The organism is Brevundimonas sp. GW456-12-10-14-LB3 (assembly GCF_059424365.1).
In genome coordinates this window covers 55016-108845 of record NZ_JBWKZJ010000005.1, presented here as the reverse complement: position 1 = coordinate 108845, position 53830 = coordinate 55016, and the positions used below count along the sequence as shown (strand labels likewise).

The 53830-nt window shown below is 67.1% G+C and carries 60 protein-coding genes and 1 tRNA gene (2 of these 61 cut by a window edge); 18 read left to right on the top strand and 43 right to left on the bottom strand.

Annotated features, from left to right (window positions below; all coding sequences use genetic code 11):
* Nucleotides 1-311 carry the 3' portion of a hypothetical protein gene (locus tag AC07XS_RS04185; RefSeq protein ID WP_182713574.1) on the top strand. Its footprint begins 58 nt before the window's first position, so the window shows 311 of its 369 coding nt (coding positions 59-369); its start codon lies off the left edge, out of view; it ends in the stop codon at nucleotides 309-311.
* A gap of 10 nt (nucleotides 312-321) precedes the next feature.
* Here the strand turns inward: AC07XS_RS04185 and tatC are convergent, their stop codons facing one another.
* From tatC to AC07XS_RS04170, 3 genes are read right to left on the bottom strand one after another with little or no spacing between them, the layout of a single operon-like run.
* A complete protein-coding gene (gene tatC, locus AC07XS_RS04180) occupies nucleotides 322-1212 on the bottom strand; it encodes a twin-arginine translocase subunit TatC (protein WP_182713575.1) in 891 nt (296 codons plus the stop codon).
* A complete protein-coding gene (gene tatB, locus AC07XS_RS04175) occupies nucleotides 1209-1826 on the bottom strand; it encodes a Sec-independent protein translocase protein TatB (RefSeq protein WP_182713576.1) in 618 nt (205 codons plus the stop codon). Before tatB ends, tatC begins: the two co-directional genes overlap by 4 nt.
* 30 nt (nucleotides 1827-1856) lie before the next feature.
* Nucleotides 1857-2069 (bottom strand): twin-arginine translocase TatA/TatE family subunit, encoded by a 213-nt coding sequence (locus AC07XS_RS04170; protein ID WP_054765770.1) that lies wholly within the window; start codon nucleotides 2067-2069, stop codon nucleotides 1857-1859.
* 109 nt (nucleotides 2070-2178) lie between these two features.
* On the opposite strand from AC07XS_RS04170, the gene rnhA reads away from it, so the two are divergent.
* Nucleotides 2179-2631, top strand: coding sequence for a ribonuclease HI (rnhA, locus tag AC07XS_RS04165; RefSeq protein WP_182713577.1), 453 nt, complete (start codon nucleotides 2179-2181; stop codon nucleotides 2629-2631).
* A gap of 7 nt (nucleotides 2632-2638) precedes the next feature.
* On the opposite strand, the gene AC07XS_RS04160 is transcribed toward rnhA, so the two are convergent.
* Entirely contained in the window at nucleotides 2639-3253 is a 615-nt protein-coding gene (locus AC07XS_RS04160; RefSeq protein ID WP_182713578.1) for a response regulator transcription factor, read from the bottom strand.
* Between the two features lie 164 nt (nucleotides 3254-3417).
* Between AC07XS_RS04160 and AC07XS_RS04155 the strand changes: the two genes are divergently transcribed.
* From AC07XS_RS04155 to AC07XS_RS04145, 3 genes are all read left to right on the top strand, one after another.
* Nucleotides 3418-4764 carry a DcaP family trimeric outer membrane transporter gene (locus tag AC07XS_RS04155; protein ID WP_182713579.1) on the top strand — a complete coding sequence of 449 codons (1347 nt, stop codon included), beginning with the start codon at nucleotides 3418-3420 and terminating at the stop codon, nucleotides 4762-4764.
* 2 nt (nucleotides 4765-4766) lie between these two features.
* Entirely contained in the window at nucleotides 4767-6719 is a 1953-nt protein-coding gene (gene acs, locus AC07XS_RS04150; RefSeq protein ID WP_182713580.1) for an acetate--CoA ligase, read from the top strand.
* Between the two features lie 97 nt (nucleotides 6720-6816).
* Nucleotides 6817-7725: an SDR family NAD(P)-dependent oxidoreductase gene (locus tag AC07XS_RS04145; RefSeq protein ID WP_182713581.1), complete on the top strand. Its 909-nt coding sequence runs from the start codon at nucleotides 6817-6819 to the stop codon at nucleotides 7723-7725.
* A gap of 18 nt (nucleotides 7726-7743) precedes the next feature.
* On the opposite strand, the gene AC07XS_RS04140 is transcribed toward AC07XS_RS04145, so the two are convergent.
* Nucleotides 7744-8502: a chorismate mutase gene (locus AC07XS_RS04140; RefSeq protein ID WP_054765764.1), complete on the bottom strand. Its 759-nt coding sequence runs from the start codon at nucleotides 8500-8502 to the stop codon at nucleotides 7744-7746.
* A 281-nt stretch (nucleotides 8503-8783) separates the two neighbouring features.
* Complete coding sequence (locus AC07XS_RS04135) at nucleotides 8784-9359, bottom strand: prephenate dehydratase domain-containing protein (protein ID WP_182713582.1); 576 nt, start codon at nucleotides 9357-9359, stop codon at nucleotides 8784-8786.
* A 200-nt stretch (nucleotides 9360-9559) separates the two neighbouring features.
* Here AC07XS_RS04135 and AC07XS_RS04130 point away from each other — a divergent pair, with 200 nt between their 5' ends.
* On the top strand, nucleotides 9560-10771 hold the full coding sequence (locus tag AC07XS_RS04130; protein WP_182713583.1) for an FAD-dependent oxidoreductase: 1212 nt from the start codon (nucleotides 9560-9562) through the stop codon (nucleotides 10769-10771).
* Here AC07XS_RS04130 and AC07XS_RS04125 read toward each other — a convergent pair.
* Nucleotides 10749-12119: a class II 3-deoxy-7-phosphoheptulonate synthase gene (locus AC07XS_RS04125; RefSeq protein ID WP_182713584.1), complete on the bottom strand. Its 1371-nt coding sequence runs from the start codon at nucleotides 12117-12119 to the stop codon at nucleotides 10749-10751. The two genes, AC07XS_RS04130 and AC07XS_RS04125, sit on opposite strands and share 23 nt — an antisense overlap.
* Before the next feature lie 214 nt (nucleotides 12120-12333).
* Here AC07XS_RS04125 and AC07XS_RS04120 point away from each other — a divergent pair, with 214 nt between their 5' ends.
* Nucleotides 12334-12525: a hypothetical protein gene (locus tag AC07XS_RS04120; RefSeq protein WP_054765761.1), complete on the top strand. Its 192-nt coding sequence runs from the start codon at nucleotides 12334-12336 to the stop codon at nucleotides 12523-12525.
* A 157-nt stretch (nucleotides 12526-12682) separates the two neighbouring features.
* Nucleotides 12683-13900 (top strand): LL-diaminopimelate aminotransferase, encoded by a 1218-nt coding sequence (locus AC07XS_RS04115; protein ID WP_054765760.1) that lies wholly within the window; start codon nucleotides 12683-12685, stop codon nucleotides 13898-13900.
* A gap of 83 nt (nucleotides 13901-13983) precedes the next feature.
* On the opposite strand, the gene AC07XS_RS04110 is transcribed toward AC07XS_RS04115, so the two are convergent.
* The 5 genes from AC07XS_RS04110 to AC07XS_RS04090 form a co-directional block, all read right to left on the bottom strand.
* Nucleotides 13984-14196 (bottom strand): hypothetical protein, encoded by a 213-nt coding sequence (locus tag AC07XS_RS04110; RefSeq protein WP_182713585.1) that lies wholly within the window; start codon nucleotides 14194-14196, stop codon nucleotides 13984-13986.
* 55 nt (nucleotides 14197-14251) lie between these two features.
* Nucleotides 14252-14326: transfer RNA gene (locus AC07XS_RS04105), tRNA-Val, on the bottom strand.
* A 56-nt stretch (nucleotides 14327-14382) separates the two neighbouring features.
* Entirely contained in the window at nucleotides 14383-15672 is a 1290-nt protein-coding gene (locus tag AC07XS_RS04100; protein WP_182713586.1) for a dicarboxylate/amino acid:cation symporter, read from the bottom strand.
* A gap of 115 nt (nucleotides 15673-15787) precedes the next feature.
* Nucleotides 15788-16501, bottom strand: coding sequence for an HAD-IA family hydrolase (locus AC07XS_RS04095; protein ID WP_152950255.1), 714 nt, complete (start codon nucleotides 16499-16501; stop codon nucleotides 15788-15790).
* A 15-nt stretch (nucleotides 16502-16516) separates the two neighbouring features.
* On the bottom strand, nucleotides 16517-17929 hold the full coding sequence (locus AC07XS_RS04090) for an FAD-binding oxidoreductase (RefSeq protein ID WP_182713587.1): 1413 nt from the start codon (nucleotides 17927-17929) through the stop codon (nucleotides 16517-16519).
* Nucleotides 17930-18014: 85 nt separating this feature from the next.
* Here AC07XS_RS04090 and AC07XS_RS04085 point away from each other — a divergent pair, with 85 nt between their 5' ends.
* Nucleotides 18015-19751 carry a patatin-like phospholipase family protein gene (locus AC07XS_RS04085; RefSeq protein ID WP_182713588.1) on the top strand — a complete coding sequence of 579 codons (1737 nt, stop codon included), beginning with the start codon at nucleotides 18015-18017 and terminating at the stop codon, nucleotides 19749-19751.
* Nucleotides 19752-19753: 2 nt separating this feature from the next.
* On the opposite strand, the gene AC07XS_RS04080 is transcribed toward AC07XS_RS04085, so the two are convergent.
* Both AC07XS_RS04080 and AC07XS_RS04075 read right to left on the bottom strand, forming a co-directional pair.
* Nucleotides 19754-21559, bottom strand: a complete 1806-nt coding sequence (locus tag AC07XS_RS04080) for an aminopeptidase P family protein (protein ID WP_182713589.1) — start codon at nucleotides 21557-21559, stop codon at nucleotides 19754-19756.
* An 18-nt stretch (nucleotides 21560-21577) separates the two neighbouring features.
* A complete protein-coding gene (locus AC07XS_RS04075) occupies nucleotides 21578-22444 on the bottom strand; it encodes a 50S ribosomal protein L11 methyltransferase (RefSeq protein WP_182713590.1) in 867 nt (288 codons plus the stop codon).
* Nucleotides 22445-22631: 187 nt separating this feature from the next.
* On the opposite strand from AC07XS_RS04075, the gene AC07XS_RS04070 reads away from it, so the two are divergent.
* On the top strand, nucleotides 22632-23210 hold the full coding sequence (locus tag AC07XS_RS04070; protein ID WP_182713591.1) for a hypothetical protein: 579 nt from the start codon (nucleotides 22632-22634) through the stop codon (nucleotides 23208-23210).
* A gap of 62 nt (nucleotides 23211-23272) precedes the next feature.
* Here the strand turns inward: AC07XS_RS04070 and AC07XS_RS04065 are convergent, their stop codons facing one another.
* Complete coding sequence (locus AC07XS_RS04065) at nucleotides 23273-24169, bottom strand: LysR family transcriptional regulator (RefSeq protein ID WP_182713592.1); 897 nt, start codon at nucleotides 24167-24169, stop codon at nucleotides 23273-23275.
* A 103-nt stretch (nucleotides 24170-24272) separates the two neighbouring features.
* Here AC07XS_RS04065 and AC07XS_RS04060 point away from each other — a divergent pair, with 103 nt between their 5' ends.
* Nucleotides 24273-25442: an MFS transporter gene (locus AC07XS_RS04060; protein WP_182713593.1), complete on the top strand. Its 1170-nt coding sequence runs from the start codon at nucleotides 24273-24275 to the stop codon at nucleotides 25440-25442.
* A gap of 6 nt (nucleotides 25443-25448) precedes the next feature.
* On the opposite strand, the gene AC07XS_RS04055 is transcribed toward AC07XS_RS04060, so the two are convergent.
* From AC07XS_RS04055 to AC07XS_RS04045, 3 genes are read right to left on the bottom strand one after another with little or no spacing between them, the layout of a single operon-like run.
* On the bottom strand, nucleotides 25449-28811 hold the full coding sequence (locus AC07XS_RS04055) for an error-prone DNA polymerase (RefSeq protein WP_182713594.1): 3363 nt from the start codon (nucleotides 28809-28811) through the stop codon (nucleotides 25449-25451).
* Nucleotides 28808-30361 carry a DNA polymerase Y family protein gene (locus tag AC07XS_RS04050; RefSeq protein ID WP_321207953.1) on the bottom strand — a complete coding sequence of 518 codons (1554 nt, stop codon included), beginning with the start codon at nucleotides 30359-30361 and terminating at the stop codon, nucleotides 28808-28810. The genes AC07XS_RS04055 and AC07XS_RS04050 overlap by 4 nt, the downstream gene beginning before the upstream one ends.
* Nucleotides 30264-31079, bottom strand: a complete 816-nt coding sequence (locus AC07XS_RS04045; protein ID WP_182713595.1) for a hypothetical protein — start codon at nucleotides 31077-31079, stop codon at nucleotides 30264-30266. The genes AC07XS_RS04050 and AC07XS_RS04045 overlap by 98 nt, the downstream gene beginning before the upstream one ends.
* A 247-nt stretch (nucleotides 31080-31326) precedes the next feature.
* Here AC07XS_RS04045 and AC07XS_RS04040 point away from each other — a divergent pair, with 247 nt between their 5' ends.
* The 3 genes from AC07XS_RS04040 to AC07XS_RS04030 all read left to right on the top strand — a co-directional run bounded on the left by AC07XS_RS04040 (nucleotide 31327) and on the right by AC07XS_RS04030 (nucleotide 34791).
* Nucleotides 31327-32856 (top strand): DEAD/DEAH box helicase, encoded by a 1530-nt coding sequence (locus AC07XS_RS04040; RefSeq protein ID WP_182713596.1) that lies wholly within the window; start codon nucleotides 31327-31329, stop codon nucleotides 32854-32856.
* Between the two features lie 100 nt (nucleotides 32857-32956).
* Nucleotides 32957-34003: a GGDEF domain-containing protein gene (locus AC07XS_RS04035; RefSeq protein WP_054765747.1), complete on the top strand. Its 1047-nt coding sequence runs from the start codon at nucleotides 32957-32959 to the stop codon at nucleotides 34001-34003.
* A gap of 38 nt (nucleotides 34004-34041) precedes the next feature.
* The gene (locus AC07XS_RS04030) at nucleotides 34042-34791 is read left to right on the top strand and encodes a lysophospholipid acyltransferase family protein (RefSeq protein WP_054765746.1); all 750 of its coding nucleotides are present in this window, start codon (nucleotides 34042-34044) and stop codon (nucleotides 34789-34791) included.
* On the opposite strand, the gene AC07XS_RS04025 is transcribed toward AC07XS_RS04030, so the two are convergent.
* The 12 genes from AC07XS_RS04025 to AC07XS_RS03970 all read right to left on the bottom strand — a co-directional run bounded on the left by AC07XS_RS04025 (nucleotide 34788) and on the right by AC07XS_RS03970 (nucleotide 39391).
* The gene (locus AC07XS_RS04025; protein ID WP_182713597.1) at nucleotides 34788-35510 is read right to left on the bottom strand and encodes a sigma-70 family RNA polymerase sigma factor; all 723 of its coding nucleotides are present in this window, start codon (nucleotides 35508-35510) and stop codon (nucleotides 34788-34790) included. The genes AC07XS_RS04030 and AC07XS_RS04025 overlap by 4 nt on opposite strands.
* Nucleotides 35511-35691: 181 nt before the next feature.
* On the bottom strand, nucleotides 35692-36009 hold the full coding sequence (locus AC07XS_RS04020) for a hypothetical protein (RefSeq protein ID WP_182713598.1): 318 nt from the start codon (nucleotides 36007-36009) through the stop codon (nucleotides 35692-35694).
* Complete coding sequence (locus tag AC07XS_RS04015) at nucleotides 36006-36260, bottom strand: hypothetical protein (RefSeq protein WP_182713599.1); 255 nt, start codon at nucleotides 36258-36260, stop codon at nucleotides 36006-36008. The genes AC07XS_RS04020 and AC07XS_RS04015 overlap by 4 nt, the downstream gene beginning before the upstream one ends.
* Before the next feature lie 8 nt (nucleotides 36261-36268).
* Nucleotides 36269-36619 (bottom strand): hypothetical protein, encoded by a 351-nt coding sequence (locus tag AC07XS_RS04010; protein WP_182713600.1) that lies wholly within the window; start codon nucleotides 36617-36619, stop codon nucleotides 36269-36271.
* A 21-nt stretch (nucleotides 36620-36640) separates the two neighbouring features.
* Entirely contained in the window at nucleotides 36641-37024 is a 384-nt protein-coding gene (locus AC07XS_RS04005) for a hypothetical protein (protein WP_182713601.1), read from the bottom strand.
* Between the two features lie 34 nt (nucleotides 37025-37058).
* Entirely contained in the window at nucleotides 37059-37292 is a 234-nt protein-coding gene (locus AC07XS_RS04000; RefSeq protein WP_054765740.1) for a RebB family R body protein, read from the bottom strand.
* Nucleotides 37293-37311: 19 nt separating this feature from the next.
* On the bottom strand, nucleotides 37312-37647 hold the full coding sequence (locus tag AC07XS_RS03995; protein ID WP_054765739.1) for a RebB family R body protein: 336 nt from the start codon (nucleotides 37645-37647) through the stop codon (nucleotides 37312-37314).
* A 3-nt stretch (nucleotides 37648-37650) separates the two neighbouring features.
* Nucleotides 37651-37878, bottom strand: coding sequence for a RebB family R body protein (locus AC07XS_RS03990; RefSeq protein WP_054765738.1), 228 nt, complete (start codon nucleotides 37876-37878; stop codon nucleotides 37651-37653).
* A gap of 24 nt (nucleotides 37879-37902) precedes the next feature.
* Entirely contained in the window at nucleotides 37903-38229 is a 327-nt protein-coding gene (locus tag AC07XS_RS03985; RefSeq protein ID WP_182713602.1) for a hypothetical protein, read from the bottom strand.
* Nucleotides 38226-38591, bottom strand: coding sequence for a RebB family R body protein (locus AC07XS_RS03980; RefSeq protein ID WP_054765736.1), 366 nt, complete (start codon nucleotides 38589-38591; stop codon nucleotides 38226-38228). Before AC07XS_RS03980 ends, AC07XS_RS03985 begins: the two co-directional genes overlap by 4 nt.
* A 102-nt stretch (nucleotides 38592-38693) precedes the next feature.
* Nucleotides 38694-39017, bottom strand: coding sequence for a RebB family R body protein (locus AC07XS_RS03975; RefSeq protein WP_152950248.1), 324 nt, complete (start codon nucleotides 39015-39017; stop codon nucleotides 38694-38696).
* Nucleotides 39018-39052: 35 nt separating this feature from the next.
* Entirely contained in the window at nucleotides 39053-39391 is a 339-nt protein-coding gene (locus tag AC07XS_RS03970) for a RebB family R body protein (RefSeq protein ID WP_054765734.1), read from the bottom strand.
* Nucleotides 39392-39683: 292 nt separating this feature from the next.
* Between AC07XS_RS03970 and AC07XS_RS03965 the strand changes: the two genes are divergently transcribed.
* Nucleotides 39684-40292, top strand: a complete 609-nt coding sequence (locus AC07XS_RS03965; protein ID WP_152950246.1) for a hypothetical protein — start codon at nucleotides 39684-39686, stop codon at nucleotides 40290-40292.
* A gap of 39 nt (nucleotides 40293-40331) precedes the next feature.
* Here the strand turns inward: AC07XS_RS03965 and recO are convergent, their stop codons facing one another.
* Genes recO through AC07XS_RS03950 form a run of 3 tightly spaced genes read right to left on the bottom strand, consistent with a single transcriptional unit; the run spans nucleotide 40332 to nucleotide 42203 of the window.
* Nucleotides 40332-41063 (bottom strand): DNA repair protein RecO, encoded by a 732-nt coding sequence (gene recO / locus AC07XS_RS03960; RefSeq protein WP_054765732.1) that lies wholly within the window; start codon nucleotides 41061-41063, stop codon nucleotides 40332-40334.
* Nucleotides 41063-41575: a nuclear transport factor 2 family protein gene (locus AC07XS_RS03955; protein ID WP_182713603.1), complete on the bottom strand. Its 513-nt coding sequence runs from the start codon at nucleotides 41573-41575 to the stop codon at nucleotides 41063-41065. The genes recO and AC07XS_RS03955 overlap by 1 nt, the downstream gene beginning before the upstream one ends.
* Nucleotides 41576-41597: 22 nt before the next feature.
* Nucleotides 41598-42203, bottom strand: coding sequence for a flavodoxin family protein (locus tag AC07XS_RS03950; protein WP_054765731.1), 606 nt, complete (start codon nucleotides 42201-42203; stop codon nucleotides 41598-41600).
* 185 nt (nucleotides 42204-42388) lie between these two features.
* Here AC07XS_RS03950 and scpC point away from each other — a divergent pair, with 185 nt between their 5' ends.
* A complete protein-coding gene (gene scpC, locus AC07XS_RS03945; protein ID WP_182713604.1) occupies nucleotides 42389-43900 on the top strand; it encodes a succinyl-CoA:acetate CoA-transferase ScpC in 1512 nt (503 codons plus the stop codon).
* Nucleotides 43901-44013: 113 nt separating this feature from the next.
* Here the strand turns inward: scpC and AC07XS_RS03940 are convergent, their stop codons facing one another.
* The 10 genes from AC07XS_RS03940 to folK form a co-directional block, all read right to left on the bottom strand.
* Nucleotides 44014-45249: a serine hydrolase domain-containing protein gene (locus tag AC07XS_RS03940; RefSeq protein WP_321207954.1), complete on the bottom strand. Its 1236-nt coding sequence runs from the start codon at nucleotides 45247-45249 to the stop codon at nucleotides 44014-44016.
* 15 nt (nucleotides 45250-45264) lie between these two features.
* Nucleotides 45265-46212 carry a GTPase Era gene (gene era, locus AC07XS_RS03935; protein WP_054765728.1) on the bottom strand — a complete coding sequence of 316 codons (948 nt, stop codon included), beginning with the start codon at nucleotides 46210-46212 and terminating at the stop codon, nucleotides 45265-45267.
* The gene (gene rnc / locus AC07XS_RS03930) at nucleotides 46209-46919 is read right to left on the bottom strand and encodes a ribonuclease III (protein WP_054765727.1); all 711 of its coding nucleotides are present in this window, start codon (nucleotides 46917-46919) and stop codon (nucleotides 46209-46211) included. The genes era and rnc overlap by 4 nt, the downstream gene beginning before the upstream one ends.
* Nucleotides 46919-47632 carry a signal peptidase I gene (lepB, locus tag AC07XS_RS03925; RefSeq protein WP_224764416.1) on the bottom strand — a complete coding sequence of 238 codons (714 nt, stop codon included), beginning with the start codon at nucleotides 47630-47632 and terminating at the stop codon, nucleotides 46919-46921. Before lepB ends, rnc begins: the two co-directional genes overlap by 1 nt.
* Nucleotides 47633-47972: 340 nt before the next feature.
* A complete protein-coding gene (acpS, locus tag AC07XS_RS03920) occupies nucleotides 47973-48374 on the bottom strand; it encodes a holo-ACP synthase (RefSeq protein WP_054765726.1) in 402 nt (133 codons plus the stop codon).
* The gene (locus AC07XS_RS03915) at nucleotides 48371-49111 is read right to left on the bottom strand and encodes a pyridoxine 5'-phosphate synthase (protein ID WP_182713606.1); all 741 of its coding nucleotides are present in this window, start codon (nucleotides 49109-49111) and stop codon (nucleotides 48371-48373) included. Before AC07XS_RS03915 ends, acpS begins: the two co-directional genes overlap by 4 nt.
* Nucleotides 49112-49151: 40 nt before the next feature.
* Nucleotides 49152-49736: an orotate phosphoribosyltransferase gene (gene pyrE, locus AC07XS_RS03910; RefSeq protein WP_182713607.1), complete on the bottom strand. Its 585-nt coding sequence runs from the start codon at nucleotides 49734-49736 to the stop codon at nucleotides 49152-49154.
* A gap of 39 nt (nucleotides 49737-49775) precedes the next feature.
* Nucleotides 49776-51956 (bottom strand): RelA/SpoT family protein, encoded by a 2181-nt coding sequence (locus AC07XS_RS03905; RefSeq protein ID WP_054765723.1) that lies wholly within the window; start codon nucleotides 51954-51956, stop codon nucleotides 49776-49778.
* Between the two features lie 98 nt (nucleotides 51957-52054).
* Nucleotides 52055-52414 (bottom strand): DNA-directed RNA polymerase subunit omega, encoded by a 360-nt coding sequence (rpoZ, locus tag AC07XS_RS03900; RefSeq protein WP_054765722.1) that lies wholly within the window; start codon nucleotides 52412-52414, stop codon nucleotides 52055-52057.
* Nucleotides 52415-52498: 84 nt separating this feature from the next.
* Nucleotides 52499-53047 carry a 2-amino-4-hydroxy-6-hydroxymethyldihydropteridine diphosphokinase gene (gene folK, locus AC07XS_RS03895; protein ID WP_224761548.1) on the bottom strand — a complete coding sequence of 183 codons (549 nt, stop codon included), beginning with the start codon at nucleotides 53045-53047 and terminating at the stop codon, nucleotides 52499-52501.
* Between the two features lie 25 nt (nucleotides 53048-53072).
* Here folK and AC07XS_RS03890 point away from each other — a divergent pair, with 25 nt between their 5' ends.
* Together AC07XS_RS03890 and AC07XS_RS03885 are read left to right on the top strand one after the other, a co-directional pair.
* Complete coding sequence (locus tag AC07XS_RS03890; RefSeq protein WP_152950228.1) at nucleotides 53073-53615, top strand: LabA-like NYN domain-containing protein; 543 nt, start codon at nucleotides 53073-53075, stop codon at nucleotides 53613-53615.
* Nucleotides 53612-53830: the 5' end (the start) of a uracil-DNA glycosylase gene (locus tag AC07XS_RS03885; protein ID WP_182713609.1), read on the top strand. It continues 420 nt past the right edge of the window; the window shows 219 of its 639 coding nt (coding positions 1-219); its start codon is at nucleotides 53612-53614; the stop codon falls past the right edge of the window. The genes AC07XS_RS03890 and AC07XS_RS03885 overlap by 4 nt, the downstream gene beginning before the upstream one ends.

Here is a 53830-nt window from a genome sequence, read left to right as displayed (position 1 = left end):
TATTCGCCTACCCGTGGCGAACAAGGCCGTGGAAACCCTATGTCTGGATCATTATTGCGCTCAGCCTGCCGCTCGTCTCCATGTTAGCGCTTCAAGCAGCCTTCACTCTTCCGGCTGGATCCTGCGAAAGGCGACCGTTGAACAACTTGCCTATCGCGCTCGCGTTCATGAGCGTCACGGGCGCCGCAGTGCTTTTTATTCTGGGCCAAAAGTACCGAACCTTCATAGCAGGCACGGCTCTGACCTTCTGTCCTATGACGATATCTTGGTCGCTGATTGCGACCATGTCCTTGGCGGGATGTTGGATCTAGAACCGAATACCTAAGCCGCTTCGGCTTCCAGGTCGTCCGCCTTCTTGCGGCGCAGTTCGATCAGCCGCACGCACCAGATCGAGACTTCGTAGAGGATGACCAGGGGCACGGCCAGCATCAGCTGGCTGATGGGGTCGGGCGGCGTGACCACAGCGGCGACCACCACCACGGCGACGATGGCGTAGCGGCGGCCAGAGGCCATCATCTTGGAATTGATCAAGCCAGCCAGGCCTAAAAGGGTCGTCACGACGGGCAGTTGGAAGCACAGACCGAAGGCCAGCAGCAGCGAGGTGACCAGGTTCAGATAGTCCGAGATCTTGGTCGTCTGGGCCACCGATATGCCGTCGCTGACCACCTGCTGCCCCAGGGAGAACAGCATGACGAAGGGCAGCATGACGTAATAGACTAGGGCTCCCCCCAGGCAGAACATCACCGGGGCGGCGATCAGGAAGGGCAGAAAGGCACCCCGCTCATTGCGGTACAGGCCGGGTGCGACGAAGCGGTAAACCTGCCAGGCCATGACCGGGAAGGTCAGGACGGCCGCGCCGAAGGCGGCGATCTTCATCTTGGTGAACAACTGTTCCAGTGGGGCAGTGGCGATCAGTTGCACCACGGCGGCCGAACCGGGCGGATAGGGTTTGAAGCCGGTCATGATCGCGATCAGCTCCAGCGGATTGGCGTGGCCGCCAGAGGCCGCCGTCGCCGCATGAATGGCCGCCGCCGCCTGATAGGGTTTGATCAGGGCGATCTGGATCTGATTGGCGAAGGCGAAACACAGGATGAAGCCCAGGGCGAAGGCGACCACGCAGACCAGCAGCCGGCTGCGCAGCTCTATCAGATGGTCCATCAGGGGCGCGCGCGACGCCTCGATCTCGGCCTCGTCGCGGTCGGAGATAGTCAAAGCTCGACGGCCTTCTTGCGCGGGGTCTTGGTCTTGGCGGACGACTGGGCCGGCGCCTGGGCGTCCGAGATCTGGGTCTTGGCGGCGCCCTTGGCCGAGGCGCGGGTCTTCGCCGCGACCGCCCCGCCCGCCCTGGCGGTCTTCTTCGTTTTCGCGGGCGTTGCTGAGGTTTCGGCGGTCGAACTGCCGCGCTTCGACCTGGGCCTTGGATTGGGCTTCGACTTGGCCTCCGGCTCCGGCTCCAGCGGGGAGACAGGCGACGCATCGGGCCATTCATCCACCGCCGGTGTCGGCAGTGAGGCGACGGACGGCGGCGTCGTCAGACCGGCGTTGATCTCCTTGAAGGCCGCATCGGCCTCGGCGCCCAGGGGGTACATGGCCCCCTGCCCGCTCCGCAGCGCCTCGACCTCCTTGCGCAGCTCGTCCAGTTCGGACTGGCGCGCCATCTCGTCGAAGCTGGTGCGGAACTCATTGGCCATGGCCCGCGCCTTGGCCAGCATCTGGCCCACGCGGCGCATGAGCACAGGCAGATCCTTGGGTCCCACCACCAGCAGGGCCACCAGACCGATTACCAATAGTTCGAAGCCCCCGATACCGGGGCCGAGCCCGCCCATGCGTCAGCCCTCAAAGACCCGACGCGGACTTCAGTGCTTTTCCTTCTCCGCCTCGGTGCGCGGCAGGGCGCCGACGCCGTCTTGCGTCGCGTCCTTCTTGCCGTCGTCCGACAGGCCGTCCTTGAATGCGCGGATGCCCTTGGCGGCGTCGCCCATGATGCTGGACAGCTTGCCGCGTCCGCCGAACAGGACGGCGACCACGACAATGACGATGGCCCAGTGCCAGATGCTCATGGAGCCCATGGGTAATCTCCTCGAAGAGGCCGATGATCGGCCCCATCCACTCTTCTTCGTCCCGCATATAGGCGGAGTCATGGCCCGACGCCAAGGGAGGCTGTAGGTGTGCGCGACCATGAGTCTCTCCGATCACGTCATCATCCACACCGACGGCGCCTGCAAGGGCAATCCGGGCCCCGGCGGCTGGGGCGCCCTGCTCCAGACTGCGGGCGGTCACGAGAAGGAACTTTGGGGCGGCGAGGCGAATACGACCAACAACCGCATGGAGCTGACGGCCGCCATCATGGCGCTGGAGGCGCTGAAACGCCCGTGCAAGGTCGAGCTTCATACGGACAGCAAATATGTCATGCAGGGCGTGACCGAATGGATGCGCGGCTGGAAGGCGCGCGGCTGGCTGACCGCCGACAAGAAGCCGGTCAAGAACGCCGACCTTTGGCGACGTCTCGATGAGGCGCGCCAGAGGCACGAGGTCAAATGGCGCTGGGTCAAGGGCCACGCCGGCCATGCGTTGAATGAGCGCGCGGACCAGTTGGCGAATCGCGGCGTGGCGGAGCTGAAAAGGGCCTAAACCAGGGTCACCGGGTCAGGTCCATCTGCTGAGCCAGAATCACCGCCTGGGTCCGATTATAAACGCCCAGCTTTCGAAACACGCTGGTCAGATGCGCCTTGATGGTTGCTTCGGAGACGCCCAGGTCGAAGGCGATCTGCTTGTTCAGCCGACCAGCCTTCAACCCTTCCAGTATGCGCAGCTGCGACGGCGTCAGGCTGGCGACCCGGGCGGCGAGGTCGTCCTCTCCGGCCGCCTCCGGCGTCTCGGGCGCCCAGGCGTCGCCGGCCAGAACGGCCGTGATCGCCTCCACCATCTGCGGAAGGGCGGCGGATTTTGGGATGAAGCCTGCGGCGCCGAGGGCCAGGGCGCGGCGCACGACGCTCGCCTCCTCGCTGGCCGAGACGACGGCGACCGGAACGACGGGATGTTCGGCCCGAACGGCGGCCAGGCCCGCCATGCCTTCACTGTCGGAGAGTTTGAGATCCAGAAGCAGCAGGTCGGTCGGCGTCCTGAGGGCCGCTCGCGCCTCGGCCAGGCTGGCGCATTCCTCTATCGTCGCTTCGGGCGAGGCCTTGGAGACGGCGGACCGCAGCGCGGCGCGGAACAGGGGGTGATCGTCGGCGATGACGATTCGATCCATCAGGCGTCCTTCCCTTCGCGCAGCGTTCTTGGCGGCCGCGTCTGCAGCAGCATGACGCGGTTCGACTTTGGTCGAAACTAGACCATTGGCTAATGGCCGCATACGCCCCTTGGGGAAAAGGTTCATTCGGACGCTCGCAACAGACGAGCCAGGGAGGAACCATCATGATCAAATCCAGCCTGGCGGCAGGATGCGCGGCAGCGGCCCTGCTTCTGGCCCCCGGCGTCGCCTCGGCGCAAGACGCCCAGGCCGCCCTCGAAGCCCGAATCGCTCAGCTCGAAGCCGAGTTGAACGCCCTCAAATCCGAAGTCGTCGCCGCCCGCACCCAGCAGGCGGCGCAGCAGCAGGACATCATCCGGCTGGAGGCCCGCCCGGCGCCGCCGGCGCCGGTCCAGCAGGCGGCCGCGCCCAGCGACGGTTTCCGGATCGGCGACCACACAGTGAAGTTCGGCGGCTTCGTCAAGGTGGACGCCTCGGCCTCCAGCTATTCCGGCGGCGATCCCGCCAATGGCGACGCCCTGCGTGAGTTCCATATCCCCGGCTCCATCCCCATCGGCGGCGCCGACGAGGATACGGCGACCGACTTCAACGCCCGGCAGACCCGGTTCTGGCTGACGACCGACGGCCTGGTCGGCGGCCACAAGGTCGGCACGCGGCTGGAGATGGACTTCCAGACCCTGCCCGGCACAGCGGACCAGCGCACCACCAGCCCCGCCAACCCGGCCCTGCGCCGCGCCTTCGTGACCATCGACAACTGGCTGATCGGCCAGGAGTGGACCAACTTCCAGAACACCGCCGTCCTGCCCGAATCCGCCGACTTCATCGGCGCGGCCGAGGGCACGGTCTTCGCGCGGCAGGTCCAGGTGCGTTACACGCGCGGTCCCTTCTCCGTTTCGGTGGAAAACCCCGAGACGACCGTGACCCCGTTCGGCGGCGGCGCGCGGATCATCGCCGACGACAACAGCCTGCCCGACTTCACCGCCCGCTACGCCCTGGCGCGGCCCTGGGGGGATCTGCAGTTCGCCGGTCTGCTGCGTCAGCTGAAGTACCAGAACCCGTCGACCAGCATCGATTCCACCGCCACCGGCTGGGGCCTGTCCGCCTCGACCAAGATCAAGGTCGGCGCCAAGGACGATCTGCGTCTGATGGTGACGGGCGGCGAAGGGATCGGCCGATACGTCGGGCTGAACTTCTCGAACGACGCGGTGCTGGACGCCTCGGGCGAACTGGACGCGATCGGCGTCGTCGCCGGCTTCGCCGCCTATCGTCACGTCTGGGCGCCAGGCTGGCGCTCCAGCCTGATCTGGTCGGCGCAGTCGGTCGATAATGACACGACCGTGACCGGTCTGGCCGTAAACCGGTCGGCTCAAAGCGTCCACGCCAACTTGATCTGGTCGCCGGTTACGGCGTTTGATGTCGGCGCCGAGCTGATGTTCGCCGACCGCGAAATCGAATCCGGCGCGAGCGGCGACATGACCCGATTGATCCTGTTCGCCAAATACGGATTCTAAAGATGCTGGAGACGTCTCGCGTGCCCGATTCCGACCTCTACCCCGTTCCCGCAGACTTCGCCGCCAAGGCCCATATGGATCGGCGAGCCTATGAGGCGGCGCGGATCGCGGCGCGCGAGACGCCCGAGGCCTTCTGGTCCGAACAGGCGAAACGCCTCGACTGGATCAAGGCGCCGACCAAGATCAAGGATGTCTCCTTCAGGAAGGAGGATTTCCGCATCCGCTGGTTCGAGGACGGCGTTCTGAACGTCGCCGCCAACTGCATCGACCGCCACCTGCCCCACCGCAAGGATGAGACCGCGATCATCTGGGAGGGCGACGACCCGGCGGACAGTCGTCACATCACCTACGGCGAGCTGCACGCGCAGGTCTGCCGCATGGCCAATGTACTGAAATCCCACGGGGCCAAGAAGGGCGACCGGGTCACCATCTATCTACCGATGATCCCCGAGGCCGCCTACGCCATGCTGGCCTGCGCCCGGATCGGGGCGGTCCATTCCGTGGTCTTCGGCGGCTTTTCGCCCGACAGCCTGTGCGGTCGGATCGAGGACTGCGGCTCCAACCTGGTCATCACGGCCGACGAGGGCGTGCGCGGCGGCAAGATCGTGCCGCTGAAGGCCAATGTCGATGCGGCCCTGGAAAAGGTGAAGGTCGATACGGTTCTGGTGATCCGCCGCACCGGCGCCGACGTGCCGATGATCGAAGGCCGCGACATCGACTACGCCGTCGAGGCGGCCGAGGCCTCGACCGACTGTCCGCCCGAGCCGATGAAGGCGGAAGATCCGTTGTTCATCCTCTACACCTCAGGTTCCACCGGAAAGCCGAAAGGCGTTCTTCACACGACGGGCGGCTATCTGTTCTGGGCCGCCTGGACCCATGAGCTGACGTTCGACTATCGCCCGGGCGAGGTCTTCTGGTGCACCGCCGACGTGGGCTGGGTCACGGGCCATTCCTATCTGGTCTATGGTCCGCTGGCGAACGCCGCGACCACCCTGATGTTCGAAGGCGTGCCCAACTATCCCGACGCCAGCCGGTTCTGGCAGGTGGTGGACAAGCACAAGGTCGAGGTCTTCTACACCGCCCCGACGGCCCTGCGCGCCCTGATGCGCGAAGGAGACGCGCCGGTGAAGGCCACGTCACGCAAATCGCTACGTCTGCTGGGCACGGTCGGCGAACCGATCAATCCGGAGGCCTGGCGTTGGTATCATGAGGTGGTCGGGGACAGCCGCTGCCCGATCGTGGACACCTGGTGGCAGACCGAGACAGGCGGCCATCTGATCACCCCCCTACCCGGCGCCACCGACCTGAAGCCGGGTTCGGCCACCCTGCCCCTGCCCGGCGTCGAACTTCAGATCGTCGATGCGGAGGGCCAGGAACTGGTCGGGGCCGTCTCGGGCAATCTGTGCATCACCGACAGCTGGCCGGGCCAGATGCGCACGGTCTATGGCGACGATCAGCGCTTCTTCGACACCTATTTCTCGACCTATCCCGGCCGGTATTTCACCGGCGACGGCTGCCGTCGGGATGCGGACGGCTATTACTGGATCACCGGCCGGGTCGACGACGTCATCAATGTTTCGGGCCACCGCATGGGCACAGCCGAGATCGAGAGCGCTCTGGTGCTGCACGACGACGTGGCCGAGGCGGCTGTGGTCGGCTATCCGCACGACATCAAGGGCCAGGGCATCTACGCCTATGTCACCCTGAACAAGGGGGTCGAGGCGACCGAGGATCTGCGCAAGGCCCTGGGCGCCCACGTCCGTCGCGAGATCGGCCCCATCGCCGCCCCGGACGTGATCCAGTGGGCGCCCGGCCTGCCCAAGACCCGATCCGGCAAGATCATGCGCCGCATCCTGCGCAAGATCGCCGAGAACGAGATCGGCTCGCTGGGCGACACCTCGACCTTGGCCGATCCGTCAGTCGTCGAGGATCTGGTGAAGAACCGCGCGGGCTGATCAGGCCGGACTTGTGCGCCGCGCCCGGCGTCGTCAAAACCGGATCAAGGGGCCGGCTCCTGCGCCGGGGTCCTAATCCTTGGGTGGAGACGACGAGATGACGATCCGGTTCGACGGACAGGTGGCCATTGTGACGGGCGCGGGCGGCGGTCTGGGCCGGCAGCACGCCCTGGCCCTGGCGGCGCGCGGCGCCAAGGTGGTGGTCAATGATCTGGGCGGCGCCCGCGACGGCTCTGGCGGGTCCGCCACCGCCGCCGAGGCCGTGGTCGCCGAGATCGAGGCCGCCGGCGGCGAGGCCATGGCCAACGCCGCCTCCGTGACCGACTTCGCCGCCGTTCAGGCCATGGTGGAGGCGGCCATGGCGAAATGGGGCCGGGTCGATCTGCTGGTGAACAACGCCGGGGTCCTGCGCGACAAGACCTTCGCCAAGATGGAGTTGGAGGACTTCCGCTTCGTCGTGGACGTCCATCTGATGGGGGCGGTCAACTGCACCAAGGCGGTGTGGGAGATCATGCGCGGCCAGAACTATGGCCGTATCGTCATGACCACCTCGTCTTCGGGGCTGTACGGCAATTTCGGCCAGTCGAACTACGGGGCGGCCAAGATGGCCCTGGTGGGCCTGATGCAGACCCTGTCGATCGAGGGGGCCAAGAACGACATCCGCGTCAACTGCCTGGCGCCCACGGCCCATACGCGCATGACCGAAGACCTGGGCGCCGCCCTGCCCCTGGAGGCCCTGGATCCGGCGCTGGTGACGCCGGGCCTGCTGTATCTGCTGAGCCGGGAGGCGCCGAGCCGCTGTATCCTGGCGGCCGGCGCCGGCGGGTTCGAACGCGCCTATGTGACGCTGACCGAGGGCGTCCACATCTCGGGCGAGGATGCGCCGGAACAGGTGGCGGCCCAGTTCGACGCCATCTCCGACCGGGCGAAAGAGATCGTGCCGGAGATGGGCGCCGCCCAGGGCATGATCGAACTGACCAAGGCCCAGAAGGCGCACGCCTCCTGAGCCTTCATGTCGGCGCGGTCAGCCGATCGCGCCGACGCAGCCTTCCGCCTCGCCCGGCGTCAGTTCCGCCTCGGTCAGGGCGATGGTCCAGCCGTGGTGGGTGTTCAGGCCCCAGCGACGAGCGCCGCCGCCGTCGCCGGCGTCTCCGCCGGCGGTGACGACCACGCGGCGGCCCTTCGGCAGGGCCGGCGGATCGATCTTGCCGACGGCCAGAGACGTCGGCGTCTCGCCGCCGTAACCGTCGAACACGCTGAGCATCGACCATTCACGGCGAAGGCCCATCCACCAGGCGTCCTCGGTATTGATGGCCAGAACGGCCACGCCATGGCCCTCGGCGGCGAAGGCCAGGGCCTTCTGCGGGTCGCGCACCATCTTGATGTCGGCGGCGGCGCCGAAGCGCAGGCGGGCGCCGTCATAGGCGCGGGTCGGTTCGATCGGGGCCCAGACCTGGACCTGCAGCCGGCCCTGACGCGCCAGCCCCCAGCCGACGATCTCGCGCCAGAGGTGTTCGACCGCCTCGGCGTTTTCGGGGCGGCACTTGGACAGCATCCGCGACAGGACAGTCTGCTCGCGGTCGGGGCGAAGCTTGGTGTGGGGGCCCGTGGGCGCGTCCTTGGCGCGGCCGACGGTGGCGGCGACGGCGAGACGTTGTTCGAACAGGGCCAGGATCTGATCGTCGATGGTGTCGATCTCGGCGCGCAGGGCGGCCAGGGCCTGTTGTTCAGGCGTCAGTTCAACCTGTTCAGGTCGGATCATCTGGACGTTGGAAGAGGACATGGGTTCGGGCTTTCGGCAAAGGCAGGATTTCGATGTGCAGGGGCGGACAGCCGCTCTGGTCCAGAGCGGTCGCCGGCGAGACAGTCAGGGACGAAGAGCGCCCGACGCCTCAGCCGGCGTATCGAAAGCCGTAAAAGCCGTAGCCGAAATAGAGGCCGGACACCGCGCGCGAACGGTCGAAGGAAACAGAAAGGGCGCGCTGGCGGGACATGGGTCCGGGTCCGGTTATGCGGATCGTTCGCGATCCGCGCGGCCTTAAAGCACGCAAAGACCGTGCGCCGTCAAGCCCTATCGGCCCCCAGGAGGACGAAACGCGTCCGGTTATCGCTGGAATCCTGAAGATCGTTGCGCAGGATCGACAGGCCATAGACCTCGGCGGCCCCTACCGGCGCAATGGCCGCCTGGGTCGGATCGCCCGCCTCGGCGACGTCGCGGGCGGCGCCGGCGGTGTCGAAATGCTCGACCACGTTCAGCTTCAGGCCCTTCAGTGTCCGTTCGCACTGAGCCAGGGCGATGGGGTGGCTGAGCACCCGCTTCAGATCGGCGATGCGCGCGCCGTCCAGTCCCATCAGGGCGTGGCGGATCGGCCGCCAGGCTTCGGCGACCACGCGAAGGCCGGAGTCGCGCACCAGGGTCGCGGCGGGTTCGACCACGCCGACGGAGGAGTTCTCGACCGGGATCAGGGCGCAGTCGCAGTCGCCGCCCTTCAGGGCTGCGATGGCCTCGGCGAAGGTCTCGAACGGCACAGCCTCGTCCCAGGGGCGAAGGGCCGTGCAGGCCTCATGACTGAAGGCGCCGGGGGCGCCCTGATAGGCGACCCGACCGGGGTTGTCGTCTTGCTGTGTTGGCTTGTCCATATTCATCACTTCCGACGGACCGCCGAAAGCCTTCCCTTTGCTGGCCGCGATCAGACGGAGCATAGTTGTCCGAGCCGTGACCGTTTCGCGCCGTATCTGCGGCGCCGCTTTCGTCCCCACAAGCCGAATGTGATCGTGGGGTGCTTTCGGGCCGCGCATGGTGCGGGTAGCGTCGCAGTTCGCATCTTCCGGAGCCGCTCATGTCCGTCGTCACCAGCTCCAACCGTCGGGCCGTGTTGACGGGCCTGGCGGGAGCCCTTGCAGGCTGCGCGCCGACGCCTGCCGTCCTGCCGACGACAGGGTTTGCCCCGCGCCGGATCGCGCCGATCCTGATGACGCCCGAGCGGATCATACGCATCACCGTCTGCACCCGTCCTTTTCGCCCGACAGGCCCGCGCCTGAACGTGGAGGCGGTCGGCGAGACCAGGGTGGTTCACAACTATGGCCACGGCGGCAGCGGCTGGTCTTTGTCCTGGGGCTCCAGCGCTATCGCAGCGCGCAAGGCCATGGCCCTGGCGGGTCTGGCGGGCGGTCCGCCCGTGGTCGCGGTGATCGGCAGCGGCGCCCTCGGCTTGACGTCGGCGCTCCAGCTTCAGCGCATGGGCGCGCGGGTGACCATCTATGCGCGCGAACGCGCCGCCTTCACCCGATCCATGCGCGCCACAGGCAGTTGGACGCCGGACAGCCGCATCGCCGACGCTGATCGCGTCGCGGCTGACTTCCCCGCCCTTTGGGAACAGATGGCGCGCGAGACCTACGCCACTCACCAGACCTATCTGGGGACAGAAGGCGATCCGGTCGTCTTTAGCGACCGCTATATGCTGTCGGGCGCGGCCGACCTGCCGCGTACGGTCGAACCGCCGCCGATCCTTACCGCGCCTGGGATAAAGCCGATCCGATTCGCCGAATACAGGCTGGACGGGCTGGCGCCGCGATCCATCCCCCTGCCCGCTTCCGCCTCGCCCTTTCCGGTTGGGGAGACCCGGATGGTCAGCGCCATGCAGTTCAACGTCGCCGAACTGGCGCACCGGTTGGAGACCGAGTTTCTGAGCCAGGGCGGCCGGATCGAGACCCGCGCCTTCAACACGCCGGCGGATCTGACGGCCCTGCCCGAGAAGATCGTGATCAACTGCACCGGCTATGGCGCGAAGGCCCTGTTCGAGGACAAGGAGATGATCCCCGTGCGCGGCCAGATCGCCTGGCTCGCGCCCCAGCCCGAGGTCAACTACGGCCTGCATTTCCGGGGCGTGACCGTGCTGTCGCGACCGGACGGGATCGTGGTTCAGGCCACGCGCAATGACATGAACGGCGTCGGTATCGACGACGAGACGCCGGACCGAGCCGAGGCGAACGCGACCATCGGCCTCGTCGCCCCGCTGTTTCCGTCGATCAGGCCGCTTCCGAGCGGCTGATCCGGCCTGCCTTCAACCGCTCGGCCACCAGGAAGGCCAGCTCCAGCGCCTGGTCGGCGTTCAGGCGCGGGTCGCAGTGGGTGTGATAGCGGTTGGACAGGTCGTCCTCGGTCACGGCCTGGGCGCCGCCGATGCATTCGGTGACGTTCTGGCCGGTCATCTCCAGGTGGACGCCGCCGGGGTGGACGCCTTCCGCCTCCGCCACGTCGATGAAGGTCCGCACCTCGCTGAGGATCCGGTCGAACGGCCGGGTCTTGTAGCCGTTGCCGGCCTTCAGCGTATTGCCGTGCATCGGGTCAATGGACCAGATCACCTTGCGGCCCGAGGCCTTCACTTCGCGCATGAGCTTGGGCAGGCGCTCGCCGACCTTGTCGTGACCGAAGCGGCCGATCAGCGTCAGGCGGCCCGAGACATTGTCCGGGTTCAGGACGTCGATCAGGGGCAGAAGGTCGTCGGCCGTCATGGTCGGGCCGCACTTCACGCCGATGGGGTTCTTGATCCCCTTCATGAACTCGACATGGGCGCCGTCCAGCTGGCGCGTGCGCTCGCCGATCCACAGCATGTGGGCCGAGGTGTCGAACCATTCGCCCGAACCGCTGTCCAGGCGCGTCAGGGCGCTCTCGACGTTCAGCAGCAGGGCCTCGTGGCTGGTGAAGACCTCGACCCGGCTGAGGTCCGGATGGGTCTCGGGCGTGACGCCGACCGCCTCCATGAAGGCCAAAGCCTCGGTGATCTTGTCGGCCAGCTCGCGATACTGGGCGCCGGCGGCGTTGTCGCCCGCGAAGCCCAGGGTCCAGCGGTGGATGTTATAGAGGTCGGCATAGCCGCCGCCGGCGAAGGCGCGCAGCAGGTTCAGGGTCGAGGCCGACTGGTTATAGGCCCGGATCAGACGCTGCGGATCGGGCGCGCGCTCTTCCGGCGTGAACCCCATGCCGTTGATGATGTCGCCGCGATAGCTGGGCAGTTCGACGCCGTCGATCTCTTCAAGCGGAGAAGAGCGCGGCTTGGCGAACTGGCCGGCGATCCGGCCCACCTTCACAACCGGCTTGCGCCCCGCGAAGGTCAGGACCACGGCCATCTGCAGGATCAGGCGGAAGGTGTCGCGGATGTTGTCGGTCGAGAACTCCTTGAAGCTCTCGGCGCAGTCGCCGCCCTGGAGCAGGAAGGCCTCGCCCCGCTCGACCTGCGAGAGTTTAGACGTCAGTCGTCGCGCCTCGCCGGCGAAGACGAGCGGCGGCAGGGCGCGCAGTTCGTCCTCGACCAGGGCCAGGGCTTGCGGGTCCGGATAGTCCGCCGGCATGTGCAGGGCGGTCTTGGTTCTCCAGCTTTCGGGGGTCCAGCGTGTCATCCGGCAAGAATAGGACTTTGCCGCCGCCGGAACAACGAAAAGACGAACAGATATTGCGGCGGTGACCCGATTTTCGGTTTGCGGCGCCGGAAAAGCCGCCGTTTTGGCGCGCCCGGACCGTGAAATTTCCACGACATCGCCATCTGGCTCTGGCGTCCTGACGGGGCCGCCCCATCTCGTCGGAGGGGGACGAACCGTGAGCCGGAGATGCGCCATGACGTCTTACGACCTGACCCTGGACGAGATGCTGTCAGATCCCATCGTGCGTCGGCTGATGGAGCGCGACGGGGTCGCCGAGGCCGAGGTGCGCGGCCTGTCCGACTATGTACGGCGGCGGCGAGGCCCTCAGAACCGCTCTCCGACGCCCGCGCGTATCGGCGAGGAGCCGCGCGTCTTCATCGGCTAGGCCGGCTCGCAAGCTTCTTGCGTAGGAGCAGCCCGAGAGAGGCTGTGTCACAAGTTTTTGGCGGATAAAGCCCGACGGCCTTCATCTTTCTGTTTCATGAAGCGCGCATCGGTGGCATCGCTTGCGCCCCCCTTTGATCTTCCACCCACAAAGACCGATGTCCGAAGAATTCTATCGCATGAAGCGCCTGCCTCCGTATGTGATCGCGGAGACCAACGCCATGCGAGCCGCCGCCCGTCAGGCCGGCGAGGACGTCATCGACCTCGGCATGGGCAACCCGGACCTGCCGCCGCCGCCGCACGTCATCGACAAACTGTGCGAAGTGGCGCGCAAGCCGGACGCCCACGGCTATTCCTCCTCCAAGGGCATACCCGGACTGCGCCGCGCCCAGGCGAACTATTACGGCCGGCGTTTCGGCGTCGATCTCGACCCCGAGACCGAGGTGATCGTCACCATGGGCTCCAAGGAGGGTCTGGCCAGTCTGGCAACCGCCATCACCGAACCGGGTGACGTCGTCCTGGCGCCGAACCCCTCCTATCCGATCCACACCTTCGGCTTCATCATAGCGGGCGCCGCCATCCGCAGCGTGCCGACGACGCCGGACGAGCGCTATTTCGAGGCGCTGGAGCGGGCCATGGCCTATACGGTGCCGCGCCCCAAGGTTCTGGTGATGAACTATCCGTCGAACCCGACGGCGGAGACGGTCGATCTGGCCTTCTATGAGCGGGTCGTCGCCTTCGCCAAGGCCAATGACCTCTGGATCATCAGCGACCTGGCCTATTCCGAACTCTATTACGACGGCAAGCCGACCGTCTCGATCCTGCAGGTGCCGGGCGCCAAGGACGTTGCGATCGAGTTCACCTCCCTGTCAAAGACCTACAGCATGGCCGGCTGGCGCATCGGCTTCGCCGTCGGCAATCGCAAGCTGATCGCCGCCATGGCGCGGGTGAAGTCCTATCTCGACTACGGCGCCTATACGCCGATCCAGGCGGCCGCCGTCGCGGCTCTGAACGGTCCGCAGGACATCGTGGATCAGAACCGCGCCCTGTATCATCGACGCCGTGACGTCCTGATCGACAGTTTCGCGCGGGCGGGGTGGGACATACCCAAGCCCGCCGCCTCCATGTTCGCCTGGGCGCCCGTGCCCCCCGCCCTCGCCCACCTGGGAAGCCTGGAATTCTCCAAGCAACTGTTGACCCACGCCAAGGTCGCGGTGGCGGCAGGCGTCGGCTACGGCGAGAACGGCGAGGGCTTCGTGCGCATCGCCCTGGTCGAGAACGAGCACCGGATCCGTCAGGCCGCGCGCAACATCAAGACCTATTTGAAGTCGATGGGCGTCAATGTGCCGCCGGGACGCGACGTGCCGGACGTCTGAGGAATAGGCTCTCGCTTTAATCTGGAGCCTGATTCACGGTTTCAGCGGAATCGCGAAGCGATTCCACTTCAACCGATCAGGCTCTAAGGCCGGCTTCTGACTTCCCAGTCCAGGGTCCAGCGGTTCGGGCCGGCGCGCTTCAGCTCTGTCACGGCCGCCGGCACCTGGCGGTCCAGCCCGTCCAGAAGCACCACCCCCTGGCTGACGGAGGAGATGGTGGCGTTGGTCTGCCAGAAAGGCCCGCCCAGGCCTCTGAGCGAGAAGCGGATATGGACCGTGTCGTTGATCTGCGGCATCGACGCCCTCGTCGCGTTCGCAAGCTGAGCTGCAAGGCGTCTATGATGGAAAAGATGGTGGATGCGACAGGGATTGAACCTGTGACCCCCTCGGTGTGAACGAGGTGCTCTCCCGCTGAGCTACGCATCCATGCCTTGCGGAGGCGGCGACATAGCCCGGTCGCTCGCGCGGCGCAAGCGTCCGTTTCAGATTCCGGCCGCCTGAACGGCTTCGGGCGTCTCCGCCTCCGGATCGCCGGGCAGCCAGGCCACGTGGCCGTCATAGATATCGACGTTCAGAATGCCTTCCTCCCTGGCCACCAAGACCGGGACCAGCATCTGACCGGTCACGTTCGTCGCCGTCCGCATCATGTCGATGACCCGGTCGATGGCGACGATATAGCCGATGCCTTCCAGCGGCAGGCCGGCGGTGGACAGGGTCAGGGTCAGCATGACGATCGAGGTTCCCGGAACCCCCGCCGTCCCCAGCGAGCCCAAGACCGCAGTCAGGCCGATCAGTATGTATTGGGTCAGGGTCAGGTCGATCTGAAAATACTGGGCGATGAAGATCGAGGCGATGGCGGGATAGATGGCGCCGCACCCGTCCATCTTCACATTGGCGCCCAGAGGCACGGCGAAGGCGGCGTAGGCCTGGGGCACGCCCAGCCGCTCGACCGTCTGGCGCAGGGTGATCGGCAGGGTTCCCAGCGACGACGAGGTGGCGAAGGCGGTCTGCTGGGCCGCGAAGGCGCCGCGGAAGAAGCTGACGACCTTCAGGCCATGGAGCTTCAGCAGCCCCGAATAGACGACCAGTATGTGGAACAGGCAGGCGGCGTAGATGGCGCCGATAAACTTCAGCAGGGGCAGAAGCGCCTCCCAGCCATAGCCGCCGACGACCGAGCCGATCAGGCCGAAGACGCCGATGGGGGTCAGCTGGATCACCCAGCGGGTGATGCGGAATATGACTGACGCCCCCTCGTCCACCAGTCGCCGCACGCCCTGGGCCCGATCGCCCAGCGCGACCAGAGCCATGCCGACCAGGGCGGAGAAGAAGATGATCTGCAACACCTTGCCTTCGGCCAAGGCGGCGAAGGGATTGGTGGGGACGACGCCGATCAGCACCTCCAGCGGCGTCGGAATGACCCTTTCCTTGACCTCGCCCAGCGGCAGGTTCGACAGGCCCACGCCCGGATTGATCAGATGGCCGAAGGCGAAACCGACCAGCACGGCCAGCAGCGACGTGATCGCGAACCAGACGAGGGTGCGCACGCCCAGGCGGACGGCCCCCGCCCCTTCTCCCAGCTTGGCGATCGAGCTGGCGATGGTGAACAGCACCAGGGGCGCCACCACCATACGGATCAGGTTCAGATAGACGTCGCCGATCGGCTGCAGCCAGATCTCGGCCCTTTCACGCAGGATCAGGCCGGCGATCACCCCCAGGGCGAGGCCCGCGAAGGTGCGCTGCCAAAGCGGAATCTGGAAGAAGCGGGAGATCATGAAGGGCGCTTTCGGCTGGGATGGGCCAATCTGTCCATCGGCCCCCCGTTCCGCAACCGTCGTCGTCCCCGAACGTGGCGCAGTTTTCCTGCGTACAGGCTTAAGCGCAGCTCTTTCAGACCTTAAGGGCCCGCCTTACGTAAAACTCGGCCAGAATGCCGTCGATCGCCTCTTCCACGTCTTCGAAGGCGTCGATCAGGACGTCTCCGCCCAGGGTGTCCACCGGCACGGGCGTGTAGCCGAAGGTGGTCAGGATGCAGGGCATGTCGGCGTCGCGGGCCGCCTCGGCGTCGGGCGCGGCGTCGCCGACCATGATCGCGCGGGCCGGGTCACCGCCCGCCATCGCCACAGCCTCTTTCAGATGCGCGCCCGAGGGTTTGCGCGCGCTGACCCGATCGGGGCCGGCGACGGCCAGGAAATGGCGGCGAAGATCAAGCCGGTCCAGCAACAGTTCAGACAGGTCCGACCGCTTGTTGGTGGCGACCGCCAAGACTGCGCCGCGTTCGGCCAGGCGTTCCAAGGTCTCGACGACACCCTCGAACGCCCGCGAGCCGTCGGCGATATGGGCGGTGTAATCGACCAGGAACCGCTCAAAGAGCGCATCGGACCGGGCCCGTTCCACATCGGCGCCGGCCGCCTCGAACCCATGCGCCAACAGGGCGCGCGCGCCCGAGCCGATCAAGGTCCTCGCCGCTTCGGGTCGCGCAGGGGGCAATCCCTCCTCGACCAGCAGACGGTTCAGGGTTCCAACCAGATCCGGAGCGGAATCGACCAGGGTGCCGTCCAGATCGAAGAGGACGGTCCAGCCGTCCAGGTCACGCAGGCTCATCGTCGCCCTGTCCGTCTAGAAGAGAACTGAGGGGTTCATGATCCGCTGCGGATCGATGGCGCGTCGGATGGCGGCCATGGTCTCGATCTCCAGCGGCGACTTGTAGCGTTTGACCTCTTCGGTCTTCAGCCGACCCAGGCCGTGTTCGGCCGAGATTGAGCCGTCGTAACGCCCGACGACGTCGTGAACGACCTGCGAGCCCTCTTTCCAGCGGCCGATAAAGGCCGCCACATCCTCGCCGACGCCGGGCAGGATGTCGTAGTGCAGATTGCCGTCGCCGACGTGGCCGAACACCGAGACACGGGCGCCGGGATGGAAGCGCTCGACGGCCGCTGTGGCCTCGTCGATGAATTCGGCGATGCGGCTGATCGGGACGGAGACATCGTGTTTCCACCCGCCGCCCTCGGGCTTCAGGGCCGCTGAATGCTCTTCACGCAGCCGCCAGAAGGCGGCGCGTTGCGCATCGTTCTGCGCTATGGCGGCGTCGGTGATCAGCCCCTCCTCAAAGGCGACTTCCAGCAGCCGCTCCATCTGGGCCTCGGCGCCCCCCGCCGTCCCGGACGCGATCTCGATCAACACATACCAATTCGGCGTCGCGTCCAGCGGTTCGCGGGTGTCGGGGATGTTCTTGAGCACCAGCTCCATGCCCAGACGTTTCATCAACTCAAAGGCCTCGACCCCGCCGCCGGTCTCCGCCTTGGCGCGGGCGAGCAGTTCGATGGACGCCGCAGCCGTTTCCAGGGCGACCACGGCGACCGCGCGTGACCGCATGATCGGAAACAGCTTCAGGGTGGCCGCAGTGACGACGCCCAGGGTGCCCTCCGCACCAATCAGCAACTGCTTGAGATCATAGCCGGTATTGTCCTTTCGCAGCCGCTTCAGACCGTGAAAGATCTCGCCGTTCGGCAGGACCGCCTCCAGGCCCAGGACCAGGTCCCGCATCATGCCGTAGCGCAGCACCTGGGTGCCGCCGGCGTTGGTGGAGATCACCCCCCCGATCGTCGCCGAGCCTTCGGCCGCCAGGCTGAGCGGAAAGGCCCGTCCGGCCGGCGCCGCCGCCTGCTGGGCCTCCAGCAGGGTCAGACCCGCCTCCACCGTCATGGCGTCGTCCAATGGGGTCACGTCGCGCACGGCCCGCATCTTCTTGAGGGACAACAACACCTCGCCGAACGGGATCTGTCCCCCGACCAGGCCCGTGCCCCCGCCCTGGGGGGTGACGGCCACGCCCGACTGGGCGCAGATGGCGATCACCTTGGCGGTTTCCTCGGTCGAGCGCGGCGTCAGCAGAATAGGCGTATGGCCCGTCCAGCGGTTTCGCCACTCCGTCAGGGACGGGGCGATGACCTCTGGATCCTGGGTCCAGCCGCCAGGGCCGAGGGCGGCCTTCAGCGCGTCGAGGACAGCGGTCGAGGGAATGGCGTGGGGCATTCGCCCCTTTTGTCAGGCGTCGCGATCGGTTGAAAGGCGTTTTCGCGCCATTTCACCTCCTCCCTTATCTGCCGTACAAGACGCCATGGCTCCGCTTCGTCCCGACACCCTGGCCGTCGCCCTGGCGCGCATCTTCGAAGGACCGATGATCGATCGCGCCAGTTGGTTCGCCCTGACCGGGGGCGAGCGGCTGTTTGCGGCGGGCGATCCGTCCGACACCCTCTATCTGGTCCGCTCGGGCCGGCTGGGGGTGTTTCACGTCGAGACGGATCAGCCGCCCCAGCTGGTCGGCGTAATCCGGCCCGGAGAGCCGGTCGGCGAAATGGCCATGGTGGCCGGCACCCCGCACACGGCCGACGTGGTCGCCCTGCGCGACACCGAAATTCTGGCCCTGCCGCGCGAAGCCTTCTTCGACGCCGCTCGATCCGAGCCGGATCTGCTGGTCGAACTGTCGCGTCTGATGATCCATCGCGCCCGCGAGCGGGCCGTGGGCGCCGCCGAGCCCAGCGTCTTCGGCTTCGTCTCGGCCCGCCCGCGTCCGATCCGCGCCTTCGTCGAACGGATCGCGGCGGGCGTCCAGGCCATGGGCTTCACCTGCAAGGTCATCGACCAGTCGGCTCTCAGCTCGGCCGTCGAATGGTTCAGCCGGGTCGAGGACGACCACGACTATGTCCTCTATGTCGCCGAACTGGACCAGAAGGCCTGGGCCGAGCTGTGCGCCCGCCAGGTCGATCGCCTGTTCATCGTCGGCAGCGGGCTTCTGGCCCCGCCGTCGGACCTGCCCCGGCGTATGGGCTTCGGCGACGGCCGGCGTCTGACCGATCTGATCCTGCTGCGCGATCCGCGCATGAACCGGCCGGCCAACACTCGCGTCTGGCTCAATGTGCTCCAGCCGGACCGCTGGTTCCATTGCGTCGAGGGAGTCGAGACCGATTCAGACCGCATGGCCCGCGTCATCACGGGCACGGCGGTCGGCCTGGTCCTATCGGGCGGCGGGGCGCGGGCCTATTGCCACATGGGGGCGATCAAGGCCCTGGAGGAGGCCCGGGTCCCCATCGACTTCGTCGGGGGCGCCTCCATGGGGGCGGTGGTGGCGGCCGGACCGGCCATGGGCTGGTCGTTCGAGCGGCTGGACTTCGAGGTCCGTCGCGCCTTCGTCGAATCCGATCCCCTGTCCGACCTGGCCTTTCCCATCATCGCCATGTCGCGCGCCCGCAAGGTGGCCCGGCTGCTGGAGCGGGCCTATGGCGACACCGACCTGGCCGATCTCTGCCTGCCCTTCTTCTGCGTCTCCTCGAACCTGACCTCGGGCCGGATCGAGGTTCATCGCGCCGGCCTGATGCGCCGGGCCATGCGCGCCTCGATCGCCATTCCCGGCGTCCTGCCGCCCGTGGTCATGGACGGCCAGGTTCTGGTCGACGGGGCGGTGCTGAAGAACTTCCCCACCAGCGTGATGCGCCAGTTGAACTCCGGCCCCATCATCGGCGTGGACATGTCCCAGACCCGCGGCGTCGATCCGGCCGCCCTGGAGAATCCCCCCTCCTGGTGGAAATGGGTGCTGTCGGGCGACTGGAAGGCCGGTCCGCCCATCGTCTCCATCCTGATGCGCTCGGCCACCATCACCACCGACGCCGAGATGGAGCAGTCGCGCGCCGCCGCCGACGTCCTGATCCTGCCGCGCACCGGCGGGACCGACATCCGCGACTGGAAGGCCTATGACGAGCCGGTCGCCTCAGGCTACGAGGCGACCCGGGCGGCCCTGGCGGACCTGAGCGTCCCCGCCACCCATCTGCGGCGACGCTCCCGCGCCTTCGACCTGTGAGATCAGAGCGGGGCGCAGGCCTGTTCCAGCCAGGCCCGCACCGGGCCCTCGACCAGGGGCCCGACCTTGGCCAGGGTCTCGGCGTGATAGGCGTCGACATAGGCCCGCTCGTCCGGGGTCAGCAGATCGACCGCGATCAGCTTGCGGTCGATCGGGGCGAAGGTCAGCTGTTCGAACCCGTGCATCGGCCGCTCGCCGCCTTCGGGAACCACCGCCGGGGTCACCACCTGCAGGGTCTCGATGCGGATGCCCCAATGGCCCTCGCGGTAATAGCCGGGCTCGTTGGACAGGATCATCCCCTCCAGCAGCGGCTGGCTGGTGCCCCATTTGGCGATCCGCTGCGGCCCCTCGTGGACGCCCAGATAGGAGCCGACGCCATGGCCCGTTCCATGGTCGTAATCCAGCCCCGCCGCCCACATCGGCGCCCGCGCTATGGCGTCCAGGGCCATGCCGCTGGTCCCCGCCGGGAAGCGGATGGTCGCCATGGCGATATGGGCCTTCAGCACCAGGGTGAACTTGTGACGCTGGTCCGCCGTCGGCTCGCCCACCGCCATGGTGCGGGTCACGTCGGTCGTCCCGTCCGGATACTGACCGCCGCCGTCCACCAGAAGCAGGGAGCCCTTCTCGATCTTGCGGATCGTGGCGCCGACCGGCTTGTAATGCGGCAGGGCGCCGTTCGGCCCGGCCCCGGCGATGGTGTCGAAACTCAGGTCCTTCAGGGCGCCGGTCGCCTCGCGGAACCGCTCCAAGGTCTCCACCACCTCGCGCTCGTCCGGCAGGGTCTGCTGGGCGACCGTATCGACCCAGTGCAGGAAGTTGGCCAGGGCGGCGCCGTCGCGGATATGGGCCCGGCGGCTGCCCTCGATCTCGACCGCATTCTTGGTCGCGCGAGGCAGGGCGCAGGGGTCCGCCGCCCGCACCACCGTCGCCCCCGCCTGCTCCAGCCGGTCGAAATACCAGGCGGACGACAGAGCCGGATCGATCATCACCTTCTTGCCGGCCAGACTATCCAGCGCCTCGGCCAGCCGTTCGGGCGCCTCCAGCCGCACGTCGTCGCCCAGCCAGCCGGGCAGTTCATTGGTCACCTTGGCCGGGTCGAGGAACAGGCGCGCCTTGCCGTCGGCCTCCAGTACGGCCTGGCCGATGGGCAGTGGCGAGCGGATCACGTCGCCGCCGCGCACATTGAACAGCCAGGCGATCGACATGGGCGCGGTCAGAACCACGGCCTCGGCGCCGGCGTCCGCCACGGCCCGACCGATCCGCGCCCGCTTCGACGCATGGGGCTCGCCGGAATAGACGTCCTCGTGCGGCGTGACCGGGGCGGTCGGCTGGGCCGGACGATCCGCCCCCCAGGCCAGGTCCAGCGGATTGGCCTCGACCGGCTTCAGCTCCGCCCCCGCCTTCTGGGCCGCCGCCTTCAGGGGGACCAGGGCGTCGGGGCTGTGCAGACGCGGATCATAGCCGATCACCTGGCCGGGCTTGGCCGTCTCCAGATAGGCGGCGACCGCGTTCAGGTCGCGCCGTTCGAACAGGGCCGGGTCGGTCTGGGCCTTGACCTGCACCGTATAGCGACCGTCGGTGAACATGCTGGCCCGGTCCTGGAACACCACCGCCGCCCCGGCCGAGCCGGTGAAGCCGGTGGCCCAGGCCAGCCGCTCGTTGGCGTCGGGCAGATATTCGTTCTGATGCTCGTCCTCGTGCGGGATCAGGAAGCCGTCCAGCCCCTGCCTGGCCATCTCGGCGCGCAGCAGCGGCAGGTGTTTGGCCCCGAAGGACGGATCTGTGGTCTCATCAAAGGTCTGGCGCATGCTATCGTCTCTCGGTCCTCAGCCCATCCGCCGCAGCACCAGGGCGCTCCAGGCGTCGTGATGGATGCGCTTCTCCAGCCGGAAGCCGCGCGAGGTATAGGCCGCCGTCACCCGGCGCTCCTGGGTCCGCAACAGGCCCGACAGGATGGCGACCCCACCCAGGCTCAAGGCCATCTTGATGTCCTGCGACAGGGCCACCAAAGGCGGGGCCAGGATGTTGGCGAAGACCAGATCATACGGCCCATGCTTCCTCACCCGCTGGTCGTTCAGGCCCGAGGCGTGGACGAAGCTGGCGTGGGCCTGGTTCAGGGCGGCGTTCTCGTTGGCGATCCGCACCGACGGGGCGTCGATGTCGGTGCCGATGGCGATGCGGCTGCCGGTGCGGGCCGCGGCGATGGCCAGGACGCCCGTGCCGCAGCCGACGTCCAGCACCCGCTCGAACCGTTCGCGCTTCAGCAGGTCGTCGAAGGCCTCCAGACAGCCGACCGTCGTGCCGTGGTGACCGGTGCCGAAGGCGGCCCCGGCGTCGATCTTCAGATTGACGGCGTTCGGCGGAACCCGGCCCTCGTCATGGGCCCCATAGACGAAGAAACGCCCGGCCCGCACCGGCGGCAGGCCCGACAGCGACATGGCCAGCCAGTCGGCGTCGGCCAGCTTCTCGACCGTGACGGTCACGGCATAGTCGGCCAGGGTCGCCTTCAGACCCTCGACCTCGTCTTCCGTGGTCGGGAAGGCGTCGATGCGCCAGAGATTGCGATCCTCGTCCTCCTCCAGGATGGAATAGGTCGCCCCCTGCAGCATGGGATCGGCGTCGATGGCGGCGGCGGCGGCCTCGGCGCTGTCGCGCGAACCGCGTGCGATTATCTGAACTGCGGACTCGGACATTTCTCAAACACCGCTAAGATGGCGAATCGTTGCGATCCGGCGCTTCGTCTTCCCGACGCCGCCGGGCTTTTTATCTAACCGAGGGGTCGGGGAATACATGGCCAAGTCACCGTCTACGTCTAAACCTGCGTCGCCAAAACCGGCGACCGCCGCTTCCAAGCCTAAAGCCGCGCCGAAGTCGAGCGCTGTGAAGGCCGTCGCCGAGAAAACCGCCGCGCCCAAGGCGACCAAGCCCGCCGCTGCGAAGCCTGCGCCCAAGACGGCCGCCCCCAAGGCTGCAGCCGCCAAGCCCGCCGCCAAGGCCCCGGCTGCGAAGCCGGCCGCCAAGGTCGCCGCGCCTAAGGCCGCCGCTGCGAAGACCGTTGCGCCCAAGGCCGCCGCCGCCAAGACCGCTGCTCCGAAGACCGCCGCCCCCAAGGCGGCCGCAAAGCCCAAGGCCGCTCCGGCCGCCAAGCCAGCCGCTGTGAAGGCCGCTGCGCCCAAGGCGTCCAAGCCCGCTGCGGCCAAGCCCGCCGCCGCAAAGCCGGCGACGAAGACCGCCACGAAGACTTCGGCCGCCAAGCCCGCTGCAACGGCCGCTGCGCCCAAGGCCGCTGCTCCCGCATCCGTCGCGGCGCCGACGCGCGCTCCCGCCGCAGCGCCCGTCGCCGCAGCTCCGGCGCCCAAGCCCGTCGAAGCGCCTAAGCCCGCCCCTGCCCCGGCTCCCAAGGCTGAAGAAAAGAGCTTCTTCGCCAAACTGGGCGATCTGATCTTCGGCAAGCGCTGAGTACAAATCGCAGTCGAGACTGAAGCTCGCCGGACGGGTCCGCCCGTCCGGCGATTTCCGGTTCAGCGCAGCCGTTCCGCCAAAAAGTCCACGAAGACCCTTACCCGAGCCGGCATATTGGCGCCGCCCACAAAGACGGCGTGGATCGGCTCGCGATCACCAGGATTGAAGGCTTCCAGCAGCGGGACAAGCCGCCCCGTTTCGATGGCGTCCGCCACGCTGAAATTGCCCACTCGCGTCACCCCAACGCCGACCAGCGCCAGCTGCGTCAGCGTCTCGCCATTGTTGGCCTCGATCGGCCCCTTCACCGTCAGCGCGTAATCCCGGCCGTCGCGCCGGAAAGGCCAGACCGGCTCGGCTCGGCGGAAATTGAAGTTCAGACAATCATGGTCGTGCAGGTCCTCCGGGACCTGGGGCGTGCCCCGTCGCGCCAGATACTCCGGCGAGGCGACGATGGTGCGCCCCGTCTCGCCCAGTCGCCGCGCCGTCAGCGGACTGTCGGCCAACGGTCCGAACCGGATGGCGACATCGGCCTGGCCCGCCGCCACATCCACCACGACATCGGTCAGGTTGATGTCGATCAATATATGCGGATACAGGCGGGCGAACTCGCCCAGCAGCGGCACGACGCGCTGGCGACCGTGGGCCAGGGACGCGCTGACCCTGACCCGTCCGCGCGGCGCCCCTTGGTCGGAGATGACCCGCTCGGCATCGTCCAGATCGGCCAGGATCCGACGCGCCGCCGCCAGATAGGTCTGGCCCTCCGCCGTCAGCGTCAGCACCCGCGTGGTCCGCAGCATCAGCCGCACGCCCAGCCGCGCCTCAATCCGGTCGATGGTCCGGCTGACCGCAGACGGCGTCAGGTCCAGCGTCCGCCCCGCCGCCGAGAAACTGCCGCTCCGCGCCACGGCGGCGAACACTTCCATCTCTCTCGCGCGGTCCACGCCCGTTTTCTGCATCTGTGCGTCTAGATCAAAAATCTTTGGCCTGAAGCCTGCCTAACGCTCGCGCGGATCGCCGTCCATCTGTGCGCCTGGACAAGGACATCGCCGAAGGACAACCATGAAACTCAATCCTCCCCTGCTCGCCCTCGCCGCCGGCGCCTTCGGTATCGGCGTGACCGAGTTCGCCCCGATGGGCCTCCTCCCCGTCATCGCCACCGATCTCGGCGTCTCCATTCCCACGGCCGGCCTGCTGATCAGCGCCTATGCCCTGGGCGTCATGCTGGGCGCGCCGCTGATGACCCTGACCACAGGCCGCATGCCGCGCCGAGCCCTGCTGATCGGTCTCGCCGCCATCTTCACCGTCGGCAATCTGCTGTCGGCGATCTCGACCGACTATTCGATGCTGCTGGTCGCCCGAGTGATCACCTCGCTGAACCACGGCGCCTTCTTCGGCGTCGGCTCGATCGTGGCCGCCGGCCTGGTCCCGCCGAACCGTCAGGCGGGCGCCGTCGCCGCCATGTTCATGGGCCTGACCATCGCCAATGTCGTCGGCGTGCCCCTGGCGACCTGGGCCGGCGACGCCCTGGGCTGGCGCGCCAGCTTCTGGGGCATCGCCGCCATCGGCGTGGGGGTCATGGCCGCCCTGCGCCTGACCCTGCCCCAACTCTCCGCTCCGACCGGCGGAAACATCGCCGCCGAGCTGCGCGTCCTCAGTCGCGGCTCCGTGCTGGCGGCACTGGCCCTGACGGTGATCGGCTCCAGCGCCATGTTCACCGTCTTCACCTATATCGCCCCGATCCTGCGCGAGCAGACCCACGCCTCGCTCGGCTTCGTCACCGCCATGCTGGTGACCTATGGGCTGGGCCTGACGCTCGGCAACTGGCTGGGCGGCAAGTTCGCGGACAAGTCCGTGGACCGGACCTTGATCGTGACCCTGGCCTCCCTGTCCGCCATCCTGGTCGCCTTCGCTGTCGCCATGCCGTTCGCGGTCCCGACCTCCATCCTTGTCTTCCTGTGGGGGATCGCCAGCTTCGCCCTGGTGCCGCCGCTCCAGGTGCGGGTCATGGGCGCCGCCGGCGATGCGCCCAACCTGGCCTCGGCGATGAACATCGGCGCCTTCAATTTGGGCAACGCCATCGGCGCGGCTGTGGGCGGAGCGGTCATCGCAGGAGGCCTCGGTTATCCAGCCGTGTCCTTGGCCGGAGCCGTCGCTTCCGGACTGGGCCTGTTGCTGGTCCTTTTCCTAAGCCGCAAGCGGACAGCGGTGGCGGCCCCCGCCACCTGCTGACGTCCGTCAGTGAAAGTCGCGCGACCCCGGCAAGATTCGGACGTCGCGCGGATGCCGGCCGGTCGGGCTGCGCGGGCCTTGCGGATATTTCACCGCATCCGCCCGCGACAGCTCGACCTCAAGGTCATAGTCCTCGGACAGCCGCCCCAGCTCGGCCGAACGATCGACGACCCGCCGGGCCATGAGGTGCAGCACGCCCTCGACGCTCTTCTCGACCGTGCCCTCCACCTCCATCAGCCGCGCGGCCATGACCTCGCGCCGGAAGGTTTCGAACAGCCGCGCCCACAGCAGGATGTTCACCACCCCGGTCTCGTCCTCCAGGGTCACGAAGATGGCGTTGCCCGTGCCGGGCCTCTGGCGCACCAGCACCACCCCCGCCGTCTTCACCAGCGCCCCGTGCCTCTTGGCGTAGACCGCCTCGGCGCTCAGCACCCGCTCGGCGTCGAACATCGGCCGCAGGATCTGCATCGGGTGCCCCTTCAGCGACAGGCGCGTCGTCTGATAGTCGGTGGCGATATGCTCCTTCAGCGGCATCAGCGGCAGGTTCGCCGCCGCCTCGACGCCCAGCTCCCGCGCCCGCGCCGCCTGGAACAGCGGCAGGGGCTCGTCGTCCGGCAAGCGTCTGACCGCCCACAACCCCTCGCGTCGATCCAGCCCCATCGATCGAAACGCGTCCGCATCCGCCAGCTTCCGCATCGCGGCCGCCTCCAGACCCGTCCGCCGCGCCATTTCCTCGACATCCGCGAAGGGCGCATCCCGCGCCGCGACGATCCGATCCGCCCAGACTTCCTTGAACCCGTCGATCTGCCGCATCCCCAAGCGTAAGGCCGGATAGTGCGGCCCCCGCGCCGTCGGCTCCAGCCTATTGTCCCAGAGGCTGTGGTTCACGTCGATCGCACGCACCTCGACCTTCTGCGGGCTCTCCTGCGCATCCCGCACCAGTTGGGCCGGGGCGTAGAAGCCCATCGGCTGGCTGTTCAGCAACGCACAGGCGAACACCGCCGGGTGATGACATTTGATCCAGGACGAGATGTAGACCAGCCTGGCGAACGACACCGCGTGGCTCTCGGGAAAGCCGTACGAACCAAAGCCCTTGATCTGCTCGAAACATCTTTGCGCGAAAGCGGGGTCGTAGCCGCGGGCGATCATCCGACCGACCATTCGCGCCTTGTACTTCCAGAGCGTCCCGTCGCCTCGAAAGGTGCCCATCGCCTTGCGCAGACCATTGGCCTCGGCCGAGGTGAACTCGGCCGCCACCATGGCGACCTTCATCGCCTGCTCCTGAAACAGGGGCACGCCCAGGGTCTTTTTGAGCACCTTCTTCAGTTCGTCCGGATCATGCGGCGGGCCGGGCCGGGCGTAGTCCGGCGCCTCCAGACCTTGGCGTCGACGCAGATAGGGATGCACCATGTCGCCCTGGATCGGCCCCGGCCGGACGATCGCCACCTGAATGGCCAGATCGTAGAAGGTCGCGGGTTTCAGCCTCGGCAGCATGTTGATCTGCGCCCGGCTCTCCACCTGAAAGACCCCGATGGACCGCCCTTCCTGAAGCATGCGGTAGACGGCCGGATCTTCGTCGGGAACCGTGTCCAGCCGCAGGTCCGCCACTCCCAGCGACCGCATCAGATCGAACGCCTTGGCGATACAGGTCAGCATCCCCAGCGCCAGAATATCGACCTTCATCAGACCCAGGGCGTCGATGTCGTCCTTGTCCCATTCGATGAAGGTCCGGTCCGGCATGGCCGCATTGCCGATGGGCACGACCTCGTCCAGCCGGTCCTGGGTCAGGACGAAGCCGCCGACATGCTGTGACAGGTGACGCGGGAAGCCCAGCAGCCGCCGCGTCATGGCGACGGCGCGCGCGATCTGCGGATTGGCGACTTCCAGTCCGGCCTGGGCGACGTGGCCTTCGGTCATGTCGCTGCCGAAACTGCCCCACTGACTGCCGGCCAGCCGCGCCGTCACATCCTCGGTCAGACCCAGGACCTTGCCGACCTCGCGAATGGCGCTGCGCGGTCGGTAACGGATGACCGTCGCCGCTATGCCCGCCCTGTGCCGCCCATACCGGTCGTAGATGTGCTGAATGATCTCCTCGCGCCGCTCATGTTCGAAATCGACGTCGATATCCGGCGGCTCGTTTCGATCGGCCGACAGGAAGCGTTCGAACAGAAGATCATGCTGGCCGGGATCGACCGAGGTGATCCCCAGCACATAGCAGACGGCCGAATTCGCCGCAGATCCTCGTCCCTGACACAGGATGCCCTTGTCGTTCGCGACCTGGACAATGTCGTGGATGGTCAGGAAATAGGGCGCCAGATCGCGCTCCCGGATGTAGGCGAGCTCCTTGTCGAGATCATCGCGCACCTTCTGAGGCGCACCCTGCGGATATTTCTGGTCCAGGTTTCGATCGACCAGGTGCGCCAGCCAGTCCTGTGACGACCACCCCGGCGGGATCGGCTCCTCGGGATAGTTGTAGCGAAGATCCTCAAGGTCGAACCTCACCCGCGCCAGCATATTCTGCGTCTCCGCCACCGCCTCTGGCGCATCGGCGAACAGGCGGACCATTTCCCGCGGCGGCTTCAGGCGGCGCTCGGCGTTCTCTTCCAGCCGTCGCCCTGCCGTTTCCAGAGTCACGCCTTCGCGGATACAGGTCAGGACATCCTGAAGGTCGCGCTGTCCGGCCTCATGATACAGGACGTCATTGACCGCCAGCAGGGTGGCGCCTGTCCGCTTCGCCATCGCCTTAAGCCGCGCCAGGCGGCGCCGGTCGTCGCCGGAACGGGTCATGGCCGCCCCCAGCCAGACCGCGCCCGGCGCCGCCGCGACCACTCGCGCCAGCACGGCCTCCAAGCCTTCCAGACGAGGCGGCGGCATGACGATCAGCAGCAATCCCTCGGGCGCCGCGCACAGGTCGTGCAGGTCGATCTCGCATTGACCTTTCCTGGCCCGGCTGTTGCCCAGGGTCAGCAGTCGACACAGGCGCGCCCAGCCTCGGCGATCCTCCGGATAGGCCAGAATGTCTGGCGCGCCGTCATTGAAGCGAAGCCGGGCGCCGAGAACCAGTTTGAAGGCCTGGGCGCGCTGCTTGACCCGGTCGCTGAGGGCCGGGTCGTTCATCGGATCCTCGACCCAGCCGACCTCGCCCGGACCGCCGCCCTCGCGCACCTTCTCTGGGGGAGACAACCCCTCCTCCCTTAAGGCCTTCAGCGCGCTCCACGCCCGGACCACCCCTGCCAGACTGTTGCGATCAGCCAGCCCCATGCCGGTATGGCCGAGCAGGATCGAAGCCAGCACCAGCTCCTTCGGATGCGACGCCCCTTCCAGAAAGGAGAAGTTGCTGCGCGTCACCAGCTCAGCATAGGGGGTCATGCGAAGATCCCGTGCAGGAACCAGCGCGGGGCCGGTTCCTCGCCGTAGAAGCCGGAACGGAACAGCCAGAAGCGCCGCCCCTCCTGGTCCTCGACCCGGTAATAGTCGCGCGTCGGCTCCTGGGGGGCCTGCAACCTGCGCCACCATTCGGGCGCGAGGCGTTCGGGCCCTTCGACCCGGACCAGCCGGTGGTCCACCCGCCGCCAGATGAAGCGGTTCGGCGGATGATCGGGCACTTCCGCCGTGGCCAGAACCGGCTGGGGCGGATCGAACATCTGCAACGGCCGCAGCGGCGGGTCGGCCGGGTCCGGTTCGGGCCAGGCGACGATCTCGGCCAGGGCATGTGCCGCCGGGCTCAGGCGGACGGCGCGTTCGGGCCAGTGCGACTCTATCGGCTCGAACCGGCTGACCGCCTCCGGTCCCAGGCGCGCCGTCAGCCGGTCGATCAGTCGCCCCAGATCTTCAGCGGTCGACGGGGCGGCCTCAAATCCCCTCTGGCGCGAGGCCAGGCGATCGGCGACCGTTACGGACAGACGCATCTGGTCGAAGCCGAAACCGGGCTCCAGTGGTCGCGCCAGATTGGCCAGCCGTTCGCGAAACAGGCGCAGCACAGCCGCCGCGTCGCGACTGGGGCGGCCCGTCCGCACGGTGATGTGGCGCACCTCTCCGTCCAGGCGGAAAAAGCCGGCCTGAAAGGCGCGCCCGCCCTGACCGCGCAGGTCCAGCCGGTCCATAGCCTCGACCAGCAGGTCGCCGATCACCGCCTCGACATCGGCTGTCTCCGTGATCGGCTCGACCAGAACCCGGTCGACGGAAATCAGAGGAACGGGGCGTTCGGGGCGGATGCGGACGTCTTCACGTCCCAACACCCGGTTCAGCCGCGTCGCCGCCGCCGTCCCGAACCGGGCGGCGATGGGCGCCGTGGGGCGATCCGCCAGATGCGCCAGGGTCTTCAGGCCCGCGCGCGACAGGGCCTGGATCTCCTTGTCCGACAGTTCCAGCGCCGCGACCGGCAAGCGACGCAGGGCCTGGTTCTGCGCCGCGCCCTGATAGATTCCGCCCCGCCCGAAGCGGGCCAGGGCCCGCGCCGCCTCAGGCGTGCCGGCCAGGGCCAGGCGCGTCGCCAGACCCACGCCCTCAGCCCGCGCCGCGACCGCCCGGACCAGTCCTTCTTCACCCCCGAACAGGTGGGCGCAACCGGTCACATCCAGCGCCAGGCCGTCCGGCCCGTCGGTCGCCGCCATCGGGGTGAAACGTCCGAAATCCAGCAGCACCCGTCTCAACAGGGCCGTGTCCGCCTCGGGCCGATGTGGCGCCACGCGGATATCCGGCGCCCGCGCCCGCGCGTCCGCCAGAGTCATGCCCGGCGACAGACCCAGGGCCAGGGCCGCGCCGTTGGCCGCCGCCAGGCGCAGCGCCCCCTTCACCTTCTCCACGAGCACGGTCGCAGCCTCAGCCGTGGCGTCTGAGCCCCTCTCCTCGCGCCGCAGTCGATCCGTCGGCAACAGAGGAAACCAAACCGCCAGATAGCGGCGGTCGTTGCTGTCCATGCCCGACATTCTGCCCGCCATTCTGGAAGACTCCGCGCTCACGATCCCACTCCATGATCCAGCTTCTCGGCTGCGCGCCCAGCCGATGTCGCAACAGTTCGACCGCATAGGTCGGATGGCCAGGGGCCTCCGCTTCCAGCGCCCGCGACAAAGCCCCCCTGATCCGCCACCGCGTTTCGGCTGCACTGGGCTGGGGCTGGGCCGCCAACCGGGTCAGGAGTGCAGTCGCCCGTCCCTGCCCTGCCGCCATCGACAGGCGACGCGTGGCGGTCAGGCTCAGCACCTTGCTCTCGCCCCAGGCTGTCAGCAGCACCGCTCCCACGGCTCCACCGGCCAGGGCTTCCTCTCCCGCCGCCAGCAGCTCCTTCGTCTCCTTGACCCGCACCAGCACCAGCCGGCCGGGATCCAGCCCCAGTTCGCGCAGGCCCGCCCCATAGATCCGCCCCGTCTCCAGTTCGGCCATGGCCTGGACCCCCCAGACCACAGGTCGATCGCCCGCCGTCCGGCGGACCAGTCCCAGAGCGAACCCCAGGGCCGCTGTCGCATCAGGCGTAGTCGCGGCGTAAACCTCGTGCAGCCCATGGGTCGCCAGCCCGCCTAGATGCCGGTCAGCCGCCTCCAGTCCGAGATCGAAGCGTGCGTCGTCCACTGGATGACCGGCTGCCTCCAGGGTTTTCAGATGTTGGCGCAGGGCTTCGATCTTGCGGTCGGACCGCACAATAGTTCTCCTTTTGTTCTCTTATATGCCTCTTTCAGGCCACGAGGAGTCAAGCGACCTCCAACTTGACCATGGGAATTTATTCCGCCTCAGCAGGCCGAAATAGCGAGAATACTTGACTTTGTCGGAGGGGCTTCTATATCGCCCCCAGCCTCGGGACAGGTCTGCGATCCGCGCCGCCCGCTCGCCCAAAGAGGGGCGGTTCCGTCGCTGCTATGCACGCAGACGCTTTTCGTCCCAAGGATTCATGACAGAATTTTCCCAACTGGGCCTTTCGCCCACGACCCTGCAAGCGGTCGCCGACACCGGCTATACGACCGCCACCCCCATTCAGGAACAGGCGATCCCCGTCGCCCTCGCCGGCCGCGACGTCCTGGGCATCGCCCAGACCGGGACGGGCAAGACCGCCGCCTTCACCCTGCCCCTGGTCGAGCGCCTGGCCTCGGGCCGCGCCCGTGCCCGGATGCCGCGCGCCATCGTGCTGGCCCCGACCCGCGAACTGGCCGACCAGGTCGCCGAGAGCTTCGCCAAATACGCCAAGGGCACCAAGCTGAGCTGGGTGCTGCTGATCGGCGGCGTCTCCATGGGCGACCAGGTGGCGGCGCTGAACAAGGGCGTCGACGTCCTGATCGCCACTCCGGGCCGCCTGCTCGACCTGTTCGAACGCGGCAAGATGCTGCTGACGGGCGTCGAGATCATGGTCGTCGATGAAGCCGACCGGATGCTCGACATGGGCTTCATCCCCGACATCGAACGGATCTTCAAACTGACGCCGCCGCGTCGCCAGACCCTGTTCTTCTCGGCCACCATGCCGCCGGAGATCACCCGCCTGACGACCGCCTTCCTCAAGGATCCGACCCGGATCGAGGTCTCGCGTCCCGCCCAGACCGCCGACACCATCACCCAATATCTGGTTCGCATCCCCACCAGCGACCCCAAGGCCAAGCGCACCGCTCTGCGGGCCCTGATCGAGCGGTCGGACGTCAAGAACGGCATCGTCTTCTGCAACCGCAAGTCGGAAGTCGATATCGTCGCCAAGTCGCTGAAGACTCATGGCTTCGACGCCGCCCCCATCCATGGCGACCTGGATCAGTCGCACCGGATGAAGACCCTGGCCGACTTCCGTTCGGGGGCGCTGAAGATTCTGGTGGCGTCCGACGTCGCCGCGCGCGGTCTGGACATTCCCGACGTCAGCCACGTCTTCAACTACGACGTCTCGCACCACGCCGACGACTATGTGCACCGCATCGGCCGCACGGGCCGGGCCGGCCGTCTGGGACAGGCCTTCATGATCGTGACCCCGGCCGACGACAAGTCGCTGGATAAGGTGCTCAAGCTGATCAAGAAGGAGCCGGAGGAGTTGGTCCTGGACGGCGTCGATTTCGACACGACCAAGAAGCCCGCCCAGCGCGATGACAAGGGCGGACGCGAAAGAACCGGCCGCGGTGGGACGCGATCAACGGACAAGACGGAACAGGCCGTCGTGGCGTCTGCGGAAATCCCGACCGAAGCGCAGACCGCCGAGGCTCCGGCCCGCTCTCGCAGCCGCCGCAAGACCAAGCCGGAGGCCGCGCCTCCGCCAGCGGTCGAGGCGACCCTCTCCGAGCCGGTTTCTGTCGATTCGGATCGTCCCGCCCGTGCGGAACGCGAGCCTCAACTGCGCCAGTCCGATCGCCGCGGCGAACGCCGGCCGGAGGAGCGCGAGCGGACCGGGGTCAAGGGTTTCGGCGACGACATACCCGCCTTCCTACGCCGACCGGTGATCATTCACGGCTGATCCCCGCTGATTTACGCCCTCTCCCCGTCTGCTGTTTACCCGGTGTTACGGATAGACATCTAATGTCCTGCGAAACTCTAGAAGGGGGTTGGAGCGTAGAATGACGGCCGAGCTGGAGACGACGGTCAGAGGGCCTCAGGCTTACGCCTTCGCGCACCATGTCATCGACGAGATGGAAAAGGCCGGCGTCTGGCCGACCCGACTGAACTTCGAGCTCTGGCTTCATTACCTTGACGACCGCGAGAGCCCGCTCGCCTGCGAGATCGACCGGCTCCTGGCCGCGTCGGCAATCATATCGGACGAGGTGTCCGAGCGGCTCGCCGCAGAATTCCTGCCGCGCGGCCGCTTGTCGGAGCAGATTCGCGACGCCGGCGCCGTGCTGGACCGGGAACTGGCCAGCGTCGCCAACGCCATCGCCAAGGCCCATAAGACCCAGGCGGACTATGGCGACACCCTGGCGGATGCGTCCAACACTATTGAAGCCGCCGGCGCCGCCTCGCCGCTGAAAGCGCTGGTCGGCGGCCTGTCGACGGCGACCAAACGCGCGCGGCGCGAAACCGCCGTCCTGGAAAAGCGGCTGGAGACCTCCAACAAGGAAATCGCGCGACTACGCGAGCATCTGGAAGAGGTCCGGCGCGAAGCGATGACCGACGCCCTGACCAGCCTGGCCAACCGCAAGGCCTTCGACGAGCGGTTGGAACAGTCCTGTGCGTCTGGCGATGCGCCGCTGATCCTGGCGATCATCGACATCGACCACTTCAAACGGTTCAACGACACTTGGGGCCATCAGACGGGCGACCAGGTTTTGCGCTATGTCTCGACCGTCCTGTCTCGCTTCAGCGGCGGAAACCGTTTCGTCGCCCGCTTCGGCGGTGAAGAGTTCGCCATCCTTTTCCCCGGCGAGGGTGCGGGGACGGTTCTGGCGGCGCTGGAGACCATCCGTGAAGAGGTCGCGTCCCGAGCCTTGCGGCGCCGCTCGACCAACGACGATCTGGGCAAGGTGACGCTTTCGGCCGGCTTTGCCGACTATCGGCCGGGAGAAAGCCCCGCCGCCCTTCTGGAGCGCGCGGACGCGGCGCTTTACGCCTCCAAGCGCGGGGGTCGCAATCGCGTCACGCGGGCGCCCGCCCTCGAAAACGCGGCTTGAGGGCATGACATCGCGGCCAGCTGCGCAATAATCGATCCATGCGCAGCTTTTCATTCAACGTCGCCTACTGGATTCTCTCGATCGCCTATGGCTTGGCCGCCGCCTTCGCGGCGCTTGCCCCCGGGCGGGGCCCGACTGGCTGGGTCATCCGCCGCTACGTCCGACGCATGGTGCAGGCCATGGCCCTCTTCGCCGGCATCCGCCTGGACGTGCGGGGCAAGGAACGGCTGCCAGAAGGCGCCTTCATCATCGCCTCCAAGCACCAGAGCTGGGGCGACGGCTTCGCGACCTATGATCAGTTCGACGATCTGGCTTTCGTCACCGGCGACCACCTGGAAAAATTTCCCCTGCTCGGCGGCGTTCTGAAAAAGCTTGGGGCGATCGTGGTCAACAGTTGCGGCGGCCACGAAGCGCGCCAGGCGCTCGCAACCCGCGCCGCCCAGGCCAGGGCTGAAAACCGCAAGATCCTGATCTATCCTGAAGGTCACCTCGCCCCGGTCGGACAGAAATACCGCTATCGCTCAGGTGTCTGGCATATGTATCGCGACTTCGACATGCCGGTCGTGCCGCTGGCCACCAACCTCGGCCTCTTCTGGCCCGAAGAGAAGTACGAGAAGCATCCAGGCACGGCCACGCTCGAGTTTCTGGACCCCATTCCAGTCGGCCTGGACAAGGACGAGTTCCTGGCGCGCCTGGAAGCCGTGATCGAAGCGCGCACGGCCGAGCTGGTGGCAGAGGCCACAGGCGCCCCCCTGTCGCCGGCGGTGCTGGTCGATACGCCCGCCTAGAGGTCCAGCAACAGGCGCAGACGGTTCTTGGCAAGTTGTCGTCGTTTTCGAACCAGTTCGCGACTGATGTTCAGATGGGCGGCGATCCGATCATCCCCCCAATCGTCCAGGTGAAGCCGCAAGGGTTCGACCAGTGCGGCCGGCAGGGCGTTCATGGCCTTGCCCCAGGCGGCGTCTCGCTCTTGTTGCGACAGGGCCTCTTCCGGCGACGGCGCCGCCCTGACCCAGGCCGCCGCAGTCGGCGGCGGCAGATCGGCGTCCCCTGTCTGTATAGGGATTCGGTTGGCGTTCTGGCGATGCAGGTCCATGCAGGTGTTGTGCAGTATACGCACCAGCCAAGCTCGGGGATTCTCCACCGGTTGCCGCTGAAAAGCCTGGGCGGCCCGCACCATGGCGGCGCTCAGCGCATCCTCGGCGTCGGCGCGATTTCCGCCGGACAGACGAAGACTTCTCTGCCGCAGGGCTGTCTGATGCGCCATCCAGATGGCCCAGAACCGATCCATGGAGGCCGGCCGCTCCAGGGATCGAGCGATGACCTCCGTCGGCGTCAGCGGCGAAGCGGCGCGCCGCCCTCCGGCCGCCCTGGCCAGAACATCGACCGGCGAAGGCTGGGCCGGCTGTAATCCCCGACGCAAGCCTCGTTCGGTTCGGGCCGGCGACTTGGCGATCTGTTCGATCTCCAGGGTTTCCTTTTCTGGAAACAGGCGGACAACATTCATCTTCCCGACCCCTCTGTCCCATCGGGTTGACGTCGGGCGCCGACGCGCCGATCCGACCTTGGCGGAGAAGCGCCGCCCGCCGTCTATGCGACGTCGCCGCCCCATCACCCCCGTGAATACAACTTAAACGGGTTTCCCGGAGTTTTGTGAAGCGTGCGATCCAAATTCGAGGGAAATCAGATCAGCTGTGCGTCGCCTCGGCCGATAGAGCCGCGCCCTCTTCTGCCTCGGCCGCGCGCGCCAGCATCGCGCAGATGGCGAGATCCAGCTGTCGCGTCACCTCCTGCGCAATGATCGCCCGTAAGGTATCGACGATCTCGCGACTCACCTGGGCGGACGGCCCAAGCGCGGCGCGACGCATCTCCTCCGGCATGGCCGCCAAGCGCTGGTCCGCAACGGCCTTCCTCAACTGTTCGCGTTGATCGGCGAAACTGTCGACGACCTGGTGCTTCTGCGCCGACACAGCGTCATACAGATGCTGGCCCGCCCCTTCCGTCACGAGGTCTTGTCCTTACCGGCGGCGGGCAGGCCCAGGGCGCGCTCGACCTGTCCCTTCAGCTGGTTGATCATCTCCTCGCTGAACTTGGCCACCTGACCGGCCGCCGGATCTTGCAGCTTCAGAAGATCCGGCAGCTGAGCGCTGGCCAGGTTGAACATTTCGATCACCATCTGTTGCGCCGCCAGAACAATGGGATCGCGCGCCGGCGCCGGGGCGGCGCCCGGCTCGACGCCGGCGTCATCGTTCGTCATGGGGCGCCTCAGTCCTTGTCGGCGGACGCCGGGACGAAGGTGGTCTTGGCGACCAGTTCGCCGTCCTCAATATCGGTCAGCAGGCCCTTGGCCTTGACCATCAGCTTGGCGGCCCATGAGGCGTAGGGGTCGTCGAGAAGCGGCTCCTGCATCTGATAGAGGATGGCCACGACCGTTTCCGACGCGCGGCGCAGGTCCAGGTAGCGTTCCTGGCTGGCGGCGAAGGACGGTCGCAACAAGCCGTCGCCGGCCTCCTCGCTCCAGTCTTCCATTGCGCGCTGCGTCTCCCATTCCAGGGCTTCCGCTTCCTGAATCACGGCCTGGGCGTCGCTCTTTGCGGACAGGGTCAGTCGGCTCACGATAGTCTCCTTTGTATGGCTTCAGTTCTTGGGGAAGCTCTCGACGGCCTTGGTGACGGACTCCGCCGCCAGACCGGCTGCGATGGGGGCGGCGAACGCGCTGACCAGGGCCATGGCATAGGCGACCAGCGCCGGTTCGTTCAGGCCGCCGGAGGCCAGCATCATCGCCATCGCCTTGCCTTGGACGGTGGTGCTGATCGACATCACATTGCGCTGGTAATCGGCCGCGTCCTGAACCGCCAAGGCTGCGGCCTGGGTGGCCTTGTCATAGGCTATGGCCCCGCCGGCCGAGACGCGGCTGGCGCTGGACGGCGTGCCCGCCTCCAGGGGCGCAAAGCCCATGGCCCAGTTGGTCGAGGTCTGGACGGCGTCCTTGATCTGGCTGTTGACGGCGGGTTCGCTCACGGCGCGGCTGCTTTCGTTTCAGGAGGGCCCGGCGCTATTTGTGCGCGGCGTTCATGATCATGGTGACGGCGCTTGAGGTGACGGCGTTGCCGATCTGCTGCAGCCCGCCCTGCGCCTGCTGAGCGTTCTGCATGGCCAGGGAAATGGAGTGAGCCATGCTCTGATAGACCAGGGCCATGGACTGGGCGGGCGCCTCGCCCAGCACCTTGACGTTGGTCTGGGTGACGGCGTCGGTGACCTGAGAATTGACGGGCGTATCGGCGGCCATGGTTCAGATCCTGACAAATCTAGAGTTTCAGCATTTTCAGAGCGACGAGCAGCATCACGGCGGTCTCCAAAGTGTTCGAAGCCGGCGGGCGCGCCGCAACGCGAGCGGTGGCCGCCGCCGAGACGAGGCCGCCCATCTCATAGACCTGCATCACCCCCTGGTTGGTCGCCGCCTGGGCGCAGATGGAGGCCTGGCGCTGGGCTTGAACCGCATTTTGGAAGACGATGGCCGTCGAATGGGCAGCGCTCTGGTAGATCGAGCCCATGGCCACCGTCGAAGCGGAGCCCAGAACCATCATGTTCTGTTGCGTCACCGCATCGGTGATTCGGCTGTTGACGGCGAGTGAATAGGCCATGCCTCAGGCCACCGGGATTTCGAGAATCTTGGCGATCAGGGCGCCGACCGCCGCATTGTTGATCTGCTGCATGCCGCCCTGGGCCTGGCTGGCGTTCTCCACCGACAAGCTGGTGGCGTGGGCCACCGCCTGAACGGCGATCGCGACAGCCTCCGCCGGACCTTCGCCCAGAACCTTGACGTTGGTTTGGGTCACGGCATCGGTGATCTGCGCATTGACGGTGTCGGTCATAAGCCTTCCCCCTCTTTCAGATGCTCAGGTGACGACGGGCGCGCCGTACATGGGCGACGGCGCCTGAGCATGGGTCTGCGAAACGGCGCGGACGCCCATGTCCGCCCCGCGGGCGGCGCGCATCGGCTGCATCTCGGCCAGGCTGGTCGCCAGCTGCCGCAGTTGCAGGGTCGACAGTTCGGCCGCGTGTTGGCTGGACGCCGCCAGGCGCGCGGCGAAGGCGTCGGCCGAGGCCATGATGGTGATCAGGCTGGCGTTGCAGACCCCCGCCCCGCCGCACAGCACCAGAAGGTCATCCCGGCAGGCGGCCGAACCCCGCAGGTCCGGCGATCGCGTCTCCTCCTGCGTCATTCGAACGGCTCCTCTCGACGCGGATTGATGTCTGGCCAGGGCACGAAGGACGGCTTGTCCATCAGGGCGTTGACGCAGTTCATCGTCGCCACCATGCCCAGGATGTTGGTCGTCTGCTGATGGGCCACGGCGTTGTGGTACATCAGCCCGCTGGCCTGATTGGCGGCGACCAAACTCTGCATCGCCGCAAAGCTGGGACCCGAGCCGATGACCGTCAGCAAGGTGCTGGCCACCGAATCGGCGATCGGCGCGGTGGCCGGATTGCGGCTGAGCTCCAGGGCGAGCTTGAGGATGTCCTCATAGTCGCCGAGGTTGGGCGAGCCCTTGTCGGCGCCGCCGCTCTTGTTGCTGGCCTCGGACACGTCGTCCTCCCAAGGGTGGCGCGGCGGGCGCCGGGGCCCGACCGCAACGATGGCGGATTACGACAGTCGACGCTCGCCGGCCGCGTCGCCCGTCAGCCGATCTCAGACCTGGGTGGCGCGCAGGGCCGTGAGCAGCGACAGCAGGTTGTCGGGGGTGTCCGACTGGCTGATCTTGCTGGCCGCCACGGCGCCGGCCATGGTGTCCACGCTGTAGATCTGGATCACGCCCTGGTTGGTCGCGGCCTGTCCGGCGATCGCCAGCTGCTGCTGCGAGGAGGCGGCGTTCTCGTAGAGAATGCCGGTCGAGTGGGCGAGCGACTGGTAGATCGCGCCCATGGCCATGGCCGGGGCGTCGCCCAGAACCTTGACGTTGGCCTGGGTGACGGCGTCGGTGATCATGCCGTTGACGGGAGTGGGAAGCGCCATGTCTCAAATCCTTCTTTCAGTGCGAGGGTGAAGCGTCAGGAGACGCCGGCGCCGGGGCCGACGGCGCGCAGGGCGGTCAGCAGGGACAGCATATTGTCGGGGGTGTCGGACTGGGCGATCTTCGAGGTCGCCACGGCCCCGGCCATGGTGTCCACGCTGTAGATCTGGATGACGCCCTGGTTGGTGGCGGCCTGCGCCGCGATCGCCAGCTGCTGCTGCGACGAAGCGGCGTTTTCGTACAGAATGCCCGTGGAATGGGCCAGCGACTGGTAGATCGCGCCCATGGCCATGGCCGGGGCGTCGCCCAGGACCTTCACATTGGCCTGGGTTACAGCGTCGGTGATCTGACCGTTCACCGGAGTTGGAATAGCCATCAGTTCTCTCCTTACCCGTTGGATCGAGGCCCGTTTTGAGGAAGGTCGCCTTGCCCCGCTGAAGCGCGACCTCACGGCCTTGACGATTGAGCGCTCAAGTCGTGAACCACCTTCAGTTGATTTTCTCGCCCTGAGGCTGGCCGATTGAAAATACCCGCCCAAGTTTCACAGGACGCCGTCGGCCACGTCGGGTGTGCGGGACGCCACCGCTCGCGTCGCAGTCTTCCGGGGCGCGGCTCTGACGCGGGAGTGGTGGGCCAGACCGTGCAATCGGGACCGGGAGCATCCCATCATGTCGAGAGCGCTCAACCTGTTGTTGCTCGGTCGTATGGTCGAAGGCCGTTCGGTCCGTCCCTCAGCCACCGCGCCCTTCTCCGGCGTCGCCAGACCGGCGAGCGCCAATGCGGAAGCGACACCTATGCCGATCTCCACCGCCAACTTCATGGATCTGGTCACCCAATGGGCCAGCGCCAACGTCAATCGAATCCGCCTGGTCTGGCCGCTCGCCGGCGGTTGGGAGGCCTGGGCCCAGGCCGAAATCGCCGGCCACATCAACGCCAATGTCCAGGACGCCTGGATCGAGCGCGAAGCCTATGTCTATCCCGACCGGGCGCGCGCCGACTTCCTGGTCAACAACCCTTTCGAAAACCCGTCCTCGGACGAGATTGTGGTCGAGATGAAGTGCGAGTCGCTCCGCAACTGGGCCGGCTTCATCGACGGCCTGCGGTACGACACCTGGAAGCTGAACGGTCCGATGCGGCTGGGGCTGGGGGGCGCCAGGAAGATCTCGCTCGGCCTGTTTTTCTCTCCGGAATCGGAAGAGCAGCTCGCCATGCTGACCGGATATGAGATCCGCTACACGCCCCATCGCGAGATCGGCATCGCCTTCCTCGTCGCCTGAACCGCGTCAAGCCTGGGATCTGGAGCGACGCTCCAGATCCTACAGCCGGCCCGCCTCGCCCAGCTTGTCCAGCATCCACACCCGCGCCGGCGGCAGGGGCCGGTTCTGCGGGTGGAAGACGAACTGCTCCAGGAAATGCCCGGTCAGATCGAAGCCCGCCTTGACGTCGCCCTCGTCCACGCCGGCCTGGGCGCCCAGCATGAAGGGCGGCAGGGCCAGCATCTTGTCGGCATAGGGGGCGCCGGCCGCGCGGCTGACGGCGCGGCCTGTGCGGGGGCTGACATAGATCAGGTCGTCCGTGACGCCGGTCGCCGCACATTTCGACAGATCCAGCCCGAAGCCCAGGTCCTCCAGCAGCCCCGCCTCGAACCGGACGAAGACCGCCGGCCAGACCTCGGGCCAGGCGAAGGCCGCCATCAGGGCCTCAAAGGCCAGGAAGACGCCCGGATGCGGCTCGCGCTCCGGCAGGGCGCCCTGGGCCACGCCCGCCGCCGCCGCCAGGCCGGTCAGGGCCAGGGCGTCGTCGAACAGGGCGCTCGGCCCCTCTCCCACCGGCTCTAGCCGCGCTGCGCCCAGATGATCCGAGGTTCGGGCCCGATAGTCGGCCACAACCCGCGCTCCCGCTTGCAGAAACGGCCGCATCTTCCGCGACGCCCCGCCCGCCACATAGGCCGCGCGCCGCCCATGGGTCTCGGTCAGCAGATCCACCACGGCGCCGGTGTCGCCATGGCTGCGCGCCGACAGGACGAAGGCCTCTTCGTGGAAATCCATCAGTCGGCGGCGTCGGACTTGATGAGCGCGACCACCGCCCGCGCACGGTCGTTCGGCACGGTGAAGCTGAGCACATATTGCTCGATCTTCCACTCGCCTTCAGGACTGGTCCGCCGCAGCAGGCCGGATCCCCGCAGGGCGCCGTAGCTGTCGTTGTCCAGCTTCTCGTCGAACCAGGCCACGTCGCCCGACACGATCAGAGTGCGGTCATAGGGCCGATAGGTCCAGCCCTGGCCGCGGGCGAACACCGGCTCGGCGTAGGCTTTGAACGCGGCAATATCCCAATGTTCCGAAGCGTCGGTCCCCACGAACCGGGCGGTGTCGCTGAACTGGGCGAAGTAGGTCGCCCCGTCCGCCTGCGCCGCAGCCTGGTGCATCCGGTCCAGGGGCGCGGCCGCTGCGTCCGCATCCCCTTTCGTGGTCACGCCGATACTGTCGCTCCCCGCCGCCGGCGCCGGCGGCGGGGGCGGCGCGGCTTGAAGGGCGAGGACGGCGAACAGGGCGATGATCATGCCGCCCGTTCTAGTCCTGTTCTCAGCTTTCGGGAACGGGGTAGGTGTCGGGCCTCAGAACCCGGGCCAGGGCCAGCAGATTGCGCGCGGCGTTTCGGCCCACCCGATCGGAATAGTCATGGCCCTGATCCGTCTCGACATAGTCGGGACCGGCGCCCGGCCCCAGGTGCCAGTAGGTCCAGCTCTGCGCCGGCATGGTGAAGCCCATGTCGATCAGGGCCTGGGACACGGTGGCGACGATATGGTGCGCGCCGTCCTCATTGCCGGTGATGACGATGCCGCCCACCTTGCCGAAGGCGACGGGCCGGCCGCTGTCGTCCGTTTCCCCGAACAGGGCATCCATCCGCTCCAGGGCCCTCATACAGACGCTCGACATCTGGCCGACCCAGGTCGGGGTGGCGAAGACGACGATGTCGGCCGCCATAATCTTGGCGTGAACCGAGGGCCAGTCGTCGCCTTCGCCCTCGTCCGTCCTCACGCCCGGCTTGAGGTTCAGATCCACCAGCCGGACCAGCTCGACCTCGGCGCCGCCCTTTTCCAGCTCCGCGATCACCACCCGGGCGAGGGCCTCGGTGCTGGACGTCTGGGGCGAAGGTTTCAGGGTGCAGTTCAGAACGAGCGCTCTCATGGGGATCCTTTCCGTCGTTTTCTGGCAAACCGGCGGGGCCTTGAGGCGTTCCATCGAGGCGTGGCGGGTTTGACGAAGATCAGGGACGCCTGGGCCGATCTAGACCAAGGTCGAATGGATCGCCTTCAAGGCGCCGCCTAACCGAGACGCTGAAGGCCCTCCCCGGCCGTAACCCTGAAGAGTTCATGTCGCGCATCCGTTGTTCGTCCCTGCGTTCCAAGCTTATGTCGGCCGAAGACGCCGCCGCCCTGATCCCTCCAGGCTCCACGGTGGGCATGAGCGGCTTCACCGGCTCCGGCTATCCCAAGCTTGTCCCCCCGGCCCTGGCCCGGCGGATCGAGGCGGCGCATGACGCGGGCTCCCCCTTCCGGCTGAACCTGTGGACCGGCGCCTCTACCGGACCCGAGCTGGACGGCGCCCTGGCCAAGGCCGACGGCATCGAACGGCGCCTGCCCTACAACTCCGACCCCATCGCCCGCGAGAAGATCAACTCCGGCCAGATGGACTATCTGGACATGCACCTCAGCCACCTGGCCCCCATGGTCTGGCAAGGCGTGCTGGGCAGCCTCGACACGGCCGTGATCGAGGTTTCGGCCATCAAGGAGGACGGCTCCCTGGTCCCCTCCTCGTCGATCGGCAACAACAAGACCTGGCTGGACCGGGCCGAGCGCGTGATCCTCGAGGTCAACGCCTGGCAGAACCCCGCCCTGGAGGGGATGCACGACATCTATTACGGCACCGCCCTGCCGCCCAATCGGGTGCCCATCCCCCTGACCCGCCCCGACCAGCTGATCGGCCAGCCGACCCTGCGCTGCGACCCGGACAAGATCGTCGCCATCGTCGAGACCGAGGCGCCGGACCGCAATCTGCCCTTCGCCGCCCCGGACGCCAACGCCCGCGCCATCGCCGGCCATCTGATCGAATTCCTCAAACATGAGGTGAGGGTGGGCCGCCTGCCCGCCGGCCTGTTGCCGCTCCAGTCGGGCGTCGGCAATGTCGCCAACGCCGTCCTGGCGGGCCTGATGGACAGTCCGTTCGAGCGGATGGCCGCCTATACGGAGGTCATCCAGGACGGCATGCTGGACCTGCTGGACGCCGGAAAGCTGACCGTCGCCTCCGCCACCGCCTTCTCCCTCAGCCCTGAGGCGGCGGCCGATCTCAACAGCCGGATGGAGCAGTTCCGCGGCAAGATCATCCTGCGCCCCCAGGAAATCTCCAACCACCCCGAACTGATCCGCCGCCTGGGCTGTATCGCCATGAACGGCCTGATCGAGGCCGACATCTACGGCAACGTCAACTCGACCCAGGTCATGGGCTCGCGCATCCAGAACGGCATCGGCGGTTCGGGCGACTTCTCGCGCAACGCCTTCATCTCGTGTTTTGTGACGCCGTCGACGGCCAAGGGCGGCGCCATCTCGGCCATCGTCCCCATGGCCAGCCACGTCGACCACATCACCCAGGACGTCCAGGTCATCGTCACCGAACAGGGCCTGGCGGACCTGCGCGGCCTGTCGCCGAAACAGCGCGCCCGGCTGATCATCGCCCAGTGCGCCCACCCCAGGTACCGCGACGGACTGACCGACTATTTCGATCGCGCGCTGAAGGGCTCCTACGGTCTCCAGTCGCCGCATCTGCTGAACGAGGCCCTGTCCTGGCATCAGCGCTATATCGACACCGGGTCCATGCTTGCGGCCTGAGGAAGCGGGTCGGATCACTTCCGTTCGCTCCTGAATACGGCGGCGCAAGCCTTGGCGCCCCGCGCCGGTCCGTTTAACGGGAGCGGACGCTTTAAGGACAGCCTCAGATGAGGCTAGCGGTGCAGGGTCGTGGGGAAGTCACGGCCCAGGGCTTCGGCCATCGCCTGCTGGCTGATCAGGAAGACCTGATCCCGAAGGTGATAGTTGTTCGACAGCACGATCACCGTCACATCGGCGTCGGGTTGGTACAGCATCAGGTTGCGGAATCCGCCCCAGCTGCCGGTGTGGTAGATCTGGCGATCCTGGAAGCTTGGCCGAACCTGATCGCCCAGCCGGTTCGCGAAGATGCCGTAGCCCCAGTCGCGGCGTGGATGGCCCCGCTCCATCGGCGTATCGGCAGGGGCGTGGTCGGCGAGCATCTGCTGATAGCTGGACGGCTTCAGCAGACCGCCGCGGTGCAACGCCCTCTGCCAGACCAGCAGATCGTCCAGCGTCGAATAGACCGCGCCCGCCCCCGCGACGATGGAGGTGTTGGCGTTCGGCTGGGCCGCCAGTCCGCCGGGGAAGTTGGCGTACCCCATAATCAGCCCGTGGTCGCCGCCGTCCAGGTCCAGCCCGCTGTCCTTCATGCCCAGGGGGCCGAAGAAGGTGTCGTGCATATAGGCTTCATACGGCCGTCCGCTGGCCTTCTCGACAATCGCCGCCGCCAGGTTGAAGCCTGCATTGTCGTACCGGACCTTGGTCCCTGGCGGGAATTGCAGGCCGAACCGCTTCGAATCCTCGGTCAGCTCGTCCAGGGTCGCCGGCGTCGTGCGCCTCATGCCCCAGCCCGGTCGCGCCATCAGGTCCGGTATGCCCGAGGTGTGCGACAGCAGATGGCTGATCCGCACCGGCTCCCACGCCTGGGGACAGGGCTGGATCCATTTGCAGACGGGATCCGAGACGCTCAGCCGCCCCTCGTCCTGCAGATGCAGAATAGCCGCCGCCGTGAACTGTTTGGAGATCGAGGCCAGCCGGAACCGGGAGTCCAGCTTCAGCGCCTGGTCCTGCCCATAGTTCGCCTTGCCGTAGACCTGACGGAACAGAACCCGGTCGCCCCTGGCCACCAGAACCCCGCCCATGAACCGACCGGCGGCGGCCTCGCGATCCAGCCGCGCGGCCAGCCGAGGCAGGTCCTCGACCACGACCAGCGGCGGGCGCGGCGGCGTCTCGGGCGAAGCGGCGGCGCGCGCTGCGTCGCTGACGGGCCTTACCGCTGTGGAGAATCCGGCCCAGACGGCGCCGCCGAGGATCAGCGCCCCCAGGACGCCCAGGACGAGCCGGGGATGCCCCCCCGGGGTACGCGGCACTTCAAACACGGGCGCTCAGACGTCGAAATCCAGACCGAACTGGGCGTAGAGCGCCCGCGAATCCTGCCACTTCGGATCGACCTTCACCGTCAGGAACAGGTGGACCTGGCGGCCCAGAATCTCGTTCAGCTCCTCACGCGCCTTCTGGCCGATCCATTTCAGGGTCTGGCCGCCCTTGCCCAAAACGATGGGGCGCTGGCTCTCGCGCTCGACATAGATGGTCTGTTCGATGCGGGCCGAGCCGTCGGCCCGCTCCTCGAAACTGGTCGTCTCCACCGCCGCCGAATAGGGCAGTTCCTCATGGACCCGCAGATAGACCTTCTCGCGCGTGATCTCGGCCGCCAGAACCCGCACCGGCACGTCCGCCGCCTGGTCCTCGGGATAGAGCCACGGCCCCTTGGGCATTGACCGCGCCAGCCTTTGCTTCAGGTCCTCGACCCCGTCGCCGTTGGCGGCGGAGATCATATAGACTTCCTCATAGACGCCGCTCTCGAAGAGCTTCTGCGACAGGCCCAGCAGGGTGTCGCGCCGCATGCCGTCGATCTTGTTCAGGGCCAGGATGACCTTGGTTCCGGTCGCCTTGAGATTGGCGATGATGGTCTCGGTGTCCTCGGCCGAGCGCCGATCCGCCGCCGTGCCTTCGCGACCTTCGGCGTTGATGTGGGACTGGGCGTCGATCAGATGCACCACCACGTCCGCATCCTCGGCGCCGCCCCAGGCCGAGGCGACCATGGCCCGATCCAGACGTCGGCGCGGGGTGAAGATGCCGGGGGTGTCCACCAGCACGATCTGGGCGTCGCCTTCCATGGCGATGCCGCGCACCGGGAACCGCGTGGTCTGCACCTTCTGGGTGACGATGGAGACCTTGGACCCGGTCAGCCGGTTGACCAGCGTGGACTTGCCCGCGTTCGGGGCGCCGATGATGGCGGCGAAGCCCGCCCGCTGGTTTTCAATATCGGTCAAATGACGCCTTCACGTTTCAAAAGGGCCGTTGCGGCCGCCTTCTCCGCCTCCTGACGCGAACGCCCCTGCGCGGTCAAGGGCTCCACGCCTTCAACGGACACCTCGACGGTGAAAGTCGGTGCATGATCCGAACCCGTCCGATCTGCGATGCGATAGGTCGGCAGGGGCCGACCCAGCCCCTGGGCCCATTCCTGCAAGGCCGACTTGGGATTGGTCACGGTTCGCGACGGGGGCGCTGCAAATTCCGACGCCCAAGCCTTGTCGAACACCGTCCGGGCCGCCTCGAGACCGCCGTCCAGATAGACGGCCGCCAGAATGGCCTCGACCGCATCGGCGATGACCCCGGCCTTGCGGCGGCCGCCCGTCTTGGTCTCGCCCGGCGAGAGCCGCATCGCCGGGCCGACGCCCAGGGCTTCGCCCACACGGGCGCAGGCGGTCTTGTCGACCAGGGCGTGCAGGCTGGACGACAGCTGCCCTTCGTCCGCGGTCGGATAATCCCGCGACAGCTTGTCCGCCACCAGCAGGCCCAGAACCCGGTCGCCCAGGAACTCCAGCCGCTCGTTGTGCTTGGGCCCATGGACGCCGACCGGCGCGCCCTCGCCCACGCTGGCGTGGGTCAGGGCGCGATCCAGCAGGGCCTTGTCCCGGAAATGATGGCCGAGCTGCGCCTCAAGCGCCGCGACCGCCTCGGCCCGCGTATTCGCCATCAGTGCAGAACGTCGAAGAACCGATCGAGCCGCACATTGCCCCAGGTCCAGGGCTTGAACAGCGAGGCGCCCGGCTTCCACGAGAACAGGATGATCTGCGCCTTGCCGACCAGGTTCTCGGCCGGGACCATGCCCACGCCGCTGGACTGTTCGACGCGGCTGTCGATCGAGTTGTCGCGGTTGTCGCCCATCATGAAATAGTGACCGGCCGGCACCTCATAGACGGGGGTGTCGTCCAGATCGTTGCCCGGGCCGAAGTCCTGGGTCATGAAGCTCTTGCCGTTGGGCAGGGTCTCGCGAACCTCGGTGACGGGGCGCGGGCCGAAGATGTCGTTGATCTCCTGCTGGCTGACCACGACGTCCTGAACAGGTTTATCGTTGATATACAGCTTGTTGGCGATCATCTGGATCCGATCGCCCGGCAAGCCGATCACGCGCTTGATGAAGTCGGTCTTGTCGTCGCGCGGCAGTTTGAACACGACGATGTCGCCCCGCTTGGGCGCCGACCCCAAGATCCTGCCGTCGAACAGCGGCGGGCTGAACGGGATCGAATGTCTCGAATAGCCGTAGGACCATTTCGACACGACGATATAGTCGCCCTCATACAGGTTCGGCTCCATCGAGGCCGATGGAATGGTGAAGGGCTGGAACAGGAAGATCCGCAGCACCATGGCGATCAGCAGGGCGAAGACGACCGTCTTGACGATTTCCATCGTCTCGTCCCCGGCCCCGCCGCCCTGTTTGGCCTTGGAAGACTTGTCCGCCTTTTGCGCCGCAGGCGCCGGCGCGTCCTCGAAGGGGGCGTCGCCGTCGTCGCTCCAAACCGGCCGCTTTGCGGCGACCGGCGTCGTCGAGGTCATCGGCTCGACAGGCGCCTCCGCAGGCTTCTCCGCCTTGTCGCCCTCAGTCCAGACATAGACGTCGCCCGCCGAGGCGGCACCCGCAGCATCGCTCGTGTTCACGTCGTCGCCCTGCGGCTTTTGATCTTCGCTCATGCGATCAAGCATCCCCTTGCCGCGTCCGCGCGGTCGTCCAGTGACGGGTATATCGCGATTACGACAGCGGCAAGGCTTCGATCACCACGAAGGCGAGCGCATAGGGGTGTTCGTCGCTCAGGGTCAGGTGGATCTTCGCCTCATGTCCGGCCGGCGTCAGCCGCGCCAGGTGATCGGCCGCGTGGCCGGTCAGGGCCAGGGTCGGCTGCCCCGACCTCAGGTTCACCACCCCCATGTCGCGCCAATAGACGTCCGCCCTCATGCCGGTGCCCAGGGCCTTGGCGCAGGCCTCCTTGGCCGCGAACCGCTTGGCGTAGCTCCAGGCCGGGTCCGGCTTCCTATCCGACCGCGCCCGTTCGATGTCGGTGAAACACCGCTGTTTGAACCGCTCGCCGAACCGGTCGAGCGAGGCCTGGATACGCCGGATGTCCGACAGGTCCGCGCCGACGCCGATGATCACTTCACCGAATCCATCGCCGCCCGCATGCGCCGGATCGCTGTATCCAGGCCCACAAATATGGATTCGCCGATCAGGAAATGGCCGATGTTCAGCTCCCGAATCTCGGGAATGGCCAACATCCTTGGGGCGGTCTCATAGTCGAGCCCGTGACCGGCATGGACCTCCAGCCCCAGGATGTCGGCCTGGGCGGCGGCGGCGGCCAGCCGCTCGAACTCGACCTCCCGCTCGCCGGGATCGGTCAGGTGGCAATAGCGGCCGGTGTGAAACTCCACCACCTGGGCGCCGACCGCCGCGGCGGCCTCGACCTGAGCCTCGGACGGTTCGATGAACAGCGAGACCCGTATCCCAGCTTCCGTCAGGGCCTGAGCGACAGGCTTGATCCGCGCCTCCTGTCCCGCCACCGCCAAACCGCCTTCCGTCGTCACCTCCTCGCGCCGCTCGGGTACAAGGCAGGCGGCGTGGGGGCGGTGGCGCAGGGCGATGCTCAGCATCTCGTCGGTTACGGCCATCTCAAAGTTGAGCGGCTTGCCTGCGCGAGCGCAGAGCGCGCTCAGCACGCCGATGTCGGCATCCGTAATGTGGCGCCGGTCCTCGCGCAGGTGGGCGGTGATGCCGTCCGCCCCCGCCGTCAAGGCCGTCTCCGCCGCGCGAACCGGATCCGGATGGGCGCCGCCGCGGGCGTTCCGAACCGTCGCGACATGATCAATATTGACGCCCAGCCTCACCCGTTCGCGCATCTTCAGCTCCTCGCCGACCCCGACGTCGCTTCGCCGGACATTATTTCGAAAGTCTGCGGCTGCCGGGGTCTTCGACCGGCACGGCCGCCAGTTCCGGCGGCAGGGCGTCGGCTGGATAGGCCGGCACCTCCAGCGACGCCAGGGCGATGAGGGGCACGCCCACATCGGCCTTTCCGCCTGACCGATCGACGATACAGGCTGCAGCGACCACCTCGCCTCCCGCCGCCTGGATGGCGGCGATGCATTCGCGCGACGACAATCCGGTGGTGACAATATCCTCCACCATCACAACCTTCTGGCCCGGCTCGACCGAAAACCCGCGCCTCAGTTTGAACTGGCCGCCTTCGCGCTCGACATACATCGACGGGACGCCCAGGTGACGCGCCGTCTCATAGCCGGGAATGATCCCGCCCACGGCCGGCGAAATGGCCACATCCACCGGCCCGACCGTCGCGACGATCTTTTCAGCCAAAGCCTTGCACAGCCGCTCGCAGCGGTCCGTCTGCATGAAGACCAGGTTCTTCTGCAGAAAGACCGGGCTGTGCAGACCGGAGGACAGGACGAAATGGCCTTCGCGCAGGGCGCCGGCGTCGCGAAACTCGTTGAGGACGTCTTGGGTGTTCATGCGGGGCGTCTTAGCGCCTCGCCCTGTCCGGCGAAAGACTCAGCCGCGCCCGCGATCGACGTTGTCGACCGAGGGATTGGCCCGCAGAGCCGCCATGATGGTGGTGGCGTGTTTGGCGTCCTCCACCTCCACATCAATCGTCACGTCAAAGAAGTCCTGCTGACGATAGGCCATCGACAGATTGATGATGTTGCCGCCCGCCTCGCCGATCAGGGTGGTTACCTGCCCCAGCACGCCCGGCGCATTGCGGATGGTGGCGTTCAACCGGACCGCGGCGACGGCGTCCGTCTCGGCTTGAGGCGTCCATTGCAGATCGTGCCAGACCGAATCGTCATCGGCGAAGGCCGCCAGGGCCTGACAGTCGATAGTATGGACGGTGAGCCCGGTTTCCGGCTCGAGAATGCCCACGATGCGATCGCCGGGCACAGGCGTGCAGCAACGGCCGAAATGGACGCTGACGCCGGGCGTCAGTCCGCCCCCGCGAACGAACAGCCGCGCCGTATCGCCCTCGATCCTCTGTTTTTCCGGCCCGGCCTTCAACCGCCCCTTCAAGGACGGGAACAGGGTCTCGGCCACGGTCGTGGGCGAGAACCGACCGCGGCCCAGATTTTCGAACACATCGTCGTCCGAGGCGACCGCCAGGGTTTCCAGAACCGGCTTCAGCGAGACGTCAGCCAGAGACTTCTCCACCCGGGCCAGCGTCTGCTCCAGCGCCACACGGCCCAGCTTGATGAACTCTTCACGCTCGGAGGTTCGGATATGACGACGAATGGCGGAACGGGCCCGCCCGGTCACCGTCAGACTACGCCAGTCCGCCGGCACCTCCCGCTTGGCCCCGCGAATGATCTCGACCACGTCGCCGTTCTGCAAGGGCGTCCGCATCGGCTTGAGCTCGCCGTTGACCTTTACCCCAACGGCCGTGTCGCCGACCTCTGTATGAACCGCATAGGCGAAGTCCAGCGGCATGCCGCCCCGCGGCAGGGTCACCAGCCGGCCCTTGGGCGTAAAAACGAAGACCTGATCCAGGTACATTTCGAGCTTGGCGTGCTCGACCCAGTCCTCTCCGCCCTCGCCATGTTCGATCACCTGAACCAGGTGGCGCAGGTTCTGCAAGGGATCGCGGCCGCCTCCCGTCGCCATGGCTTCATGATCGAAACCGTAGGAATGGTTCTTGTAGCGCCAGTGGGCCGCCACCCCGTCCTCAGCGACGCGGTCCATAGCCTCGGTGCGGAGCTGCATTTCGATTCGCAAGCCGCGCGGCCCCACGACCGTGGTGTGCAGCGAGCGGTAGTTGTTCGACTTGGGCGTGGAGATGAAGTCCTTGAACCGTTCCGGCACCATCGGCCAGGCCCGGTGGATCACGCCAAGCGCGCGGTAACAGTCGTCCTCCGCCTCCAGAATGACGCGGAATCCATAGATGTCGGAGAGGGACGAAAACCCGACGGACTTGCGTTGCAGCTTGCGCCAGATGGAATAAGGCGTCTTCTGCCGACCGAAAACCCGCGCCGGCACCCCGGCTTCCGACAGCACCCGCTCCACCTCGTCCGACACGCCCTCGATGGCGTGACCATGCTCCAGCTTCAACGCCTCAAGCCGACGTTCGATGGCCGTCTTGGCCGTCGGATTCAGATGGGTGAAGGCCAGTTCTTCCAACTCGGAAGCAATGGAGTGAATGCCGATCGACCGCCCCAGGGGTGCATAGACCTCAAGCGTCTCGCGGCTGATGCGCTCACGCTTCTCCGGCTTGACGTACTGAAGGGTCCGCATGTTGTGCAGGCGGTCCGCCAGCTTGACCAACAGGACCCGCACGTCCCGGCTGATCGCAAGAATGAATTTGCGGAGGTTTTCGGCCTGGCGCGTATGCTCGGCCTGAAGCTCAAGCCGGCTCAGCTTGGTCACGCCCTCAACCAGGACGGCCACCTCTTCCCCGAACATCTGGGCGATGTCTTCGCGTGTGGCCGAGGTGTCCTCGACGACGTCATGCAGCAGGGCCGTGACGATCGTCGCCGTGTCCAGCCGATAGTCGGTCAATATGCCCGCGACCTGGATCGGATGGGCGAAATAGGGATCGCCTGAAGCCCGCAGCTGCGAGCCGTGCATCTTCATCGCATAAACATAGGCGCGATTGAGAAGCGCCTCGTCAGCGGTCGGATCATAAGCCTTGACGGCCTCGATCAGTTCGAACTGACGCAGGATCGGCGCGCGCTTGAGCGGCGCCATGTCTTTCGCCGGCTCGATTTTGTCTGCAGCTTGGGGCGCCGGCGGAACCGTCTCGGTCCGCGCCGGCAGGATAGTGACGCCTGGGGCTCCCTCGGGCGTCAGTAGCGCTCCTCCTGACCGCCGTCCCGGTCGCTTTGCAGGGCGCGGATCAGCTCGGCCTCGGCCATGTTCATGTGCTGCGGCTCGGCCAGCAGGGCGACGGTTTCCGCCTCGTCCTCGGCCTCCGTGCGCTCATCGACGCGTTGCAGCGTCGTGATGATGGTCTCGCGCAGTTCATCGGGCGCCACCGTGTCATCGGCGATCTCGCGCAGGGCGACCACGGGGTTCTTGTCATTGTCGCGGTCGATCGTCAGGGCGGCGCCGTTGGCGATGCTGCGGGCGCGGTGACCCGCCATCAGCACCAGACCAAAGCGGTTCGGAACCTTCTCGATGCAGTCTTCGACGGTGACGCGGGCCATGAAATTCCTCGAACGCGGGGGAGAACCGCGTCAAATACAGATATGGTCGCTGTTTTGCAACGCCAGAGCGGCTAAACTACGGCGTCAGATGGGATGAGCGTCCTTGCCGACCCCTGCGGCCCCGGCAAGGGCTGCGGCGTCGCCGCCGGCGGGATGCACCCAGTCCGGCGCAATCTCCGCAATCGGCCCCATGACGAATCTGCGCTCGGCCGCCCTGGGATGCGGCAGGATCAGGCCGTTCAGGTCGCCGATCAGTCGCCCGTAGGCGATCAGGTCCAGGTCCAGGGTGCGCGGCGCGTTGCGCGCCGACCGACGCCGCCCGAAGGCGTCTTCGATCCGGCCCAGGGCCGCCATCAGATCATGGGGATCATGGGCGGTGCTCACGATCACGACGCCGTTCAGGAACGGCGGATCCTGCGGATCGGGCCATGCCAGCGACGACCACCAGGACGACCGGGCGATGATGTCGATCCCTTCCGTGCGAAACCGCGCCAGAGCCGCCTCCAGGGCCTCGCGGCAAGACGACCAGGCCCCCTTGTCATTACAGCCCAGCGCCACGATGACTGCGGCGTTCAGGTCGAGTGCGGCGTCGATTCTCGTATCGACCGGCGCCCCTCGCCTTTCGTCCCTCATTTCATCTCTTTCGACGGCCTCGACCATGTTTCATCCCACCGACCGCCTGGCGATCTTCATCGACGGGTCCAACCTGTATTCCGCCGCCCGCGCCTTGCAACACGATATGGACTTCCGGCGGATGCTGGACTGGTTTCGCGAAAAATCCATCCTGATCCGCGCCTACTATTACACGGCGGTGGTGGAGGGCGAAGAGTTCTCACCGGTAAAACCCCTGGTGGACTGGCTGGACTACAACGGCTTTTCCGTCGTCACCAAGCCGGTGAAGCGGTTCACGGACACGGCCGGCCATAGCCGGATCAAGGGCAATATGGACATGGAGATCGCGGTGGACATGCTGGAGCTGGCGCCGGCGCTGGATCATGTGGTGCTGTTTTCCGGCGACGGCGACTTCCGACGGCTGGTCCAGGCCGTCCAGGCCAAGGGCGTGCGGGTGACGGTCATCTCCACCCAGAAGACTCAGCCGCCCCACATCGCCGACGAACTGCGCCGTCAGGCGGACGCCTTCCTGGACCTGAACGATCTGATGGCCGACTTCGGCCGACCCAAGTCGGCGACGGCGCAATGAGCCTAACGCCCGAGCCGCCCCGCGACTGTCCGCTCTGCCCGCGCCTGGTGGCCTATCGCCAGGAGAACGCCCGCCAAAATCCGGATTGGTGGAACGGCCCCGCCCCCTCCTTCGGCGACCCTCAGGCGCGGCTTCTGGTCGCCGGCCTGGCGCCGGGCCGCACCGGGGCCAACCGCACCGGCCGTCCTTTCACGGGCGACCACGCCGGATGGCTG

Coding starts and splice junctions, on each gene's coding strand:
- tatB (WP_182713576.1), bottom strand. CDS start 1,826: ATGGGCGGGCTCGGCCCCGGTATCGGGGGCTTCGAACTATTGGTAATC.
- AC07XS_RS04170 (WP_054765770.1), bottom strand. CDS start 2,069: ATGGGCTCCATGAGCATCTGGCACTGGGCCATCGTCATTGTCGTGGTC.
- rnhA (WP_182713577.1), top strand. CDS start 2,179: ATGAGTCTCTCCGATCACGTCATCATCCACACCGACGGCGCCTGCAAG.
- AC07XS_RS04160 (WP_182713578.1), bottom strand. CDS start 3,253: ATGGATCGAATCGTCATCGCCGACGATCACCCCCTGTTCCGCGCCGCG.
- AC07XS_RS04155 (WP_182713579.1), top strand. CDS start 3,418: ATGATCAAATCCAGCCTGGCGGCAGGATGCGCGGCAGCGGCCCTGCTT.
- acs (WP_182713580.1), top strand. CDS start 4,767: ATGCTGGAGACGTCTCGCGTGCCCGATTCCGACCTCTACCCCGTTCCC.
- AC07XS_RS04145 (WP_182713581.1), top strand. CDS start 6,817: ATGACGATCCGGTTCGACGGACAGGTGGCCATTGTGACGGGCGCGGGC.
- AC07XS_RS04140 (WP_054765764.1), bottom strand. CDS start 8,502: ATGTCCTCTTCCAACGTCCAGATGATCCGACCTGAACAGGTTGAACTG.
- AC07XS_RS04135 (WP_182713582.1), bottom strand. CDS start 9,359: ATGGACAAGCCAACACAGCAAGACGACAACCCCGGTCGGGTCGCCTAT.
- AC07XS_RS04130 (WP_182713583.1), top strand. CDS start 9,560: ATGTCCGTCGTCACCAGCTCCAACCGTCGGGCCGTGTTGACGGGCCTG.
- AC07XS_RS04125 (WP_182713584.1), bottom strand. CDS start 12,119: ATGACACGCTGGACCCCCGAAAGCTGGAGAACCAAGACCGCCCTGCAC.
- AC07XS_RS04120 (WP_054765761.1), top strand. CDS start 12,334: ATGACGTCTTACGACCTGACCCTGGACGAGATGCTGTCAGATCCCATC.
- AC07XS_RS04115 (WP_054765760.1), top strand. CDS start 12,683: ATGTCCGAAGAATTCTATCGCATGAAGCGCCTGCCTCCGTATGTGATC.
- AC07XS_RS04110 (WP_182713585.1), bottom strand. CDS start 14,196: ATGCCGCAGATCAACGACACGGTCCATATCCGCTTCTCGCTCAGAGGC.
- AC07XS_RS04100 (WP_182713586.1), bottom strand. CDS start 15,672: ATGATCTCCCGCTTCTTCCAGATTCCGCTTTGGCAGCGCACCTTCGCG.
- AC07XS_RS04095 (WP_152950255.1), bottom strand. CDS start 16,501: ATGAGCCTGCGTGACCTGGACGGCTGGACCGTCCTCTTCGATCTGGAC.
- AC07XS_RS04090 (WP_182713587.1), bottom strand. CDS start 17,929: ATGCCCCACGCCATTCCCTCGACCGCTGTCCTCGACGCGCTGAAGGCC.
- AC07XS_RS04085 (WP_182713588.1), top strand. CDS start 18,015: ATGGCTCCGCTTCGTCCCGACACCCTGGCCGTCGCCCTGGCGCGCATC.
- AC07XS_RS04080 (WP_182713589.1), bottom strand. CDS start 21,559: ATGCGCCAGACCTTTGATGAGACCACAGATCCGTCCTTCGGGGCCAAA.
- AC07XS_RS04075 (WP_182713590.1), bottom strand. CDS start 22,444: ATGTCCGAGTCCGCAGTTCAGATAATCGCACGCGGTTCGCGCGACAGC.
- AC07XS_RS04065 (WP_182713592.1), bottom strand. CDS start 24,169: ATGCAGAAAACGGGCGTGGACCGCGCGAGAGAGATGGAAGTGTTCGCC.
- AC07XS_RS04060 (WP_182713593.1), top strand. CDS start 24,273: ATGAAACTCAATCCTCCCCTGCTCGCCCTCGCCGCCGGCGCCTTCGGT.
- AC07XS_RS04055 (WP_182713594.1), bottom strand. CDS start 28,811: ATGACCCCCTATGCTGAGCTGGTGACGCGCAGCAACTTCTCCTTTCTG.
- AC07XS_RS04050 (WP_321207953.1), bottom strand. CDS start 30,361: ATGGACAGCAACGACCGCCGCTATCTGGCGGTTTGGTTTCCTCTGTTG.
- AC07XS_RS04040 (WP_182713596.1), top strand. CDS start 31,327: ATGACAGAATTTTCCCAACTGGGCCTTTCGCCCACGACCCTGCAAGCG.
- AC07XS_RS04035 (WP_054765747.1), top strand. CDS start 32,957: ATGACGGCCGAGCTGGAGACGACGGTCAGAGGGCCTCAGGCTTACGCC.
- AC07XS_RS04030 (WP_054765746.1), top strand. CDS start 34,042: ATGCGCAGCTTTTCATTCAACGTCGCCTACTGGATTCTCTCGATCGCC.
- AC07XS_RS04025 (WP_182713597.1), bottom strand. CDS start 35,510: ATGAATGTTGTCCGCCTGTTTCCAGAAAAGGAAACCCTGGAGATCGAA.
- AC07XS_RS04015 (WP_182713599.1), bottom strand. CDS start 36,260: ATGACGAACGATGACGCCGGCGTCGAGCCGGGCGCCGCCCCGGCGCCG.
- AC07XS_RS04000 (WP_054765740.1), bottom strand. CDS start 37,292: ATGGCCGCCGATACGCCCGTCAATTCTCAGGTCACCGACGCCGTCACC.
- AC07XS_RS03995 (WP_054765739.1), bottom strand. CDS start 37,647: ATGGCCTATTCACTCGCCGTCAACAGCCGAATCACCGATGCGGTGACG.
- AC07XS_RS03990 (WP_054765738.1), bottom strand. CDS start 37,878: ATGACCGACACCGTCAATGCGCAGATCACCGATGCCGTGACCCAAACC.
- AC07XS_RS03985 (WP_182713602.1), bottom strand. CDS start 38,229: ATGACGCAGGAGGAGACGCGATCGCCGGACCTGCGGGGTTCGGCCGCC.
- AC07XS_RS03975 (WP_152950248.1), bottom strand. CDS start 39,017: ATGGCGCTTCCCACTCCCGTCAACGGCATGATCACCGACGCCGTCACC.
- AC07XS_RS03970 (WP_054765734.1), bottom strand. CDS start 39,391: ATGGCTATTCCAACTCCGGTGAACGGTCAGATCACCGACGCTGTAACC.
- AC07XS_RS03965 (WP_152950246.1), top strand. CDS start 39,684: ATGTCGAGAGCGCTCAACCTGTTGTTGCTCGGTCGTATGGTCGAAGGC.
- recO (WP_054765732.1), bottom strand. CDS start 41,063: ATGGATTTCCACGAAGAGGCCTTCGTCCTGTCGGCGCGCAGCCATGGC.
- AC07XS_RS03955 (WP_182713603.1), bottom strand. CDS start 41,575: ATGATCATCGCCCTGTTCGCCGTCCTCGCCCTTCAAGCCGCGCCGCCC.
- AC07XS_RS03950 (WP_054765731.1), bottom strand. CDS start 42,203: ATGAGAGCGCTCGTTCTGAACTGCACCCTGAAACCTTCGCCCCAGACG.
- scpC (WP_182713604.1), top strand. CDS start 42,389: ATGTCGCGCATCCGTTGTTCGTCCCTGCGTTCCAAGCTTATGTCGGCC.
- rnc (WP_054765727.1), bottom strand. CDS start 46,919: ATGGCGAATACGCGGGCCGAGGCGGTCGCGGCGCTTGAGGCGCAGCTC.
- lepB (WP_224764416.1), bottom strand. CDS start 47,632: ATGGAAATCGTCAAGACGGTCGTCTTCGCCCTGCTGATCGCCATGGTG.
- AC07XS_RS03915 (WP_182713606.1), bottom strand. CDS start 49,111: ATGCGCGAACGGGTGAGGCTGGGCGTCAATATTGATCATGTCGCGACG.
- pyrE (WP_182713607.1), bottom strand. CDS start 49,736: ATGAACACCCAAGACGTCCTCAACGAGTTTCGCGACGCCGGCGCCCTG.
- AC07XS_RS03905 (WP_054765723.1), bottom strand. CDS start 51,956: ATGGCGCCGCTCAAGCGCGCGCCGATCCTGCGTCAGTTCGAACTGATC.
- rpoZ (WP_054765722.1), bottom strand. CDS start 52,414: ATGGCCCGCGTCACCGTCGAAGACTGCATCGAGAAGGTTCCGAACCGC.
- folK (WP_224761548.1), bottom strand. CDS start 53,047: ATGAGGGACGAAAGGCGAGGGGCGCCGGTCGATACGAGAATCGACGCC.
- AC07XS_RS03890 (WP_152950228.1), top strand. CDS start 53,073: ATGTTTCATCCCACCGACCGCCTGGCGATCTTCATCGACGGGTCCAAC.